General features: G+C 65.9%; 56 protein-coding genes (1 of these 56 only partly in view). 14 read left to right on the top strand and 42 right to left on the bottom strand.

From position 1 onward, the window contains the following. From AC50YA_RS15060 to AC50YA_RS15040, 5 genes are all read right to left on the bottom strand, one after another. Positions 1–1181 carry the start of an FtsK/SpoIIIE family DNA translocase gene (locus AC50YA_RS15060; protein WP_494983062.1) on the bottom strand. The gene continues 1738 nt to the left of window position 1, outside the view, so the window shows 1181 of its 2919 coding nt (coding positions 1–1181); its start codon is at positions 1179–1181; its stop codon lies beyond the left edge, outside the window. 130 nt (positions 1182–1311) lie between these two features. Then, entirely contained in the window at positions 1312–3003 is a 1692-nt protein-coding gene (locus AC50YA_RS15055) for a ribonuclease J (protein ID WP_494983061.1), read from the bottom strand. A gap of 41 nt (positions 3004–3044) precedes the next feature. After that, positions 3045–3953, bottom strand: coding sequence for a 4-hydroxy-tetrahydrodipicolinate synthase (gene dapA / locus AC50YA_RS15050; protein ID WP_494983060.1), 909 nt, complete (start codon positions 3951–3953; stop codon positions 3045–3047). A gap of 125 nt (positions 3954–4078) precedes the next feature. After that, positions 4079–4825 carry a carbon-nitrogen hydrolase family protein gene (locus AC50YA_RS15045; protein WP_494983059.1) on the bottom strand — a complete coding sequence of 249 codons (747 nt, stop codon included), beginning with the start codon at positions 4823–4825 and terminating at the stop codon, positions 4079–4081. Positions 4826–4848: 23 nt separating this feature from the next. Next, positions 4849–5349 carry a hypothetical protein gene (locus tag AC50YA_RS15040; RefSeq protein ID WP_494983058.1) on the bottom strand — a complete coding sequence of 167 codons (501 nt, stop codon included), beginning with the start codon at positions 5347–5349 and terminating at the stop codon, positions 4849–4851. 106 nt (positions 5350–5455) lie between these two features. Here AC50YA_RS15040 and AC50YA_RS15035 point away from each other — a divergent pair, with 106 nt between their 5' ends. Then, complete coding sequence (locus AC50YA_RS15035; RefSeq protein ID WP_494983057.1) at positions 5456–6691, top strand: heparan-alpha-glucosaminide N-acetyltransferase domain-containing protein; 1236 nt, start codon at positions 5456–5458, stop codon at positions 6689–6691. Between the two features lie 52 nt (positions 6692–6743). Here AC50YA_RS15035 and AC50YA_RS15030 read toward each other — a convergent pair whose 3' ends face one another. The 7 genes from AC50YA_RS15030 to AC50YA_RS15000 all read right to left on the bottom strand — a co-directional run bounded on the left by AC50YA_RS15030 (position 6744) and on the right by AC50YA_RS15000 (position 12532). After that, the gene (locus AC50YA_RS15030) at positions 6744–7223 is read right to left on the bottom strand and encodes a hypothetical protein (RefSeq protein ID WP_494983056.1); all 480 of its coding nucleotides are present in this window, start codon (positions 7221–7223) and stop codon (positions 6744–6746) included. Positions 7224–7226: 3 nt separating this feature from the next. Then, positions 7227–7997 (bottom strand): 4-hydroxy-tetrahydrodipicolinate reductase, encoded by a 771-nt coding sequence (dapB, locus tag AC50YA_RS15025; protein WP_494983055.1) that lies wholly within the window; start codon positions 7995–7997, stop codon positions 7227–7229. A 94-nt stretch (positions 7998–8091) separates the two neighbouring features. Continuing rightward, positions 8092–8553: a molybdenum cofactor biosynthesis protein MoaE gene (locus tag AC50YA_RS15020; protein ID WP_494983054.1), complete on the bottom strand. Its 462-nt coding sequence runs from the start codon at positions 8551–8553 to the stop codon at positions 8092–8094. Beyond that, on the bottom strand, positions 8543–9082 hold the full coding sequence (locus AC50YA_RS15015; RefSeq protein ID WP_494983053.1) for a MogA/MoaB family molybdenum cofactor biosynthesis protein: 540 nt from the start codon (positions 9080–9082) through the stop codon (positions 8543–8545). The genes AC50YA_RS15020 and AC50YA_RS15015 overlap by 11 nt, the downstream gene beginning before the upstream one ends. Then, the gene (gene moaC, locus AC50YA_RS15010; protein ID WP_058929482.1) at positions 9079–9573 is read right to left on the bottom strand and encodes a cyclic pyranopterin monophosphate synthase MoaC; all 495 of its coding nucleotides are present in this window, start codon (positions 9571–9573) and stop codon (positions 9079–9081) included. The genes AC50YA_RS15015 and moaC overlap by 4 nt, the downstream gene beginning before the upstream one ends. Continuing rightward, a complete protein-coding gene (locus tag AC50YA_RS15005; protein WP_494983052.1) occupies positions 9561–10865 on the bottom strand; it encodes a molybdopterin molybdotransferase MoeA in 1305 nt (434 codons plus the stop codon). The genes moaC and AC50YA_RS15005 overlap by 13 nt, the downstream gene beginning before the upstream one ends. A 23-nt stretch (positions 10866–10888) precedes the next feature. Beyond that, positions 10889–12532 (bottom strand): molybdopterin-dependent oxidoreductase, encoded by a 1644-nt coding sequence (locus tag AC50YA_RS15000; RefSeq protein WP_494983051.1) that lies wholly within the window; start codon positions 12530–12532, stop codon positions 10889–10891. A gap of 132 nt (positions 12533–12664) precedes the next feature. Here AC50YA_RS15000 and moaA point away from each other — a divergent pair, with 132 nt between their 5' ends. The 3 genes from moaA to AC50YA_RS14985 all read left to right on the top strand — a co-directional run bounded on the left by moaA (position 12665) and on the right by AC50YA_RS14985 (position 15751). Continuing rightward, positions 12665–13849 (top strand): GTP 3',8-cyclase MoaA, encoded by a 1185-nt coding sequence (moaA, locus tag AC50YA_RS14995; RefSeq protein ID WP_494983050.1) that lies wholly within the window; start codon positions 12665–12667, stop codon positions 13847–13849. A 4-nt stretch (positions 13850–13853) separates the two neighbouring features. Beyond that, positions 13854–14120: a MoaD/ThiS family protein gene (locus AC50YA_RS14990; protein ID WP_494983049.1), complete on the top strand. Its 267-nt coding sequence runs from the start codon at positions 13854–13856 to the stop codon at positions 14118–14120. A gap of 218 nt (positions 14121–14338) precedes the next feature. Next, positions 14339–15751 (top strand): HNH endonuclease signature motif containing protein, encoded by a 1413-nt coding sequence (locus tag AC50YA_RS14985; protein ID WP_494983048.1) that lies wholly within the window; start codon positions 14339–14341, stop codon positions 15749–15751. Between the two features lie 27 nt (positions 15752–15778). Here AC50YA_RS14985 and AC50YA_RS14980 read toward each other — a convergent pair whose 3' ends face one another. Then, positions 15779–16918, bottom strand: a complete 1140-nt coding sequence (locus AC50YA_RS14980; protein WP_494983047.1) for a helix-turn-helix transcriptional regulator — start codon at positions 16916–16918, stop codon at positions 15779–15781. A gap of 253 nt (positions 16919–17171) precedes the next feature. On the opposite strand from AC50YA_RS14980, the gene AC50YA_RS14975 reads away from it, so the two are divergent. Next, positions 17172–17411, top strand: a complete 240-nt coding sequence (locus tag AC50YA_RS14975) for a hypothetical protein (RefSeq protein ID WP_494983046.1) — start codon at positions 17172–17174, stop codon at positions 17409–17411. A gap of 54 nt (positions 17412–17465) precedes the next feature. Here the strand turns inward: AC50YA_RS14975 and AC50YA_RS14970 are convergent, their stop codons facing one another. The 10 genes from AC50YA_RS14970 to truB all read right to left on the bottom strand — a co-directional run bounded on the left by AC50YA_RS14970 (position 17466) and on the right by truB (position 27542). Continuing rightward, positions 17466–17927 (bottom strand): DUF1579 family protein, encoded by a 462-nt coding sequence (locus tag AC50YA_RS14970; protein WP_494983045.1) that lies wholly within the window; start codon positions 17925–17927, stop codon positions 17466–17468. A 31-nt stretch (positions 17928–17958) separates the two neighbouring features. Further along, positions 17959–19293 (bottom strand): M16 family metallopeptidase, encoded by a 1335-nt coding sequence (locus tag AC50YA_RS14965; RefSeq protein WP_494983104.1) that lies wholly within the window; start codon positions 19291–19293, stop codon positions 17959–17961. Positions 19294–19421: 128 nt separating this feature from the next. Then, positions 19422–21674, bottom strand: a complete 2253-nt coding sequence (locus AC50YA_RS14960; protein WP_494983103.1) for a polyribonucleotide nucleotidyltransferase — start codon at positions 21672–21674, stop codon at positions 19422–19424. 248 nt (positions 21675–21922) lie between these two features. After that, positions 21923–22192, bottom strand: a complete 270-nt coding sequence (gene rpsO, locus AC50YA_RS14955) for a 30S ribosomal protein S15 (RefSeq protein WP_104063120.1) — start codon at positions 22190–22192, stop codon at positions 21923–21925. Positions 22193–22421: 229 nt separating this feature from the next. After that, positions 22422–23669, bottom strand: a complete 1248-nt coding sequence (gene kynU, locus AC50YA_RS14950) for a kynureninase (protein WP_494983102.1) — start codon at positions 23667–23669, stop codon at positions 22422–22424. Positions 23670–23677: 8 nt separating this feature from the next. Then, a complete protein-coding gene (gene kynA, locus AC50YA_RS14945; protein WP_494983044.1) occupies positions 23678–24532 on the bottom strand; it encodes a tryptophan 2,3-dioxygenase in 855 nt (284 codons plus the stop codon). A gap of 40 nt (positions 24533–24572) precedes the next feature. Then, complete coding sequence (locus AC50YA_RS14940) at positions 24573–25556, bottom strand: bifunctional riboflavin kinase/FAD synthetase (protein ID WP_494983043.1); 984 nt, start codon at positions 25554–25556, stop codon at positions 24573–24575. A gap of 186 nt (positions 25557–25742) precedes the next feature. Then, the gene (locus AC50YA_RS14935; protein ID WP_494983042.1) at positions 25743–26201 is read right to left on the bottom strand and encodes a hypothetical protein; all 459 of its coding nucleotides are present in this window, start codon (positions 26199–26201) and stop codon (positions 25743–25745) included. Between the two features lies 1 nt (position 26202). After that, complete coding sequence (locus AC50YA_RS14930) at positions 26203–26556, bottom strand: hypothetical protein (protein WP_185263109.1); 354 nt, start codon at positions 26554–26556, stop codon at positions 26203–26205. A 2-nt stretch (positions 26557–26558) separates the two neighbouring features. Continuing rightward, positions 26559–27542: a tRNA pseudouridine(55) synthase TruB gene (gene truB, locus AC50YA_RS14925; protein ID WP_494983041.1), complete on the bottom strand. Its 984-nt coding sequence runs from the start codon at positions 27540–27542 to the stop codon at positions 26559–26561. A 77-nt stretch (positions 27543–27619) separates the two neighbouring features. Here truB and AC50YA_RS14920 point away from each other — a divergent pair, with 77 nt between their 5' ends. Then, on the top strand, positions 27620–28780 hold the full coding sequence (locus AC50YA_RS14920; protein ID WP_494983040.1) for a pyridoxal phosphate-dependent aminotransferase: 1161 nt from the start codon (positions 27620–27622) through the stop codon (positions 28778–28780). A gap of 11 nt (positions 28781–28791) precedes the next feature. Here AC50YA_RS14920 and trxA read toward each other — a convergent pair whose 3' ends face one another. Next, the gene (gene trxA, locus AC50YA_RS14915; RefSeq protein WP_494983039.1) at positions 28792–29226 is read right to left on the bottom strand and encodes a thioredoxin; all 435 of its coding nucleotides are present in this window, start codon (positions 29224–29226) and stop codon (positions 28792–28794) included. A gap of 15 nt (positions 29227–29241) precedes the next feature. Next, positions 29242–29727, bottom strand: a complete 486-nt coding sequence (locus tag AC50YA_RS14910; protein ID WP_494983038.1) for a nucleoside deaminase — start codon at positions 29725–29727, stop codon at positions 29242–29244. 549 nt (positions 29728–30276) lie between these two features. On the opposite strand from AC50YA_RS14910, the gene AC50YA_RS14905 reads away from it, so the two are divergent. Beyond that, the gene (locus tag AC50YA_RS14905; RefSeq protein ID WP_494983037.1) at positions 30277–31026 is read left to right on the top strand and encodes a ScyD/ScyE family protein; all 750 of its coding nucleotides are present in this window, start codon (positions 30277–30279) and stop codon (positions 31024–31026) included. A gap of 85 nt (positions 31027–31111) precedes the next feature. Here AC50YA_RS14905 and rbfA read toward each other — a convergent pair whose 3' ends face one another. The 5 genes from rbfA to rimP all read right to left on the bottom strand — a co-directional run bounded on the left by rbfA (position 31112) and on the right by rimP (position 37086). After that, positions 31112–31621 carry a 30S ribosome-binding factor RbfA gene (gene rbfA, locus AC50YA_RS14900; RefSeq protein WP_494983036.1) on the bottom strand — a complete coding sequence of 170 codons (510 nt, stop codon included), beginning with the start codon at positions 31619–31621 and terminating at the stop codon, positions 31112–31114. Between the two features lie 246 nt (positions 31622–31867). Continuing rightward, a complete protein-coding gene (gene infB / locus AC50YA_RS14895; RefSeq protein WP_494983035.1) occupies positions 31868–34789 on the bottom strand; it encodes a translation initiation factor IF-2 in 2922 nt (973 codons plus the stop codon). A 152-nt stretch (positions 34790–34941) separates the two neighbouring features. After that, a complete protein-coding gene (locus AC50YA_RS14890) occupies positions 34942–35319 on the bottom strand; it encodes a YlxR family protein (RefSeq protein WP_111906442.1) in 378 nt (125 codons plus the stop codon). A gap of 172 nt (positions 35320–35491) precedes the next feature. Continuing rightward, positions 35492–36472: a transcription termination factor NusA gene (gene nusA, locus AC50YA_RS14885; RefSeq protein ID WP_494983034.1), complete on the bottom strand. Its 981-nt coding sequence runs from the start codon at positions 36470–36472 to the stop codon at positions 35492–35494. Continuing rightward, positions 36472–37086 carry a ribosome maturation factor RimP gene (gene rimP, locus AC50YA_RS14880; RefSeq protein WP_494983033.1) on the bottom strand — a complete coding sequence of 205 codons (615 nt, stop codon included), beginning with the start codon at positions 37084–37086 and terminating at the stop codon, positions 36472–36474. The genes nusA and rimP overlap by 1 nt, the downstream gene beginning before the upstream one ends. Positions 37087–37192: 106 nt before the next feature. On the opposite strand from rimP, the gene AC50YA_RS14875 reads away from it, so the two are divergent. From AC50YA_RS14875 to AC50YA_RS14865, 3 genes are read left to right on the top strand one after another with little or no spacing between them, the layout of a single operon-like run. After that, a complete protein-coding gene (locus tag AC50YA_RS14875) occupies positions 37193–38347 on the top strand; it encodes a DUF4439 domain-containing protein (RefSeq protein WP_494983032.1) in 1155 nt (384 codons plus the stop codon). A 51-nt stretch (positions 38348–38398) separates the two neighbouring features. Then, a complete protein-coding gene (locus tag AC50YA_RS14870) occupies positions 38399–39127 on the top strand; it encodes a VIT1/CCC1 transporter family protein (protein ID WP_494983031.1) in 729 nt (242 codons plus the stop codon). Continuing rightward, positions 39124–40155: an aminoglycoside phosphotransferase family protein gene (locus AC50YA_RS14865; protein WP_494983030.1), complete on the top strand. Its 1032-nt coding sequence runs from the start codon at positions 39124–39126 to the stop codon at positions 40153–40155. Before AC50YA_RS14870 ends, AC50YA_RS14865 begins: the two co-directional genes overlap by 4 nt. Before the next feature lie 38 nt (positions 40156–40193). On the opposite strand, the gene AC50YA_RS14860 is transcribed toward AC50YA_RS14865, so the two are convergent. The 3 genes from AC50YA_RS14860 to AC50YA_RS14850 are packed head-to-tail and all read right to left on the bottom strand — an operon-like array spanning position 40194 to position 44254. Then, positions 40194–41588 (bottom strand): pyridoxal phosphate-dependent decarboxylase family protein, encoded by a 1395-nt coding sequence (locus AC50YA_RS14860; RefSeq protein ID WP_494983029.1) that lies wholly within the window; start codon positions 41586–41588, stop codon positions 40194–40196. Between the two features lie 53 nt (positions 41589–41641). Beyond that, positions 41642–42436 (bottom strand): sulfite exporter TauE/SafE family protein, encoded by a 795-nt coding sequence (locus AC50YA_RS14855; protein WP_494983028.1) that lies wholly within the window; start codon positions 42434–42436, stop codon positions 41642–41644. 9 nt (positions 42437–42445) lie between these two features. Next, positions 42446–44254: a proline--tRNA ligase gene (locus AC50YA_RS14850; protein WP_494983027.1), complete on the bottom strand. Its 1809-nt coding sequence runs from the start codon at positions 44252–44254 to the stop codon at positions 42446–42448. A gap of 428 nt (positions 44255–44682) precedes the next feature. On the opposite strand from AC50YA_RS14850, the gene AC50YA_RS14845 reads away from it, so the two are divergent. Genes AC50YA_RS14845 through AC50YA_RS14835 form a run of 3 tightly spaced genes read left to right on the top strand, consistent with a single transcriptional unit; the run spans position 44683 to position 46927 of the window. Beyond that, complete coding sequence (locus AC50YA_RS14845; RefSeq protein ID WP_494983026.1) at positions 44683–45471, top strand: ABC transporter ATP-binding protein; 789 nt, start codon at positions 44683–44685, stop codon at positions 45469–45471. A gap of 8 nt (positions 45472–45479) precedes the next feature. Then, on the top strand, positions 45480–46223 hold the full coding sequence (locus AC50YA_RS14840) for an ABC transporter permease (RefSeq protein WP_494983101.1): 744 nt from the start codon (positions 45480–45482) through the stop codon (positions 46221–46223). Positions 46224–46273: 50 nt separating this feature from the next. Next, on the top strand, positions 46274–46927 hold the full coding sequence (locus tag AC50YA_RS14835; RefSeq protein WP_494983100.1) for a TetR/AcrR family transcriptional regulator: 654 nt from the start codon (positions 46274–46276) through the stop codon (positions 46925–46927). A 66-nt stretch (positions 46928–46993) separates the two neighbouring features. Here the strand turns inward: AC50YA_RS14835 and AC50YA_RS14830 are convergent, their stop codons facing one another. The 9 genes from AC50YA_RS14830 to AC50YA_RS14790 all read right to left on the bottom strand — a co-directional run bounded on the left by AC50YA_RS14830 (position 46994) and on the right by AC50YA_RS14790 (position 54748). Continuing rightward, positions 46994–47884 carry a GNAT family N-acetyltransferase gene (locus tag AC50YA_RS14830; protein WP_494983099.1) on the bottom strand — a complete coding sequence of 297 codons (891 nt, stop codon included), beginning with the start codon at positions 47882–47884 and terminating at the stop codon, positions 46994–46996. Next, entirely contained in the window at positions 47847–49013 is a 1167-nt protein-coding gene (gene ispG, locus AC50YA_RS14825) for a flavodoxin-dependent (E)-4-hydroxy-3-methylbut-2-enyl-diphosphate synthase (protein WP_160669563.1), read from the bottom strand. The genes AC50YA_RS14830 and ispG overlap by 38 nt, the downstream gene beginning before the upstream one ends. 47 nt (positions 49014–49060) lie before the next feature. Then, entirely contained in the window at positions 49061–49354 is a 294-nt protein-coding gene (locus AC50YA_RS14820; RefSeq protein ID WP_494983025.1) for a YciI family protein, read from the bottom strand. Positions 49355–49410: 56 nt separating this feature from the next. After that, positions 49411–49935 (bottom strand): hypothetical protein, encoded by a 525-nt coding sequence (locus tag AC50YA_RS14815; RefSeq protein WP_494983024.1) that lies wholly within the window; start codon positions 49933–49935, stop codon positions 49411–49413. Continuing rightward, positions 49932–50597, bottom strand: a complete 666-nt coding sequence (locus AC50YA_RS14810) for a MarR family transcriptional regulator (protein ID WP_494983023.1) — start codon at positions 50595–50597, stop codon at positions 49932–49934. The genes AC50YA_RS14815 and AC50YA_RS14810 overlap by 4 nt, the downstream gene beginning before the upstream one ends. A gap of 87 nt (positions 50598–50684) precedes the next feature. Continuing rightward, complete coding sequence (locus tag AC50YA_RS14805) at positions 50685–51290, bottom strand: DUF4386 family protein (RefSeq protein ID WP_494983022.1); 606 nt, start codon at positions 51288–51290, stop codon at positions 50685–50687. A 139-nt stretch (positions 51291–51429) separates the two neighbouring features. Continuing rightward, a complete protein-coding gene (locus AC50YA_RS14800) occupies positions 51430–52761 on the bottom strand; it encodes a M50 family metallopeptidase (protein ID WP_494983021.1) in 1332 nt (443 codons plus the stop codon). A gap of 18 nt (positions 52762–52779) precedes the next feature. After that, positions 52780–53964 (bottom strand): 1-deoxy-D-xylulose-5-phosphate reductoisomerase, encoded by a 1185-nt coding sequence (dxr, locus tag AC50YA_RS14795; RefSeq protein ID WP_494983020.1) that lies wholly within the window; start codon positions 53962–53964, stop codon positions 52780–52782. A 34-nt stretch (positions 53965–53998) separates the two neighbouring features. Next, positions 53999–54748 carry a TSUP family transporter gene (locus AC50YA_RS14790; RefSeq protein ID WP_494983019.1) on the bottom strand — a complete coding sequence of 250 codons (750 nt, stop codon included), beginning with the start codon at positions 54746–54748 and terminating at the stop codon, positions 53999–54001. Positions 54749–54794: 46 nt separating this feature from the next. Here AC50YA_RS14790 and AC50YA_RS14785 point away from each other — a divergent pair, with 46 nt between their 5' ends. Then, positions 54795–56258: a lipase maturation factor family protein gene (locus tag AC50YA_RS14785; RefSeq protein ID WP_494983018.1), complete on the top strand. Its 1464-nt coding sequence runs from the start codon at positions 54795–54797 to the stop codon at positions 56256–56258. The last annotated feature ends 196 nt before the right edge of the window (positions 56259–56454 follow it).

The following is a 56454-nucleotide window of genomic DNA, read 5'->3' as shown; positions in this document are numbered from 1 at the left end:
GCTGGCACCTGCGCAACGGCGGGGACGGGGTTGAGTGAGCCCGCGGCCACCATCCCGGGAGTGACCAGCGGGATGGCCTCGGTGGCGTTGTCCTCCGCCGGACCTCTTCCGGCAGCGCCGATGCCCTGGGCGGCTTTGATTTTCTCGACGGCGATTTCCGCCTGGGTGGGGCGGCGCACGCCGGGAGCGGGGCGCGGTCCGCGGCCTGGCTTTGCGTTGGCCTCGTCGCCGTCGATGACGGCGTGCTCGAAGGCTTCGTCGCCCACGTAGCCTTCCAGCCCGGCGTCGGACTCGTCGTCCTTGCCAAAGAAGCGTCGCTTCTTCTTCCGCGGTGCCGGGGTTGCCTTCGTTTCCTCGAGGTAGCTGCGGTCGTGGCTGGCCCCGTCGTCGCCGGGTTCCTGCAGGTCCAGGCCCATGAGGTGCTCATAGGCCCCCCGGAGCCGGCGTGGAATGGCCCCGAAGGGGGTTGCGGTAATGATGAGCAATGAGATGAAGGCCAACAGCCCGTAGACCACAACGGGCACCGCCGCATGGATGGCCGCGAGGGGTGAGGCGGCCAGGAAGCCGAGCATACCGCCGGCCTGGCGGAGGCCGTCGAAGCCTTCGGCAACGGTGGGCTGCCCGCCCACAACGTGGGCAAGGCCGCAGCCGGCAAAGGTCATGATGAGGAAACCGATCCCCACCCGGTTGTTTCCCCGGCCGTCGTCGGGCTGCCGGAAGAGCCGGAAGGCGCACACAAAAAGCATCAGCGGCAAAAGCAGTGACATCCAGCCGAAGGTGCCGTTGACCACGCTGTAGACGGCGTCGGGGAACCAACCGGTCATTCCCCACCAGGCGAAGGTGGCGATGAAAACACCCAGGGCAAGGTTGAACAGGGCCGCGCCGTCGCGGCGTTCCTCTGCCGGCAGGTCACTGACATCGGAGCCGATCCTGCGGACTCCGCCGCCGACCAGATGTCCCACGCCCAGCCAGGCGCCGCCTACAACGCGCAGGAGCCAGGGCTGCCGCTGTTCGACGGCGGGAAGCTGGCGGGTGCGTGCAGTAGCCGCCGATGATCCGGCCCGGCTGCCGGTGCGGCTGGACGCTGTGGCGCCTGCACCGCGGCCCGCCGAGCTGCCGGATTTGGCGCTGGATTTGCCGCCTGCGGTGCCTCGGGGCGCGGGAGTAGTACGAGTGGCCATACGTGCCACGGTACCGGAACTGGCGCGGTTTTCCGCGGATTTCCGGCTGTTCCCGGCCTCATGTTGCGGATGGGAAAGGCCCGGTTCTCCAAGAACCGGGCCTTTGCCATTCCGCTTGCCTTCGGGGCTGTTAAGCCTCGAGGACCACCGGGATGATCATGGGCTTGCGGCGCAGCTTGCGGTTGACCCAGGTGCCGACGACGCGGCGGACAACCTGCTGGAGCTGGTGGGTGGTGTGGTCCGTGCGGTTGAGCACGGCTTCTTCCAGGGCGGCGTTGATCTTTGGGATGATCTCGTCGAAGACCGAATCGTCCTCGGCCACACCGCGGGCGTGGATCTCGGGTCCGGAGACCACCTTGCCGGTGGTGCGGTTGATGACGGTGATGATGGAGATGAAGCCTTCATCACCGAGCGTCTGGCGGTCCTTGAGGTCCGCTTCCGTGACTTCGCCGACGCTGGAGCCGTCCACGTAGACAAAGCCCACTTCAACCTGGCCCACCACGTCTGCGCGGTGGTCCTTGAGGTCGATGACGGTGCCGTTGTCGGCAAGGATGACGCTGGCCGTGGGGACGCCGGACTCGATGGCGATCTTGCCGTTGGCGATCAGGTGGCGGGTCTCGCCGTGCACGGGCATGGCGTTGAGCGGTTCAAGGATGTTGTAGCAGTAGAGCAGCTCGCCGGCGGCCGCGTGTCCGGAGACGTGCACCTTGGCGTTGCCCTTGTGGATGACGTCCGCGCCGAGCTTGAGCAGGCCGTTGATGATGCGGAACACAGCGTTCTCGTTGCCCGGGATGAGGCTGGAGGCAAGGATCACGGTGTCGCCGTCGCCCACCACGACGCGGTGGTCGCCGTTGGCCATGCGCGAAAGCGCGGCCATCGGTTCGCCCTGGGAACCTGTGGACATCAGAACCACGCGGTTGTCCGGCAGGTTGTCGATGTTCTTGATGTCCACGAGGAGGCCCTCGGGAACGTCCAGGTAGCCGAGCTTGGCGGCGATGGCCATGTTGCGGACCATGGAGCGGCCCACGAAGGCCACCTTGCGGTTGTGCTTGGCGGCGGCGTCAAGCACCTGCTGGACGCGGTGGACGTGCGAGGAGAAGGACGCCACGATGATGCGCTTGGTGGCCTGGCCGAACAGCCGTTCCAGCGTGGGGCCGATTTCCTTCTCGGCGGTGGTGAAGCCCGGCACGTCGGCGTTGGTGGAGTCGGACATAAAGAGGTCAACGCCCTCTTCACCCAGCTTGGCGAAGTGACGGAGGTCGGTGATCCGGCCGTCCAGGGGCAGCTGGTCCATCTTGAAGTCGCCCGTGTGCAGGACGGTGCCGCCGGCCGTGCGGATGAACACTGCCAAGGCGTCGGGGATGGAGTGGTTGACCGCGACAAACTCGCATTCGAAGGGGCCAAACTTTTCGACCTGGCCCTCTTCAACGGTCATCGTGTACGGACGGATCCGGTGTTCCTGAAGCTTGGCCTCGATGAGGGCCAGCGTCAGCTGTGAGCCCACCAGGGGGATGTCGGCGCGCATCCGCAGGAGGTAGGGAACAGCGCCGATGTGGTCCTCGTGGCCGTGGGTGAGGACAACGGCCACGATGTCGTCGAGACGGTTCTCGATGTAGGAGAAATCGGGCAGGATCAGGTCAACGCCGGGCTGGGTCTCCTCCGGGAAGAGGACACCACAGTCCACGATGAGCAACTTGCCGTCGATTTCGAACACGGCCATGTTCCGGCCGATCTCCCCCAGTCCGCCCAGCGGAACGATCCGAAGGGTGCCTTGCGGCAGGCGTGGAGGCGTGACAAGGCCGGGAAGGGCGGTTTGGGTCATAGTGCACTACTTTCCAGGCGGAAGGGTGCTGGTCTTAGCCCTCAGGGAAAGACCAGCCCCGCTTCCGCCAAATCCTCGCGGATGGTTACGATCTCGGCTTCGTCCGGCTCCACGAGGGGCAAACGGACAATCGAGTTGGGCAGGACTCCCTGCCATTTAAGAATTTGTTTGGCTGCAACGGCTCCCTGGACGCGGGTCATCGTTGCCCTCACGACGGGCAGCAGCTCGACGTTGATCTTACGCGCGGTTTCGAGGTCGTTCGCGTTGATGGCGTCGATCAGTTCGCGGAAGCGGCGCGTTGCGACGTGGGTTGTGACGCCCACGAGTCCGACGGCACCCAAGGACATCCACGGAAGGGTCAGTCCGTCGTCGCCGGAGTAGAAGTACAGGTCCGTCTCTGCCATCACCCGGCTGGCTGCCATAAAATCGGCTTTGGCATCCTTGACGGCGACGATGTTTGGGTGCTGCGCCAGGCGGATCATGGTTTCGGGCTCGATCGCGATGGAGGAGCGGCCCGGAATGTCATAGAGCATAACGGGCACATCGGTTGCCGACGCGACGGTCTCGAAGTGTGCGCGGACGCCGGCCTGGCTGGGCTTGTTGTAGTACGGCGTGACGAGCAGCAGGCCGTCGACGCCGAGCGCTGCCGCCTGCTGGGAGAGGTGCACCGAATGTGCGGTGTCGTTCGTCCCGGTGCCGGCGATGATGGCGGCGCGGTCTCCCACGGCCTCCTTGACAGCGCGGAACATGCCAAGGTTTTCTTCATCCGAGAGGGTGGACGTTTCGCCTGTGGTCCCGGTGACGACCAGGCCGTCGCAGCCATCGTCCACAAGCTTGGTGGCCAGTTCGGCTGCCTGCTTGTAGTCCACGGCGCCATCCTTGGTGAAGGGCGTGACCATGGCGGTCAGGAGCGTACCAAGGGCAGGAGCGGTGGCGGATTTGTGAGGCATGGAAAAAACGTTACCCTGTCGGCAGCCGGTTAGGACAATGGGGGCGGCGTGATACGCGTCAAACAGCGGGCTGCCGTGCCCCAGGGACTGTGGTCAGCACGCACTGCAGATCGACTCCCGCGGGGTCAGCGGAATTTCCGCAATGCACTCCTCTGCAGGATGGCGGTGACCACTTCCGTACCGGTTCCGGCGGCCATTTTCAGTTCGACGCCGTCAGGTCCCCAGAACCCGCTCAGGCCGCAGGAGGGACCCAGCGAGGTGGATCCGCCAAGGTTCGCCAGGACGGCGAACATCCGGTTGTCCATGGCCCTGGCTCCAAGGTGCAGAGCAAGCCGCCGCTCTTCGGCCAGCGTGTACAGCGCCGATACGGCATAGATGTCAGCGCCGGCCTGGGCTGCCCCGGTGGAGTGGGCAGGAACCGCGGCGTCAAAGCAGATGGCCAGCGCGATCTTCCAGCCATCCAACTCGATCACGAGTGCACCGTCGCCCGCGGCGAAGACCTCCCGCTCCTGGCCGTGGAGGTGGGTTTTGAAGCCGAGTCCGATGGTGCCGTCGGGGTGGATCACCAGGCTGGCGAGCCGCGGCGAGCCATCAGGTTCCCGATAGGCAGCACCGGCCACGGCGGTAATCCCGGTCCGGCGGCAGATTTCGTGGAGATCGCCCAGCCGCGGGTCGTCGTGCCGGAGCCAATAGCCGTCATCGGCCAACTGAGCCAGGGTGTACCCCGCCAACGACAGCTCAGGGAACACCACCAGCCGGGCGCCGTGGGATTCGGCATCCTCGATCAGCCGGACGTGTTCTTGCACATTCGGGACAATCCCGCCTTCCAGCGCCTGGTACTGCACGGCAGAGACGGTCAGGGCATCAGTCACCTCCTTATCCTAGGGATGTCCGCCTAGCCGCGGGAACCACGCCGCAGTTCAGCTGGGCGCTGCAACTCAGCAGGGCGCTGCAGTTCAGCCGGGCTCCGCAACTGAGAGGGTGGCTCGTCAGCCCGCGTCATGCCATCCTGCGGCTTCCCTGGCTGGCAGTACCGGTCCACCGCAGCCTCCCGCAGCCCCTCGGCCCAGGCCGCGAGCCGCTGTGCCGCCCGGACGTAGTGGAACAGCTCAGTGGGCGTCAGGGCGTCGAGGTCGGTGTCGGCCAATCTGCGGGCCAGCTCTGCCCCCGCCGGCTGGGCGGTGAGTGTCACGCCTTCGTCCTGCCACTGGATGTCCACAGGGGGTCGACCTGCCACGAGCTGGCGGAAGAGGAAGTCCACCACTCCCGGGCTCATCGCTTTCGTCAGACCTACAGGATGTGCCGAGGCGGCGTCCTGGGCATCCCGGTCGGGGCGCACCGATCCGCCGGTGATTGGGGATTCCGGAAACGGCCGCGGCCGGGATGGGGTTTGCATGGTGTCCATATTATTCGAACATATATTCGAATACAAGGTCTTCAAGACCGTGTTTCCGGCCGGCTCTTGACCGCCGCCATAAAGGTTGGTGTGAGAACATCGCCTCATGACGTCCCGTGCCCCGGCAAGACCCTCGCGGGTGCCTCGAACCTCACAGGCCGCGGGCCGCCTCCGCGGTATTGACGCAGCCAGGGGGCTGGCGCTCCTTGGCATGATGGCCACGCACCTGCTCCCTACCTTCGAGGCAAACGCCGACCTCACGCCCACCTGGATCGGCCTCACGTTCTCCGGCAGGGCGGCCGCCCTGTTTGCCGTATTGGCTGGCGTGGGACTGGCCCTGTCCACCGGAAAGCAGGTACCTCCGGAAGGTACTGCCTTGAACGCAGCCCGCCGCGGCATCGCACTGCGCGCCCTGGTGATTGCCGCCGTCGGGCTCTCACTGGGCGGGCTGGAAGTAAACCTTGCGATCATCCTGGTCCACTACGCCCTGCTGTTCCTGTGCATCCTGCCGTTCCTGGGCCTGAAGCTGAGGGCGCTGTGCGCGTGGGCTGCCGGCTGGATCGTGGTTTCCCCGGTGCTCGCCTATCTTCTCCGCCCCTGGCTGATGGCGGCCAACCCGCCCCTGAACCTGGGGCACAACCCGTCCTGGGAAGACCTCTCGACCCCTTTCCCTCTTCTGGGAGACCTGTTCCTGACCGGCTACTACCCGGTGTTCCAGTGGCTGTCATACCTGCTGGTGGGCCTGGTCATTGGCCGGCTGGCCCTCACCAAGGCGATGGTTCCTGTCCTGCTGCTCTGCGGCGGCGCTGCGGTGGCCGCACTGGCCAAGGCTTTGGGCACCGCAGCGATGGAGAACTGGGGCGGCCGGGCCGCGCTGGAGGCAGTCCTGAACGCCCCCGGATACCCGCTGGACAGTGTCCTCCAGGTCAACCTCACGGGGATCCGGCAGGAAGGATCCTGGTGGTGGCTGGCGGCCGCGGCGCCGCATTCGGCCACCACGCTGGATCTTCTGCACACCTGCGGCGTGGCGGCCGCCGTCGTGGGCGTGTGCCTCCTGCTCGGCAGGCTGGCTGACTGGCTGGATCTGGACCTGTTGCTGCCACTGCGCGGTGCGGGAGCCATGACGCTCACGCTCTACTCAGCGCATGTCTGGGTGGTTTCGGCGTTCTACCTGAAGCCGCTGCCCGTCGGCTGGACCGAGGTGGGGATGTACTGGGCGCATGCCACGACGGCCATCATCGTTGGCATCGTGTTTGTCCTCCTGAAATGGCGGGGCCCGCTGGAACTGGTGGGCCATGCGGCCAACCAGCTGGGGCGCGGCGACCGAGCCAGCCTGCGTTAGCCCGCCACGGCGACCGAGCCGGCCTGCGTTAGCCCGCCACAGAGAGCAGGCCCTAGGCCGGAACCTTGCCGCGGAACAGCTTCACGGCGTCGCGCATGGACGCGCGGGCGCGCTTGCGGTCCCCGGCTGCGTCATAGGCGCAGCTGAGACGGAACCACGAACGCCAGTCAGCGGGCGCCGCTTCAGCCTCGGCCTTGTACTTTTCGAATTCCAGATCCGCCGCTGAGCGGACGATCCGGCCGGCGGGTGTGCGGGGCAGTTCGTCTACCGGGAGCCCGCCTTCGGCCTCCAGGACCTTCGCCATCTGTTCCGTGCGCGCGCCGAACAGCAGTTCACGGATCATGGCCCAGGCGCCGATGGCCGGGAGGACCAGGTAGGCAGCTCCGATGGCCTTGGCGGCGGGGTTGCTGTCCAGCAACAAGAGCACGGAGCGCTGGAAGGACACCACCAGGTAGAAGACCAGCAGGAGCGTTACGGCACCCACCCAGATCTTGGTGCGGTTCTTCCGGAACGCGGCAACAAACTCGCCCACGGCCTAGAGCCCCAGGTCCAGGTAGCCGTCCAGGCCCACCGTCAGTCCCGGGTGCGCGGCGACGTTGCGCACGCCCAGCAGCACGCCGGGCATAAAGGAGGCACGGTCAAAGGAATCGTGCCGGAAGGTCAGCTGCTCCCCCGGACCGCCGAGCAGCACCTCCTGGTGGGCCACCAGCCCGCGCAGCCGAACGCTGTGAACGCGGACTCCGTCAACCTCGCAACCCCGTGCGCCGGCGAGTTCGCTGGTGGTCGCGTCAGGACTGGGCGGAACGTCAGCGGCCTGGCGCTCGGCTGCAATGAGCTGGGCGGTGCGGACAGCGGTCCCGGACGGCGCATCAACCTTTTCCGGGTGGTGCAGTTCGATGATTTCCACCGACTCGAAATATTTGGAGGCCTTGGCGGCAAAGGCCGAGGCCAGCACAGAACCGAGGGCAAAATTAGGGGCGATCAGTACCCCGGTTTCCGGGTTCTCCGCGAGCCGTGCTTCCAGCGCTGCGAGCCGGGTGGAATCCCAACCGGTGGTCCCCACCACCGCGTGCATGCCATGCTCGACGGCGTAGCGGACGTTCGCTTCGGTGCTTTCTGGGACAGTGAGGTCCACCACGATGTGGGCACCCGACGCGGCCAGCTGGTCCAGCGAGTCGCCGCGTCCCAGGGCGGCTACGAGCATCAGGTCGGAGGCAGCTTCAACGGCCTTAACGGCTTCGGCGCCCATGCGCCCGTTAGCGCCCAGGACAGCCACGCGGGTGGGCACGGAGAGTTGTTCGATCATGCCGTTAACCCTACCGTCGGGCCGGGTGCGGGATTGAACCGAAGGCTGTGCGTTACCTCGCAACCGCCGGCAGGCGAAGGGAAGCCGGTGCTGCTCAGCCGCCTGCGCCGACCCACTCCACCGTGCCGTCGGCGAAGAACTGTTCCTTCCAGATGGGAACCTGGTCCTTGATGCGGTCCACCAGTTCGGAACACACGGCAAAAGCCTGTCCGCGGTGCGCAGCGGAGACCGCACAGACCAGCGCCGGATCTCCGATGTCGAGCATGCCGATGCGGTGGGCAGCCCAAATCCGCACGGGCTGCGTGGCAGATCCGTCGCCGGCATGTTCGGCAGCCAGGCGGGCGACGACGTCGGCCATCACCTGGTGAGCCGTGGGGTGCGCGCTGTAACTGAGCCGCTCGACTGCCTTGCCGCCGTCGTGATTCCTCACCACGCCGCTGAAGCTGACCACGGCCCCTGCGGTGTCGGACTCCACTGCAGCGATGGCCTGGTCCACGGAGATGGGTTCTGCGCTCAGCACCGCGTGGACCACTTCGAAAACCGAGTCAGTGCCCATGGCCGCCCTCCAGCTGGTCGCACAGGTGCCCGATCAACGCATCGAGCACGGATAGACCGTCCATCACTCCCTTGGGTGACCCGGGCAGGTTAACAATGAACGTCTGCCCGGCAGCTCCGGCGTGGCCGCGGCTGAGCGCCGCAAGCGGCGTTTTGGCTGCGCCTTCACGCCGGATGGCCTCCATGATGCCCGGGATTTCCCGGTCCAGGAGGGGCAGGGTAACGTCGGGTGTGCGGTCGTCCGGACTGAGCCCGGTGCCTCCGCTGGTGATCACGACGGCGGGATGCTGGGTGAGGAGGGCCCGGATCGCCGCACCGACCGGCTCACCGTCTGGCACAACCATGGCGGGGTAGGCCTCGAAGCCGTGCTCGGTCAGCCAATCGATGATGACGGGCCCGGTTTCATCCTCATAGATGCCTGCGGCGGCGCGGGTGGACGCAATGACAACCCCGGCCTTCCGGCCCTGCACTTCGCCGTGTGTGTGCGGCTCGGTGTTTGGCTCAGGCGGGTAAGTGCTCTCGGTGCTCATAGTGTCCAGTCCCCGCTCTTGCCGCCGCTTTTCGCCAGCACTTTGATGTCGGTCAGCACGGCGTGCTTGTCGACGGCCTTGATCATGTCGTACACGCTGAGGGCAGCCACAGAGGCCGCCGTCAGCGCTTCCATCTCAACCCCTGTGACCCCGCGGGTCTTGACCGTGGCCAGGATCGCCACGGAATCGGTTCCGAGCTCGAAGTCCACGGTGACTTTCGAGAGCGGCAAGGGATGGCAGAGCGGGATGAGTTCGGGAGTCTTTTTTGCCGCCATGATGCCGGCAACGCGCGCCACGGCCAGGGCATCACCCTTGGGCAGGCCGCCGGATCCCAGCAGGCCCAGCACTTCGTCAGTGGTGCGGACCGTGGCCGTGGCGGTGGCTTCCCGGGTGGTTTCGGTTTTGCCGGACACGTCCACCATCTGGGCGCTTCCGTCCTGGCGCAGATGGGTCAGCGCGGACGGGCTATGTTCTGGATTCACAGCATCCATACTTCCACCTCGTCACCCTCGGCGAGCGCCGAGACTCCAACGGGCACGTGTACCAGCACGTTGGATCCGGCGAGGGCGTGCATAAGGTGGGAGCTTTCGCCCCCTTCCAGGCGGACGGTTCCGTCCCCCTGGAGGGTTCCGCGCCGGACCTGATGTTTGTGTTCAGGCGACGAAAGGCTGTGGCCCAGCCGTCCGCGGACCGGGATCCGCGGTGCCGGCGATCCAAACAGTTTAGCCAGCACGGGCCGCAGGAACATTTCGAAGGAAACCAGGCAGCTGACCGGGTTGCCCGGGAAACCCAGGAAAGGTACGCCGTCGAACGTCCCGACGCCCTGCGGGCCGCCGGGCTGCATGGCTACGTGCAGGAACTCGGTAGCCTGGCCCCCCAAGGCCTGGCGGACAACTTCGTAGGCTCCCTTGCTGACCCCGCCCGTGGTGACGATCAGGTCCACCGCACCGACGTGGCGGCGGAGCAGTGCCCGGAATTCGCCAGGATTGTCCGAGGCGATGGCCGTGCGCACCACGGCCAGGCCCGCCTGCCGCATGGCACTTTCGAGGAGCGTTCCGTTAGAATCGTAGATCTTGCCGGCCGGAAGGGGCTGGCCGGGTTCCACCACTTCGTCGCCCGTTGTGGCCAGGAGGACGGTCACCGGTCTGCGCACGGTAACTTCGGCGATCCCGAGGGCCGCCAGCAGCCCCAGCTGTGCCGGGCCAAGGAAGGTTCCCGCGGCCAGCGCCCGCTCCCCCACCGCGATATCACTGCCGGCCGACCGCACAAAGGTGCCGGCCGCCGTCGCCGGCAACCACACAGTGGTTGTTTCCCCCGGGGCGGGGAACTGGTCCGGAACGGCACGTTCCACGGGCACGACGGCGTCAGCACCGGCGGGAATCATCGCTCCCGTCATGATGGGGGCGGCAGTGCCACGGTCCAGGGCCGCCGGCACGGCACCCGCCGGAACGGGGACAACCACAGGCAGCTCCGCACCGCCGTCGGGCACGTCCGCGCTGTTGACGGCAAAGCCGTCCATCTGGGAGTTGGCGAACGGCGGGAGGCTCAGGGGGGCCATCACGTCCTGGGCGAGGCCCTTGCCCAGCGCGTCGCGAAGTGGCAGCGTTTCCGTCCGTCCCTGGGCCAGCAGGGGCGTCAGCAGTTCGGTGACGGCGGCCAGGTGCAGGGCAACGGACCGTGCCTGGTGGGGCGCCTGGCCTGGCGTGTGCCTGTCCCTGTGCCCGGCGTGTACGTCCTCGCTGCTGTTCGGAGTGTGTCCGTGCTGGTGCGGAGAGCTGTGCATGGTCCTGCCTTCGGTCCGGGCCGTCATGGATTCACGTCAACTCTAATCGTGTGGAAGCCGGTGGCCCCGTCGGGCGCAGGTGGCCTGCGTTCCTCCACCTGCGGCTCGCCGTTGAGGTCCGTGGCGCGGACCTGGACCTCATACTGGCCCGGCGTCAGCTCGATGCCAAGCTGCCACTGGCGCCAAGTGTCCAGCGAAATCCCGGTTGCGAGGCGGGCCTCCTGCCACGGACCACGGTTGACCCGGAGTTCCACCTTGCCGATCCCGGTGTGCTGGGCCCAGGCCACGCCGCCGAACATGACCGTTCCAGCAGCCACCCGCCGGCCGGTGCGGGGCACGTCGATCCGCGAGGACGTTTTGATGGGGCCGCGGTCGGACCAGCCGCGCGGCGTCCAATAGCCGACGTCGTCAGCGAACCTGGTGACGCGGAGTTCGGTGAGCCATTTGGTTGCGGAAACGTAGCCGTAGAGGCCGGGCACGATCATCCGGACTGGGAAGCCGTGTTCCAGCGGCAGCGGTTCGCCGTTCATCCCCACCGCGAGCAGGGCGTCCCGTTGATCGGTGAGGACCTCCAGCGGGGTGCCTGCCGTCCAGCCGTCGGAGCTCCGGGACAGCACCATGTCGGCGCCGGATTGCGGCCGGACAAGGGCCAGGAGTTCCCGCACCGGCCAGCCGAGCCAGCGTGCATTGCCGATCAGGTCCCCGCCCACTTCGTTGGAGACGCAGGCGATGGTCACATGACGTTCGATCAGCGGCCTGGCCAGCAGATCAGCCAGGTTCAGCTCAACCTCCTGTTCCACCATCCCCGTGACGCGGAGTACCCAGGCTTCGGGGTCGAGGGAAGGGACGATCAGGGCGGTGTCGATCCGATAGAAGTCACGGTTCGGTGTGACCAGAGGCTGCATTCCGTCCAGGCCTATCTCGGTGCCGGCCGGGATGGCAGGCGCTTCAGAGACTGCGGCAGGCAGTTGCAGTTTTTCACGGGCAGTACTGATGCCGGCGGCCGCACCTCGCCAGACCGCGGCGATAACCCCGCCCACGGCGGTGGCCCCGGCACTCGCAGCCAAGACCTGCAGGAACGTGCGCCGCCCGGCGGTTGTTGCCGTCCTCGCGGGAACTTCTGTCCCCGTAGCACCTGCCCCCGCGGCACCGACCAGTCCTTCCTGGAGCCGGCGGATCAGCCATCCCAGCAGAAGCGCGCCGGCCAGGGCTGCGAGCAGAGGCACTACAGCCGCGGCCGGGGTCATCTGCGCGCGGGTAAGCACCGAAGTAAGCCCGACGAGCCCAAAAACAGCAATCACCGCTGCACCGGCAAACCGCCTGCGCCGTTCCAGAATTCCGGCCAACGCCCCGACGGCTACGATGACCAGCAGCATCCCGGCCACGAACACTGCCTTGTCGGCGGTGCCGAACAGTGAGATGGCCGAGTCCTTCACACCCGGCGGAACAGCATCGATCACAGCTCCGCCTACTGCCGTCAGGGGCGAGAGGGACGGGCTCAGCAGCCCCGCCAGCAACTCGCCTGTTACGACGGCGGCGCCGGCGGCCACTGCTCCCGATGCGGCGGCCCAGCGGCGGCTGCCTCGAGCGGCACCGTCGGTTCCCGGGCGCCCTGGAGAGTTGGCGCCGTCGTCGGCCGTTTCCTGCAAAGGCTGGGAGCTGTTCACCTCTCCAGCATAGGTTCGCCAGGCCCCGGCAGCGCCGGACTTCGCCACCGTTCGGTGGGACTTCCAATGACGTAGCGGATCCCGGACGTCATGGGCGTGATCCCCGGCGTAAAGGTGGCGTAGCCTGAATTCATGAGTGTTCAGCTAGGTATGCCGCAACCCCGCGAAGATGCTGGGCCGGGCCTGCCGCCTGCCCGCCCGGCCGGCACGCCGGCGGGGCTGCTGGACCAGTACGGCCGCCGGGCCACGGACATGAGGCTGTCGCTGACGGACAAGTGCAACCTGCGCTGTACCTACTGCATGCCGGCCGAGGGGCTTGAATGGCTGGCCAAGCAGGCCGTGATGTCCGCCGAGGAGATCGTGCGGATTGTCCGGATCGGTGTGGATATGCTTGGTGTCCGCGAACTGCGCCTGACGGGCGGGGAGCCCCTGGTCAGGGCGGACCTGATTGACATCATTGCGGCCCTGCGAAGCAATCATCCGGAGCTGCCGATCTCCATGACTACCAACGGCGTGGGCCTGGACAAAAAGGCGGGCGCGCTTAAGGCCGCGGGCCTGACCCGCATCAATGTCTCGCTCGATTCGCTGCACGAAGAGACCTTCACCAAGCTGACCCGGCGCCCCTTCCTTGACCGTGTGCTGGCCGGCGTCGATGCCGCCTGGGCGGCGGGGCTTGGCCCTGTCAAACTCAACGCCGTGCTGATGCGAGGCATCAACGACACCGAGTCGCCGTCCCTGCTCGCGTGGGCGCTGGAGCGCGGCTACGAACTGCGTTTCATCGAGCAGATGCCCCTTGACGCGGACCACGGCTGGACCCGGCGGAACATGATCACGGCGGCCGAGATCCGTTCCCTGCTCTCGCGCGACTTCGTGTTGAGTCCCGATCCCCGTGCCCGCGATGGAGCCCCCGCTGAACGCTTTGAAGTACGGCGCCGGGTGGCCGGGTCCGCGGGGCCGGGTGGTTCGGCTGAGGGAGCCGGGCTGGACGCCTCCGGGCCTCTGCAGGAAGCCGGGCAGGAAGCCGAGGGGCCGGTGCTGGGCACTGTGGGGATCATCGCGTCCGTCACGGAGCCGTTCTGCGCTGACTGCCGGCGCACGCGGATCACCGCTGAGGGCAAGATCATGAGCTGCCTGTTCTCCCGCGAGGAGTTCGATCTGCTCGGTTTGCTGCGGGAGGGCGCCAGCGACGAAGCCCTGGCCGAACGCTGGCAGGACGCCATGTGGGTCAAACCAAAGGCCCACGGAATGGACCACACAGGTCTCGGCGCACCGGACTTTGTCCAGCCGGACCGCAGCATGAGCGCCATCGGAGGCTGAATTCTTGAACGTACGTTACTTCGCTGCCGCACGCGCCGCCGCGGGGGTCGAAGAGGAGCGCTTTGATCTCGCGTCAGGGACCACAGTGGCCGACTTGTTACTGGCTGTCCTTGCTGTGAACCGGGCCGAGCCCCCTGCCGGCACTCCTCCCCTGCAGCGAATCCTGTCCCGGAGCAGTTTCCTGCTCAACGAGGTCGCTGTACGGGACCGCACAGCCGTGTTAAATCCGGACGATGTTGTTGACGTGCTGCCACCATTCGCGGGCGGGTAGGACCCCAGCAGACTGTGCAAAGGGACAGTTGAGGCCCCGGATCCGAGGGCCGGAAGTGTCCCCTCGCGCCGACCAGCAGGGCCACAAGTATCGCCTCGCGCGAAAACGGCGGGGCTTTTAGTCCTGATAACTGACATGAAGGCCAGCGTGGCCGCAGGTTATGCACATAGGCATCCATCCACGCGGAAATTGTCAGACCCTGCTGGGATGCTTTGAGTATGGATAGCAGAGCAGCTATGGAGACGGCGGAGGCCCTTGCGGCGTCCTTGTCTGAGCTGGCTCTGGTGTTGCGTGGCGCTGCCGAATCCCCGGATTCCTGTGATGCGGATCCGCTGCGCAGCAGGGCCGAGATCGCCCTGGCGACTCTGGCTGCAGTCGCCCGCGGGGAAGCGAAGATGGCGGCCCTGAAGGTTCACGCGGCCGCCGATTATGCCGACGCCGCCCAGACCCTTGCAGGCCCTGCCGAGTCCCCGCAGGACCACAGCGGGCAGGAGATGGCGGTGATTGCTGAGGTCGCCTGCGTGCTGACGGTCAGCGAACGCGCCGCGGGTGCCCTGCTCGCTGAAGCCCACGAGCTCACAACCAGCCTGCCGCTGACGATGTCCGCGCTGCAGGCGGGGCAGATTTCGTGGCAGCACGCCCGGATTACGGTCGACGAAACCATCAATCTCGACAGGCCGGCTGCGGCGGCGTTGGAGGCGCATTTCCTGAATCCTGACGCACCCAACCCGGCCCGTGGGTGCCCGGCCGGTGAGCTCATCCCCGGGAGGTTCCGACACAAGGCCCGGACCTGGCGGGAACGCCACCATCCGGTCAGCATCGAAAAACGCCACATCCGGAGCGCGGCGGACCGGCGGGTGGAGTATGCCCCGGACCGGGACGGCATGGCATGGCTCTCCGCCTACCTCCCGGCCGACCAGGCCGCGGGGATCTGGGACCGCACCACCACCGCGGCCCGGGCTTTGCAAGGCCCGGACGAGGACCGGACGCTCAGCCAGCTCCGCGCAGATGTGGCCGCCACCCGGCTCCTCGGCGCCACAGGCGATGCGGCCAACAGCGACGACGTCAACGTGGGCGGCAGTGTTCCATCGCCGCGGGCGCAGGTCCTGGTCACCGTCCCGGTGCTTTCGCTGCTGGGCCTCACGGATGAACCGGCCACCCTCGACGGATACGGGCCGATCCCGCCATCAATGGCAAGGCAACTGATGGCCGACGGCGCGGACTCGTTCCTGCGGGTCCTGATCGACCCCCGCGACGGAGCTCCGCTGGAAATCGGCCGGACCAGCTACCGGCTCACGAAAGCCCAACGCCAATGGCTCAGACTTCGCGACGGCAAGTGCCCGTTCCCTGGCTGCAGCAACCAGTCCCTAGACAACGAAGCCGACCACCTCCTCGCCTGGGCCAAGGGAGGATCTACCGGGATTTCAAATCTTGGCCAGCCGTGTCCCCGCCATCACCGGCTCCGACACACCACAGGTTGGAAACCCACCACCGCGACCAAGAATGAACCACCCGGCTGGACATCACCCACCGGACGGCACTACGCCAGCGAACACCCAGACTGGGAACCACCCCATTTGCCGTCAAACTTCCCCACTACCGACACCACACCGATGCCGACCCGGACGTGAGTCTTCCGGGGCCTTCCCAGCCGTCGTCTACTGGGCCGTTCCCATCGCCAGGGCCAACAACGAGGCGCGGCTATGAACGCCGCAGGTATCGAAAATCTGCTTGAACTGATCCTGGACGGTATAGGCCCCGATCCCCAAGACAGCCGCCATGGCGTTGGTGCCGGCGCCACTGGCAGCAAGCTCAAGCAATTCCCGCTGCCGCATTGTCAGTCCGAAGCTCCGGGCGAACATATCAAGCCGCGCCTCCGGAGGGCATGCCTGGATGGTGACGGCCAATGGCGGAATGGCCGCATTGCCGGTGGAGTCCATCCGGCTGGCCTGGAGTATGGCCCACTGGCCCGACCCTATATGCACACGGGCAGACGCAGGATGACGATCCACGCCCGCCTCACGAGCCAGCAACTGGGCAGCGACGTTGAGGACCTCGGCCGGGACGCGTTGAAAAGGACGCGGGCCAGCCTGCAGCAGTCCCAGCCACTCCTCCGCAGAAGCCGTTCCGCCCATCACAGCCATATCAGCATCCAGAGTCAGCACGGCTTGTTGCGGCAAGTCCGGCCTCGGACTTCCGCCGACGGCTGACGCCCGCACACGTACAACCTCGTGTCCTACAGGTTCGAGTCCGTCAGGGATCTCCGTACCAAACTGCCGGGCTATCGAGCGACGAAGGGCGGGCGTGACCTCACGTGTCACGGCAGCGAGGTATCCCACTTCCTCGACACTAAACGGATCGTCCGGATCCGTTCGCCAGAGGTCGAGCCAACCCCAGCAGCCGTGTTTGTCCGCCAGCACTGCGAATAGGACATCGGTCACTCCGTAGCGCTTCATCAGGCCTTTCCACACCCGGCTCCGCGATGGATTGCCGGCAGTTTCGCGCAGCAGCGTCGTCGCCGGTGACGGACTGATCGCCAACTGAGTCCAGCGACCTACCAGCGTCAGATACTTGAGCCGGATCAGCAACGGCAGTTCGTCCGGGCACGGAATCCGGGCAATGGGCGACATACCCGTCGCCGTCAGCGGATCCGAGAGCGGCCATACGAAGGCACTGAACGGAAGCACCCGGCCCAACTCAGCGAGCACAGCAGTGCGTAACGAGTGGTGATCCGGGGCGGAGTCGCCGATGAGCCGGATCCGTTCAAGGCTCCGGTTCCACGGACTGCCGGGGGTCATTCCCCCAGTATGCGCTCTGCGGCCGGCGCGGGCGCTTCCCGTCCCAGAGCCCCAGATTTCTGGGATACCGGCCGCAGCGGCCAACGGTTACCGTGACGGTATGCAACGCAGCGGAACCGTGCGGCTGTCCCAGTAGAGGAGCGATGGGATGGGAGTGCACGGAGGCAAACGAGTGCACTCAACTGACGCCATCAACTAGGGAGAAACCGGAATGTACACACTGCAGATAGAACATGGCATCAAGGACTTTGGCATGTGGAAGGCGGCCTTTGACCGGGATCCGGTGAACCGCGCGGCGTCCGGAGTCGTCGGCCACCGGATTTCCCAGCCGGTGGATGATTCCCACTATGTCGTGGTGGAACTCGATTTCATCGAGCGCGGCCAAGCTGAGCGATTGCTGGCGAACCTGAAAGATAGGGTGTGGAATTCCTCCTCCGCAGCGCCAGCCTTGAACGGGGCGCCGCAGACAAGGATTCTGGAATCAGCCGGCTGACGGCCGGATCTCTGCAGAGGCTTAAGCGTCGGTTCGCGCGGGGGCGGGATGGGGTCAGACGCGGCGGCACTCGGAGGTCATAAACGGGACAAAGTCCTGGCCGTCGCCGAGGCGCAACTCGGCGGTGTGGATCAGCACGTCGTTGTCCACACGGAAAGTATGGCGGGCTGTCCCGCGGTCATTGTGGCGCTCGACGCGCAGCACACCGTCCAGCCAGGTGCAGCGGGCCGGGGCTCCCGGCGGCAGGCCCAAGCTGTCCACGTGGTACCAGAGGATGTCATTGTGGTCCCGGTCGACAGTAAAGACGCCGTGGCCTTCAAAGTGCGTGCCATCAGCTTCGGTGTGCCTGTAACTTTGCACAACCGCGTAGCCCCCGGCGGCCCTGGAGTAACTGACTTCCGCCGAGGCAGTGCGCTTGGGCCCCCAGGCCGACGCGACCAGCCGGGTGGTGCCGCGCCAATGCCCCAGGAAGTTCTCCAGTACGGCGTGCACCGTGCCCGGCTGCGGAAGGTTCATAGGTTTATTATGGCGGGCGCAAGCCTGCCGGTCAGAGACCGAAGGTTTCGGTCTCCTCGAACGGGCCCACCACAGTGACGGTCCGCGGCGCGGCTGCCAACTCCCTGGCAAGGTCCTGGACCTCCTGCGCGGTGACTGCCTTGATCTGCCGCAGGGTCTCGTCGATGTCCTGGTATTCACCGGACACGAGTTCAGCGCGGCCCAGGCGGGACATGCGGGAACCGGTGTCCTCCAGTGCCAGCACAATTCCGCCGCACAGCTGGCCCACGGCCTTGCGCAGTTCGTCGTCGGAGATCCCGCCTTCGGCAAGCTTGTCCAGCTCCAGCCCCAGCAGGTCCAACACCTGGCGGACCTTCGACGGAGTGCACCCTGCGTACATCCCGAAGTAGCCGGCGTCCGCGTAAGAGGAGGCAAAGGAGTAAGTGGAGTACACCAGGCCACGCTTTTCGCGGATCTCCTGGAACAGCCGCGAGGACATCCCGCCGCCCAGCACGGCGTTAAGGACGCTCATGACGTAGCGGCGCTCATCGGTGGCCACGATCGTGGGGCAACCCATGATGATGTTCGCCTGCTCCACCGCACGCTTGACCACATGCAGCCCGGCAGTGCCGGTGATGTCGGCCCGCTCGGTGGAGCGGCGATCCACCGGGGCGGCGTCGGACTCTAGTGACCACCCGGCAGTGTGGAGCGCATCCACCACAAGGCGGCAGACGACGTCGTGCTCCAGGCCCCCGGCGGCGGTGATGACCAGCTCATCCGGGCGGTAGTAGCGGCGGTAGTGCTCCCAGACGGAGTCGCGGGCGACGGCGCGGATCGCGGCGGGAGTGCCGCCGATGGGGCGGCCCAGCGGGTGGGTGCCCAGGACGGCAGCCACAAAGTTTTCGTGCGCAACGTCGGTGGGGTCATCGCTGTCCATGGCGATTTCCTCCAGGATGACGTCGCGTTCCTGCTCCATCTCGGCCGGATCCAGGACGGCACCGGTGATCATGTCGGCAATGACGTCGATGGCCATGGGCAGGTCCGTGTCCAGCACGCGTGCGAAGTAGCACGTGCTCTCTTTGGCCGTGGCCGCGTTGGACTCTCCGCCCACCTCATCAAAGGCCGAGGCAATTTCCAGGGCGGTGCGGCGTTTGGTTCCCTTGAACAGGAGGTGCTCCAGGAAGTGCGTGGAGCCGTGCTGGCCCGGGGCTTCATCACGTGACCCGACGCCCACCCAGAAACCGATGGTCGCCGAACGCTGGCCCGGCATCGCTTCGGTGAGCACCCGCACGCCGCCCGGCAGCACTGAACGCCGGACAACGGAGCCGCCGTCGGAGCCGTGGACCAGGGTGTCGCCGGGCTGGTTCTNGCGGCAGGGGTACAACAGTCATTGAAGCCTTTCAGGAGCGGCAGCCGGATCTGGCTGCCATCGTAACAGCGGCGGGGCCGGTGGATCATCCACCGGCCCCGCCGATTCATGCTGTGTGAAGGAGGATGGTACTCCGCGTCAGTGGACTACTCCGCTTCGGCAGCGCCCTCTGCGGCGGAAGCGTCAACGAGCTCGGCGCCTTCTTCTTCAGCCACTACCGGGGACAGCGACAGCTTGCCACGGTCATCGATCTTGGTGATTTCCACCTGGATCTTCTGGCCGACGGAAACCACGTCATCAACGTTGTCCACGCGCTTGCCGTTGGCCAGCTTGCGCAGCTCGGAGATGTGCAGCAGGCCGTCCTTGCCCGGCGTCAGCGAAATGAAGGCACCGAAGGTGGTGGTCTTGACGACCGTACCCAGGTAGCGCTCGCCGATTTCCGGGATCTGGGGGTTGGCAATGGCGTTGATCGCGGAGCGTGCTGCGTCAGCAGACGGACCGTTGGTGGCGCCAATGTAGACCGTGCCGTCGTCCTCGATGGAGATGTCGGCGCCGGTGTCTTCCTGGATCTGGTTGATCATCTTGCCCTTGGGCCCAATGACCTCGCCGATCTTGTCAACCGGGATCTTGACCGCGATGACGCGCGGCGCGAACTCGGAGAGCTCATCCGGGGTGTCGATCGCGGAGTTCAGGACGTCCAGGATGTGCAGGCGGGCTTCGCGGGCCTGCTTCAGCGCTGCTGCCAGCACGGAAGCGGGGATGCCGTCGAGCTTCGTGTCCAGCTGGATGGCCGTAACGAATTCAGCGGTGCCGGCAACCTTGAAGTCCATGTCGCCGAAGGCATCTTCGGCGCCGAGGATATCGGTCAGGGCCGCGTAGCGGGTCTGGCCGTCAACCTGGTCGGAGACCAGGCCCATGGCGATACCTGCAACAGCTGCCTTCAGCGGCACACCTGCATTGAGCAGGGACAGCGTCGAGGCGCAGACGGAACCCATCGACGTCGAACCGTTGGAGCTGAGAGCCTCAGACACCTGGCGAATCGCGTAGGGGAATTCCTCGCGGGACGGCAGTACCGGCATAATCGCGCGCTCTGCGAGGGCGCCATGGCCGATTTCACGGCGCTTGGGCGAACCCACGCGGCCGGTCTCACCGGTGGAGTACGGCGGGAAGTTGTAGTTGTGCATGTAGCGCTTGCGCGTGACGGGCGACAGCGAATCGATCTGCTGTTCCATCTTGAGCATGTTCAGCGTGGTGACACCCATGATCTGGGTTTCGCCGCGCTCGAAGATTGCCGAGCCGTGCACGCGGGGCAGAACTTCAACCTCGGCGGTGAGCTGGCGGATGTCCGTCAGGCCACGGCCGTCGATGCGGATCTGGTCCTTGAGGATGCGCTGGCGCACAACCTGCTTGGTGACCGAGCGGAATGCTGCGGACAGCTCCTTGTCGCGGCCTTCGAACTGGCCGGCCAGGGAAGAAGTGACTTCGTCCTTGAGCGAATCCGTTGCAACGTCGCGTTCCTGCTTGTCTGCGATCTGGAAGACAGCGGCCAGCTTCTGCGCGGCAGCAGACTCAACAGCGGCGTAGACGTCATCCTGGTAGTCAAGGAAGACAGGGAACTCGACGGTGGGCTTGGCAGCGCGGGCAGCCAGGTCGGCCTGGGCCTCGCAGAGTGCCTTGATGAACGGCTTGGCAGCCTCGAGGCCCTCGGAGACAACCTCTTCGGTGGGAGCGGTGGCACCCTGTTCCTTGATGAGGTTCCAGGAGTTGTCGGTTGCTTCGGCTTCGACCATCATGATGGCGACGTCGTCACCGGCAACACGGCCGGCTACAACCATGTTGAACACGGAGTTCTCAAGCTGGGAGTGCTTGGGGAAAGCAACCCACTGCGAACCGTGCTCGTCAGCGACGAGGGCAACGCGGACGCCGCCGATCGGGCCGGAGAACGGCAGGCCGGAGAGCTGGGTGGACATGGAGGAGGCGTTGATGGCCACCACGTCGTAGAGCTCGTCAGGGTTGATGGCCAGGACGGTCACCACGATCTGGACCTCGTTGCGCAGGCCCTTGACGAAGGCCGGACGCAGCGGGCGGTCCATCAGGCGGCAGGCCAGGATGGCCTCGGTGGACGGGCGGCCTTCGCGGCGGAAGAACGAGCCCGGGATACGGCCGGCGGCGTACATGCGCTCTTCAACGTCAACCGTCAGCGGGAAGAAGTCGAAGCCTTCGCGCGGGTGCTTGCCTGCGGTGGTAGCGGACAGCAGAGCGGTGTCTTCGTCGATGTACACCATGGCTGCGCCGGCTGCCTGCTTGGCAAGACGGCCGGTTTCAAAGCGGATTACACGCTTGCCAAAGCGGCCATTATCAATGACTGCTTCTGAGAACTGGATTTCGGGACCCTCCAAGAGAGTCACCTCCGTTTCTTGTTTCACGGAGTCCAGCCGCATCAACCCAGGCCAGCATCTGTCTACTGGCCTGCACTGCACCCGGTCATCGATCGAGACCCACGGGCCGAGGGCTTCATTCTTCGAAGCCGTTCCCGGGGATCACTACCGAGGACCGCGAATGCGTGATGCGGTTGATCCTCCTGTTTAATTTTCTTCTGAAGAAGGCGGCCCTTTCCGTCACGGAAGGGGCCGCCCCTTAAAGCTGACTAGCGGCGCAGGCCGAGACGCTCGATGAGCGCGCGGTAGCGGGTGATGTCAGTGTTCTTGAGGTAGGTGAGCATACGCTTGCGACGACCAACCATGGCCAGCAGACCGCGCTGGGTGTGGTAATCGTGCTTGTGCACCTTCATGTGCTCAGTCAGATCCTTGATCCGCTGAGTCAGGACTGCAACCTGGACCTCCGGCGAACCGGTGTCGCCCTCGGACGTTGCGAAATCCTGGATGATGGACTGCTTTACAGCGGCTTCAAGTGCCACAATAACTCCTAGAGATGTGCCGTGAGGCCCGATTCAGTACTTCACTGCCGGGTCTGCCCGCGCGGGAATCCCCCGGAAACCAGGGTCTTTCCACACATGGCAGGAACCAGCCGCCACGGACTGCAGCCGGATCCAACTCTTAGTTTACCGGCCCCGCCGCAATCTTGTCGAAACAGCCGCCGCTGTCACCACGCGCCGTCAGCAAAGGCCGTCAGCAAAAGGCAGCTGCTCAGCGGCGCAGCTGATCCCGAATGGCGGCCATCCCCCGGAACAGCTCAGCGAAGCTGGTGCTCAGCGGCGACAGCCCCACGCGGATCCCGTGTGGTGCGCGGAAGTCCGGGATGACGTCCTGTTCCCACAGCTCCGCCGTCACGTTCCGGAACGCCGGATGATCCAGGGTGATGTGGCTCCCGCGAAGCTCCGGATCACGCGGCGATGCCAGCTCCACGCCCGCCGGCTCCAGCCATGCCTCATACAACTGCACGGCGTACGCGGTGAGTTTCAGGGACTTCTCCCGGATGGCAGCCATGCCGGCCTCTTCGATGAGGTCAAGGGTCCCGCGCATGGCCAGCATCCCGAAGACGGCCGGCGTGCCGCTGAGGAAACTCCGGATCCCGGGCGCCGGCTCGTAGCCTGCGGCCATCTCGAACGCGTCCTTGCGTCCCATCCAGCCCCAGATCGGCTGCTTCAGTCCGGGCAGGTGCCGGCGGTTGACGTAGGCGAACGCCGGCGAGCCCGGTCCCCCGTTGAGGTACTTGTAGGTGCAGCCCGCGGCAAAATCCACGCCTGCCCCGTCCAGGTCCAGCTCCACCGAGCCGGCGGAATGGCACAGATCCCAGACCACCAGGGCCCCCGCGCTGTGCGCAACTTCCGTAATACCCGGAAGATCGGCCAGGAAGCCTGAGCGGTACGCCACGTGGCTCAAAAGTACGACGGCGGTCGCCGGGCCGGTTGCGTCCCGCACCTGTTCAACGGTGACGCCGGACGCTGGATCGGCTTCGATCCAGCGCAGGGTCAGGCCTTCCTCGCGGGCGATGCCCTCGACCAGGTAGCGGTCCGTGGGGAAGTTCTCCGTGTCCAGGACAATCTCTGTGCGGGCCGGGTCAGCCACCGTGGCCAGCGCAGCACGGATCAGCTTGTAGAGCACCACCGTGGTGGAGTCGGCAATGACGGTCTGGCCTGCGGCTGCACCGAGGACGGCCCGGCCCAGTTGATCGCCGATGGTCTGGGGCAGGTCCAGCCATTCCTCGTCCCAGCCACGGATGAGCCGGCCGCCCCAGCCTTCCTCGATAAAGGTGCTGATGTCCCGTGGGGTCCGCTTCAGCGGGCGGCCCAGGGAATTGCCGTCGAGGTAGGAAAGGTCCGTGTCCGTCCCGATGAAGAGGCCGCGGTAGCGTGCCAACGGGTCAGCTGCGTCAAGTTGCACTGCCTGCTCAAGGAGGGCGGCGCCGTCGTGGTTTTCCATCTTCGCGTCCATCGGGCTGTTCATTGGCCGATCTCCGTCCGTACAGCGAACAGTTCAGGGAAGAAGGTGAGCTCGAGGGCCTTCTGCAGGAAGGCAGCGCCGCTGGATCCCCCGGTTCCCGATTTCATCCCGATGGTCCGCTGGACCGTTCGCAGGTGCCGGAACCGCCAGAGCTGGAAGTTATCTTCGAGGTCCACGAGTTCCTCGCACGCCTCGTAGGCGCCCCAGTTATCCGCGGCGTTTTCGTAGATGTGCTTGAACAGCGGAACCAGTTCGGGGCAGAACTCGTGGGCGCGGGTGACGTCCCGCTCCAGCACGGACTGTGGCACGTCGAAGCCCTGCCGGGCCAGGTAGGCCAGGAACTCGTCGTAGATGCTGGGCGCATTCAGCAGCTCCTCCAGCATGGCGTGCGCTTCCGGGTCCGATTCGAATACCGGCAGCATTTTGCGGTTCTTGTTGCCGAGGACAAACTCGACGGCCCGGTATTGGCTGGACTGGAAGCCGGAGGAGTTGCCCAGGAACCCGCGGAACTGGGAGTACTCCGTCGGCGTCAGCGTGGCCAGGACAGACCACTGCTCCGTCAGGGTTCTCTGGATGTGCTTGACCCGGGCGATGCCCTTGAGCGCGGATCCGAGATCGTCTGCACGCAGCCAGGCCGCGGCGCTGCGGAGCTCGTGCAGGACCAGCTTCAGCCACAGCTCGGTGGTCTGGTGCTGGATGATGAACAGCAGCTCGTCGTGGTGTTCGGGAGTGCTGACAGGTTGCTGTGCACTGAGCAGGGTGGGCAGCTGGAGGTAGGACGCGTAGCTCATCCGGGAACTGAAATCGCGGACTATGCCTTTGTCCAGTTTGCGGGTGTTCTTCTCGACGGCCACTGTGCTGCCTCTCTGGCTGTTCGTTGCGGGTGGGACCCGGTCAGCGCCGCACCAGGAGATCGTGGGCCTGAATAACGTCCAGACGCATCTGGTCAACAAGCGCCTCCGGCCCACGGTATGCCACCATGCCGCGCAGCCGCGCCACAAATTCGACAACTACTGTCTGGCCGTACAGATCGAAATCCTCCACGGCCTCGTGCGGACGGTCGATCACATGGGCTTCGACCTGGCGGCTGACGCCGTCGAACGTGGGATTGGACCCCACCGAGATGGCCGCCGGCCAGCGCGTGCCGGCCTGGTCCACCAGCCAGCCGGCGTAGATTCCGTCCGCAGGGATGAACCCGCTGGACTGGTGGGCAAGGTTTGCGGTGGGGAACCCGAGCACGCGGCCGCGGGCAGCACCGTGTACAACCTCGCCGCGCATCCGGTGCGGGCGTCCCAGTACCGCGGCGGCGGTGGCGACGTCGCCCTCCTGCAGTGCTTCGCGCACCCAGGTGGAGGAACAGCGGCGGTCCGTGCTGCCGTCGTTATGCAGCGGGTAGCCTTCCGAGCCGAACTCACTGATGACCTGGACGTCGAAATCGAACTTTTCGCCCAGCTGCTTCATGGTGTCAAGGTCACCGGAGTTGCCGCGGCCGAACCGGGAATCATGACCGATCACCACGTGGCTGGCGTGCAGGCTGTCCACCAGGACCTGGCTAACAAATTCCTCAGGGGTGAGGCTGGCCAGGTTCAGCGAGTACTTCATCACCAAAATGGCATCCAGGCCCAGCTCCCCCAATGCCACCAGTTTGTCCTGCAGGCCCATGATCATTTCGGGCGCGGACTCCGGGCGGTGGATCAGGGCCGGGTGCGGGTCAAAGGTGACGGCAACGGCCTTGGTCTTGTTGAGCCGGGCCGAGCGGATGAGCTCGGAGAGCACCTGCTGGTGCCCGCGATGGACGCCGTCGAAGTTGCCGAAAGTGACAACGGAGGGACCAAAGTCCGCCGGGACCTCGGACGGATCATTCCAGATGTAGACCATCACCCTCGCCTTTTACTGCCTTCAACTGACATCTCTCCGAACGCACCGGCGCCGGAACTCTCTAAGATTACCCGCAATCAGGATCGCTTCCGGACGGCGCCGGGCCAACGGGATGGCACGCGCGGACATGCCCGAAGGCTCGCCGGCAGCGGCGAATCGCTGGTGCGGTTTACTGCCGGTGCAGGATTACTGCCGGCGCGGCCGGCGCCGGTATAGCCACACCAGTCCCAGGATCGGCAGCAGCAGCGGAATGAACGCGTACCCCCGGCCAAAAAGGGACCAGACGGTCTCATGCGGGAACGCCACCGGATCGAACATGCTCAACGCCCCCACCACCAGCACACCGACAAGTTCTACCAGGACGGCGGCCAGGGAGATCCTGAACCAGGTGCGGCCGGGCTTGGCCAGCGACACCGTTGCCACCACGTAGACCAGCGCCGCGAACGCGGAAAGCAGGTAGGCGAACGGAGCCTCGGAGAACTTGGTCAGGATCTGGTAGCCGGCGCGTGCGGTGGCCGAAATGGCAAACACTGCATAGACGGCGATGAGCAGGCGTCCGGGGCCGGTATTCCGGGTGTCCTTGGCGCCGGCCTTGGCAGTGGCTGCTTCGGAACGAGGTGCTTTCACGTTGCGTACTTCTTCCATTTCAGTACCAGATCTGGTTCATGCGTGCGGCCATCACCAAGGCCGTGACACCGACGGCGGCGAGGACAAAGTTGCTCCAGCGGGTCCGTTCCAGGATGGACCAGTACACCGCTGCCGGCGGCAGGAGCATCGCAGTGGCCAGGTATCCCCAGAATTCCCAGGCTTCCCCGGCAATCGGTTCGCCCGCGATCACCCGGACGATCGAACCCACCAGGTAAACCAACAGTGCGAGCTCGACGGCGGCAACGGACAGGATGGTGAAATCGTTGGGGGCTTTTTTGAGGATGCCGGCACCTAGGCAGATTCCGCTGGATAACAGGCCGACCACCAGGATGATATAGAAATAGGCGTCCATGCCTAGGCGTCCCCGCCCGTAGTATCTTCGGGCGCAGTATCCCCGCCCGCAGCTTTCCCGGACGCGGTAGTTCCGGACGCGCCGTTGCCCGGCGCGAACACCAGAACGGGCTTGGCAAAGTTTCCGGAGTCCGCCAGTAGCGCCACGAGGCTGCCGTCAGGCGCGAACGCCGCCGCAGGGTGCTCGGTGGTGGCGGCCGCGGGATCGCCTGCTTCCGCTCCCGCTGCGATCCGTCGTCCGAAGGAAATCTCGGTGGCCTCCTCCGCCGTGAGTTCGCGGTTGGGCATCAGTGCCCGGGCAGCCTGGGACATTTCCAGGACATTGAGCTCCTCGGCCAGCTGTTCCAGCGTCCGGGCCTGATCCAGGGAGTACGGGCCAACATGGGTCCGGCGCAGTGCGGTCAGGTGGCCGCCCACTCCCAGCCCGTCGCCGAGGTCGCGGGCGAGGGCCCTGATGTATGTGCCGGAGGAGCACTCCACCGTGACATCAATGTCCACGACGTCGCCGCCGGCTTCCCGGGTGATGGCGTGAACTTCGAAACGGCGGATGGTGACCGGGCGCGCCGCGAGCTTTACCTCTTCACCGGAGCGGACCCGGGCGTACGCGCGTTCACCGTTGACCTTAATGGCGCTGACGCTGCTGGGCACCTGCTGGATTTGACCCGTGAGGGCGGCTACGCCGTCGTGAATTGCTTCGTCGGCGACGGCGGCGGCACTAACGGCTGCAATCACGTCACCTTCGGCGTCGTCCGTGACGGTGGACTGGCCCAGCCGGATGGTTGCCGTGTACGTCTTGGACGTGCCCACGATGAACGTCAGGAGCCGGGTGGCCTTGTTGATGCCCACCACCAGGACGCCGGTAGCCATGGGATCGAGGGTGCCGGCGTGCCCCACTTTCCGGGTCCCGGCGAGACGCCGCATCCGACCAACCACATCATGGCTGGTCCATCCCTGCGGTTTGTCCACTATCACCAGTCCAGAAAGCACGCTTCCCAGTATATCGGCGCTGGCCGGGGCCCCTGCCCACAAGCCCTGCCACGGCCACCGCGGCTAGGATGGCAACCATGCCTGAGCTTGCGGCGCACGCGCGCGACGTCCCCGTCAACCAGATCCGCGAAATCACCGAGGCCGCCTGGCATACCCCCGGAGCCATCGTCCTTAGTATCGGCGAACCGGGCTTCGCGCTCCCCCGCCACATCCTGGAAGCCGGCATGGCCTGCCTTGACCGGGACGAGACCAACTACACGCCCAACGCCGGCATCCCGGCCCTCCGTGAAGCGTTCGCCGCCAGGTTCCGTGAACGCTCCGGACTTAACAGCAGCCTTGGTGCCGAGCGGGTGTACGTGGTTGACGGCGCACAGCAGGGCCTGCATTTTGCCATGAGCCTCCTGCTCTCCCCCGGTGACGAGATCCTGATCCCCAACCCCGGCTACCCCACATTCGCCATGACCAGCCGGCTTCTGAACGCCGTGCCGGTAGGCTACCCGCTGTATCCCGGGCATGACTTCCAGCCTCGGATCCATGACATTGAGGCGCTCATCACGGACCGGACACGGGTGCTCATCCTGAACTCCCCGTCCAACCCGCTGGGCGCCGTCCTCGGCGAGGGCCTGACCCGGCAACTTGTGGACCTGGCCCGCAAGCACGATCTCTGGATCATTTCCGACGAATGCTACGAGGCGTTCACCTACGATTTCCCCCACATCAGCCCGGCACGGTTCGACAGCGACGTCCCTGGCGAGGCGCGGGTGTTCACGTCGCTGACTCTCTCCAAGACGTACGGCCTGACCGGCCTGAGGATCGGCGCCCTGGTCTGTCCGCCGGGGCTGGAACAGAAGATGAACAACGTGATGGAAGCGATTGTCTCCTGCGTTGCCTCCCCGTCGCAGTACGCCGCGCTCGCGGCACTGACAGGCCCGCAGGACTACGTCCGGCACGCCCATGACCACTACCGGGCCAACCGGGACGCTGCGTCCGCTGTCCTGGAGGCCAAGGGAATCCCGTACCTGAGCGCACAGGGAGCCTTTTATCTTTGGGCCGATGTCTCCCACGTCAGCGACGGGGACGTCCGCAGCTGGACGCGACGGTTCCTGGCCGATTCCGGCGTCGCGTTCGCGCCGGGAACTGCGTTTGGCTCGATTGGCGAGGGCTGGGTGCGGATCGCGCTGTGCGGTAGCCGGCCGGAGCTCGTCGAAGGCCTGGGCCGCTTGCCAGAGCGCAATTAGGACCTCTGCGTTTAGCCTCGGCCGGCCAGCGCTGAATCGAGCCAGGACCGCAGGGTCGCGGCGGGTGCTGCCCCTGCTTGCTTGGCCAGCACCTTGCCCCCATCCATGACCATCAGGGTGGGAATGGCCTGTACATCGAACCGGCCGGAAAGTCGCGGCGCCCGGTCAACATCAACTTTGACAAGCTTGATTGCACCGGCCCGTTCCGTGGCCAACTTGTCCAGGACCGGACTCACCATCCGGCAGGGCCCGCACCAGGCTGCCCAGAAATCAACGAGCACAGGTACCGGGGATTGCTCGGCCACGGCGGCGAAGTCATCATCCCCAGCGGTGGTTATCCAAGGCAGCCCCAGCTTGCAGTTACCGCAGCGCGGCCGGCCGGAGGCGGCGGCCGGGACGCGGTTCGTCTTGCCGCAACTGGGGCATTTGATCAGCGCAGGTTCCACCGGGTGCCTCCGGGCTCAGTACTCAGTGCGTTGCGCATGGGCGCGCCACGCGTCAAACGGAGCGTCCGACGTCGGAATGGCGGTTTGGGCTACCGGCAGCAGTTCCGGACGGGTGCCGTTGAAATACTCGTAGAAGACGGCGTCATCGAAACCGGCTGCGGCTGCACCATGGCGGTCGGCCGCAAAATAGACACGATCAATCCGCGCCCACAGTGCGGCTGACAGGCATAGGGGGCACGGCTCGCAGCTGGTGTAAAGCACGGCGCCGCTCAGGTCGAACGTGGCGCTTGCGGCTGCCGCTGCGCGGATGGCCACTACTTCGGCATGCGCGGTGGGGTCGCAGTCCCGGGTGACCCGATTGATGCCTTGATGGACCCGGCCGTCCGGGGTCACCACCAGCGCACCAAACGGGCCGCCGCCGTCGGCGACGTTCCGGACAGCCAGCCCAATGGCCCGCTCCAGGTATCCGGTGGCCTCATGGTTGTCGCTCGCCTGCGTCATAACTAGATCCTAGCCATGACCCAAGATTTCCGGTTCAAAAATAGGGGGCTTACAAGGGGAAATTTCCATCGACGCAGCCCTCTTAGAGGACTAGTCCGGCGCCCGGGGCTGTATAAATCCATATCAGCTTTGGTCTCATTGCCCAGCCCTGTCAGCGGGGTGGCGCACCTCAATTCCGGAGGATGCAAGGAAGAAGAAGTTTTCCTTGGTCGCGTGCCTTGCTGCCGCGGCGTTAGTCATTCCTATCGGGCCGGCCGCGGCGGGCTCCCCATCGCCAGACCCGAAGATCCTGGCCGACGGGCTGGTCACACCCTTGAGCCTCGCCGTCGGTAGAGACGACTCTGTCCTGGTCACCCAGAATTTTGTGGGCCGGCTTGACCGTGTGAAGGACGACGGCCAACTCGCCAACGTCTACACGAAGGCGGATTGGGACATCGGCGGTGTCGAAACCAGACGCGGTACGACCTACTTCGTCGAGAGCGTGGGCGGCGGCGGAGGCAACCCTGATGCGCTTGAGGGCTACCTGAAGTCCGTCGACGGGCGGGCGACGTGCATACCATTGCCGACCTCGCCACCTATGAACGCACGCATAACCCGGACGGCGAGCAAGAGTATGGCTTCGGTTCCGGGGTCTCAGATGAATGCCTGCAGCAATGGCCTGTGTTCCCGCCGGCCCGGTACACGGGCGCCCTTGATTCCCATCCCTATGCCACGGCAGTCAAGGGGTCCACTGTCTATGTTGCTGACGCCGGCATGAATGCCATCCTCGAAGTCGACGTTGAGTCCGGTGACGTCTCGACGCTCGCTGTCTTGCCACCCAGGCCCGCCGTCGTTCCCGCCGGCACGAGGATCCCGATCGACATGGCGGGTGGAACAGTCGAAGTCCCTGCCTGCGTCGTTGGCCACGAGTATGCGTTTGAACCCGTGCCAACGGATGTGGAGTTCGGCCCCGACGGTTGGCTTTACGTCTCGTCGCTCCCCGGCGGTCCCGAGGATCCATCCCTGGGCGCCCGTGGTGCAGTCTTCCGCATCAACCCGTGGACCGGAGCCACACGCCTGTGGGCGGAGGACATCCTGAGCCCCACCGGCATCGCGGTCTCCGACAGCGGGGATGTCTACGCAGCCTCGATGTTCGGCAACGAGATTGTGAAGATCGACGCCTGGACCCGTGAGGCTTCACAGTTCCTGGCAGTAGACGGTCCTGCGGCCGTCGAGCTGAGCGGGAAGACCCTGTACGCCACGGCCGGCTTCAGCTTCGGGCAACCGACTGGAACCGTGTTGAAGGCCCACATCAGGTAGATCCTGCTGGGAGCCCAGCCCGGCAGACGAAAGAAGGCCCGGCCCCGCAGTTCAGTTGCGGGTCCGGGCCTTCGACTCGTGTCAGTTACTTGTTGGCGTCTTCGTCGAGGTCTTCGTCGTCGGTGAGGTCAAGATCCTCTTCGTCGAAGTCGTCCTCGTCGATCTCCACATCGGCGGGAACGTCGCTCTTGTACGGATCGGCGTCGCCGGCGTGCTTGGCGTTTTCGGCCAGGGCAGCCACCTCGGCGTCGCGCTTCTTGGCGGCCCGGAGCAGTTCCTCCAGGTTCGAGGCAACCACGGGGATCTGGTCGGCCACAAATTCCAGCGTCGGCGTCAGGCGAACAGTAACGTTGCGCCCCACCTCCTGGCGGAGCACACCCTTGGCCTTCTCCAGGCCCTTGGCAGCATCAGCCTGCACAGCCGGGTCGCCGAAAACGGTGTAGTAGATCGTGGCATGCTGCAGATCATTGGTCACCCGGGCATCGGTAACAGTAATGCCCTCCAGCCGAGGGTCCTTAACCTTCCGGCCCAAAGCCTCAGCAACAACAACCTTAATCCGCTGCGCCAACTTGGCAGCCCGTGCGGGATCAGCCATTTCCACTCCTAAAAATTTTGGATGTACGACGGCGCCGGAACGGTGCCCGCACAACTGTTGGGTTTTGATGCCACGCACCTAAGGCGAGTCTACGACGGACGCGCGTTGGATTTTTTCCGGCGGCCAGGGAGTGGCATCGGGCCTGCCGAAGCTGGGCGGCAAGGGATCGCAGATCCCATGCCGCCCAGCGTAGGGGCGGGGCCGCCGGAAAAAATCCGACGCCCCCGACCCGTCAAGCAACGAACCTTAGACGCGCGGCTTTTCGCGCATCTCGAAGGTTTCGATGATGTCGCCTTCGGTGATGTCGTTGAACGAACCAAGACCGATACCACACTCGAAGTCCGTACGGACTTCAGTGGCGTCGTCCTTGAAGCGCTTGAGCGTCTCAACGGTGAGGTTGTCACCGATGGTCTTGCCGTCGCGGCTGATGCGGGCCTTCGTGTTGCGTCGGATGATGCCCGAGCGAACGATGGAACCGGCGATGTTTCCGAACTTGGAAGAGCGGAAGACTTCGCGGACCTCGGCGGTGCCCAGCTGGACCTCTTCGTACTCCGGCTTAAGCATGCCCTTGAGGGCCATCTCGATGTCATCAATTGCTGCGTAGATGACGGAGTAGAAACGCATGTCCACGCCTTCGCGGTCTGCCAGATCGGCAACACGCTCGGCGGGCTTGACGTTGAAGCCGATGATAACGGCGCTGTCGACTGTTGCCAGGTTGACGTCGTTCTGCGTGATCGCACCAACGCCGCGGTGGATGATGCGGAGCTGGACACCTTCTCCGACGTCGATCTTGAGCAGTGCGTCTTCGAGGGCTTCCACGGCACCGGACACGTCACCCTTGAGGATGAGGTTGAGGGTGTCGATCTTGCCGTCGGCGACTGCCTGGTCGAAGTCTTCCAGGCTGATGCGCTTGCGGCGTTTGGCAAGGGCGGCGTTGCGGTCGGCAGTTTCACGCTTCTCGGCGATCTGGCGGGCGGTGCGCTCGTCAGCGGTCACAAAGAAGGTGTCGCCGGCGCGCGGCACGTTGGACAGACCCAGCACCTGCACGGGGCGGGACGGGCCGGCCTCGGTCAGGACACTGCCGTCGTCGTCGAACATGGCGCGGACACGGCCGTGAGCCGTGCCTGCCACGATGGTATCGCCGACGTGCAGGGTGCCGGACTGCACCAGGACGGTGGCCACGGAACCGCGGCCCTTGTCCAGGTTGGCTTCAATCGCGATACCGCGGGCGTCCTTGTTCGGGTTGGCGCGCATGTCCAGGGCAGCGTCCGCGGTAAGCAGGACAGCCTCGAGCAGCTCGTCGATGTTGAGGTTCTGGCGGGCAGAGACCTCCACGAACATGGTGTCGCCACCGTATTCTTCCGGAACCAGTCCGTACTCGGTCAGCTGGCCGCGGACCTTTTCCGGGTTGGCGCCTTCCTTGTCGATCTTGTTCACAGCCACGACGATCGGCACGTTGGCCGCCTGTGCGTGGTTGAGGGCCTCAACGGTCTGCGGCATCACGCCGTCGTCCGCTGCGACCACCAGGATGGCGATGTCGGTGACCTTCGCACCACGGGCACGCATGGCGGTGAACGCCTCGTGGCCCGGAGTATCGATGAAGGTGATCTTACGATCGATGTCTTCGTGGGTGTGCGTGACCTGGTAAGCACCGATGTGCTGCGTGATGCCGCCGTGCTCGCCCGCCATAACGTCGGACTTGCGGATGGCATCGAGCAGGCGGGTCTTACCGTGGTCAACGTGACCCATAACGGTGACAACCGGAGGACGTGCCTCGAGGTCTTCGTCGCCTTCTGCTTCGAGCTCTGCTTCGAAGTCGATGTCGAAGCCGGAGAGCAGCTCGCGCTCCTCGTCCTCCGGCGACACAACCTGGAGCTTGTAGCCAAGCTCCTCACCGAGCAGTGCGAAGGTTTCCTCATCCAGCGACTGCGTGGCGGTGGCCATTTCGCCGAGGTGGAAGAGGACCGTCACCAGTGCTGCGGGGTTTGCCTCGATCTTGTCAGCAAAGTCCGTGATGGACGAGCCCCGGCGAAGCCGGACTACGGTGTTGCCGTCGCCGCGGGGTACGCTCACGCCACCCAGCGACGGAGCACTCATCTGCTCGAGTTCCTGGCGCTTGGCACGCTTCGACTTGCGCTGCTTGCCACGGCCTGCGCCGCCCTTACCGAAGGCACCCTGGGTGCCACCGCGACCGCGGCCACCCTTGCCGAAGCCGCCGCCGGCCGGAGCACCGCCACCGGCACCCGGAGCTCCACCGGTACCTGGAGCGCCACCCGGACGTCCGGGACCACGTGCGCCGCCACCGGGACGTCCTGCACCAGCGGGTGCGGGACGCTCAGTGCGGTTGGGCATCATGCCGGGAGTAGGTCGGTTTCCACCGGCACCCGCGGTACGCGGACCACCAGCGCCTCCGGCGCCTGCTGCGGGACGCGGACCACCCGGACGGGGACCACCGGCACCGGCTGCGGGACGCGGACCACCCGGACGGGGACCACCGGCACCGGCCGCGGGACGCGGACCACCCGGACGGTCGCCGTCGGGACGGCTTCCACCTGCGCGGGGCATGCCCTGCGAGGGAGCGAACGGGTTGTTACCCGGACGGGGAGCACGTTCTCCGTCGCCACCGCGGCCGCGGGGCATGCCCTGGGACGTGGCGAACGGGTTGTTGCCCGGGCGGGGACCGCCGGGACGCGGCGCGGAGCCGCCCTGCGAACCACCCTGTGCTGATCCGCCAGAGCGGGTCGGTGCGGCCGGGGCTTCAGCCTTCGGTGCCGGACGGGCACCGGGCTTGGCGCCGGTGGACGGTGCACTTGGCGCCGGAGCCGCAGCAGCTGGTGCCGCCGGGGCTGAAGGAGCTGCGGAAACGGGAGCGGGTGCAGCCGGAGCCGCGGCAGCTGGTGCCGCCGGGGCTGAAGGAGCTGCGGGGCCCGGAGCAGGTGCTGCGGGTCGGGTGTCGGCCGACGGGGCAGGCGCCTTGGGCGCGGCTGCCGGAGCTGCGGTCTTGGCAGCTGCGTCGGGGTAGGCGTTACGGAGTTTCCGCACCACCGGGGCCTCAATGGTTGAAGAGGCCGAGCGAACGAATTCGCCCAGTTCCTGCAGTTTGGTTACTGCATCTTTGGAAGTAATACCGAGCTCTTTAGCAAGCTCATGTACGCGGACCTTGGCCACATTTCTCCTGTCTCGGTCCGCACCGAGCCAGGCACGAACCGTCTACTTCTTACTGCGGGCCCCAGCCGCGGTTGCAACTACAGGGCCCATTGCAGAGCGCAACAAAGTTGTCATCGTTGCGCACTCATCGCTGGGAACTCATCGGGTTTCCATCAGTTTTCTGACCCGCTTTCAGGTTGGACGGTTTTTGCTGCAGCTACCAGGGGTATCTGCAACGGGCCGGCGTCCTGCTTGCCTGCCATGATCCGGCGTTCGACGGCGGTGGACCCGGTAGCGCCGTTGAGGGCCCTTCCGAATGCTCGCCGCTTGACCGCCAGGGCCAGGCACGCTTCGCTGGGGTGCAGCCATGCACCCCTGCCAGCCATCCGGCGTCGTTCGTCTACCAGCACTGCGGTGGAACCGCTGCCTTCGGCGACGAGCCGGAGTAACTCAGACCGCAGAGCCTTTTTCCGGCATCCGATGCAGGTACGCTGCGGTTGATCCTCGGTGTGAAGCACTTCTGCCACGGTGAGTATCTTCCTGACGTTCATAACTGCCGGCTCTCAGGCCCCAACCGCACATCGGCGGAACGGGAACACTCAGGGCACACGAATACCGGCCGTTAGGCGCGGTCATGTCTAGTCTAGCCCCTCAGGGCTGTTCTGCCCGAAACCGGGGCATCGACCGACGGTATCCGCCGTTGGCCGTTGCCCCGGAACGGGTTCAGCTTTCGCGCGCCGGGGCAGCGTCCGAGACGATATCGATCCGCCAGCCGGTCAGCTTGGCCGCCAGCCGGGCGTTCTGGCCCTCTTTGCCGATGGCAAGCGAGAGCTGGTAGTCCGGGACCACCACACGCGCGGAGCGGGTGGCCTCGTCCACGATGGTGACGGAATTCACACGCGAGGGGGAAAGTGCGCTGGCAATAAACGTTGCCGGATCCTCGCTGAAGTCGACGATGTCGATTTTTTCGTCGTTCAGTTCCGTCATAACAGCACGGACGCGGGAACCCATTTCACCGATGCAGGCGCCCTTGGCGTTGATGCCCTGGGTGTGGGCCTTGACCGCGATCTTGGTACGGTGACCGGCCTCGCGGGCCAGTGCCACGATCTCCACCGAGCGGTCCGCGATCTCCGGGACCTCCAGTTCGAAAAGCTTCCGGACGAGGCCCGGGTGTGAACGGGACAGGGTGACGGACGGGCCCTTGGTGCCGCGGTGGACATCTATAACAATGGCGCGAAGCCGGTTGCCGTGGATGTACTTCTCCCCCGGCACCTGTTCGGGCGGCGGCAGCAGGGCCTCCACCGAACCCAGGTTGACCTGGATCATGTGAGGGTTGTTGCCCTGCTGGATCAGGCCGGCTACAAGTTCACCCTCGCGGCCCTTGAACTCACCCAGGATGTTGTCGTCCTCGACATCGCGCAGGCGCTGCAGGATGATCTGGCGTGCCGTGCTCGCCGCAATACGGCCGAAGCCGGCAGGCGTGTCCTCGAACTCGCCGATGGGGGCACCGTCGTCGTCGATCTCCACGGCCCAGATGGTCACGTGGCCGCTCTTGCGGTCCAGTTCGGCCCGGGCCTTCTCGAAGGCACCGGGCGACTTGTGGTACGCCACCAGGAGCGCCTGCTCGATGGTGGGGATCAGGAGGTCCAGCGGGATTTCGCGCTCACGCTCCAGAAGTCTTAGCGCGCTCATGTCAATATCCATCAGGCCTCCTCAGAAGGTCCATTGTGCTCAGGTTCCAAACCAGCTTTTTCAAGGTGGCTGAATTCGATCTCGACTTTTCCGGTGCGGATCCTGTCGAAAGGAAGAATCTGGGGCTCGCCCTGCTTGGGCTTCATGCCCTTCTTGACGGCGATCTCCGGGATGATGGTGACGCCGGAATCATCCACGGACTGGACCCTGCCGGTGACATTTTCGCCCTGGATGACGTTGACCTTGACCATACGGCCCCGGGCACGGTGCCAGTGCCGGACTTCGGTGAGGGGACGCGCGACGCCCGGGGAGGAAACCTCGAGGTCGTAGGGGCGCCCGTCATCGGCAGGATCATTGTCCAGGAGGTCGGAGAGGACCCTGGAAATGTCCGCGATGACATCGAGGTTTACGCCGCCGGTTTCTTCCTGCGGCAGGTCCACCACTACGTGGACCACGCGGTGGGAACCGGCGAGGATCGATACGTCCTCGAGATACAGGCGGTTGGCCTGGACCGCGGGTTCCAGCAGCGCCCGGAGCCTGATGGCTTCGGGATTGTTGGCGGGCGCAGCAACAGCGGTACCCGTTCCGGTAGCGTCTGATGAAGTCGTGGCTTCTGCATTACTCACGATGCCGGCCGCCTTCCAATAGATGATGTTGTGACTACTAGCGTAACGATTTTCCGGCCGCAGTGGTGCACGAAGATTCGCATGAGGCGTGAGAACATGGTCTGTTGTGAAAGACGACACGCAGGAGACCGGCCGCCGCAGGCGCTATTTCCAGTACGCCGTTTTTGCGCTGGCCGCCCTTCTCGTGATGAGCCTGGGATTCGTGCTCATCCCCCGCGAACCGTCCCCGCCTGCGGCGCCGCCGTTTTCCGAGCAGGCAAGGGCATCCGCGTTCGCGGATTCCCTGACCCTCAGGGTCGCGGGCCTGGACCTGGCAGGCGCTGCCGGCGCCGATGCGCCGGCCCCGCAAGCCGCAGCCCTGGCCCGGATTGTGACTTTGCTGACTGTCCAGGCCCAGGCGTTGATGCTGCCGGCTGATGTGGCGGGCGATCCTGCCCCGGCCGGCACAGCTCGTTCCTCGGCCACTGCACCGGCCAGCGTCCCGCCGCCGTCGACGACAGCGGACCTCGCCGCAGCCCTCCAGGCAAGTGGGGCGCAGCGACTTCGGGACGCTGAAACGGCCGACGGCGGCATCGCCCGCCTTCTCGCCGGCGCCGGCACTGCCCAGCTTCTGGCCGCAGAGGACCTCGCGTCAGCCAACGGGATCGCTTTAGCACCACTGCCAGGCGCTGGCTCCTCCTCCCCCGCATCGACGGCGCCCACCACGTCTGTCACCGCCCCGGCTGCCACCCGCTGTGCCAGCGAAGTGGCCGTCGCCGACGCCAGAACCGGCGCGGACCTCGGCTCAGCCTTTGCCTCAGCTGTGGAGGGCGAGCTGGAACTGATCTACGCGTACCAGGCCGCACTGACCAGGCTTGACCCCGGGTCCGCTGTTCCGGCGTCGGGATTTCTCACCCAGCACGGTGTCCTCCGGGGCCAGGCGGAAGCCTTGAGCAGGTCCCGCTGCGCCGAGGTACCCCTCAGGCAGCCCGGCTACGCACTGAGCCAGGCATTCCTGGCAGACCCGGCATCGGGGCTGGGAACGCTCGAGGCAGGGACCCTTCCGTTGTTCGGCGATCTGGTGGCCCTCAGCGAAGGACCCGAACGGGCCTGGGCACTCTCCGCGCTTCAGTCGGCGGCCCGGCGGACCGCCCATTGGGGCGCCTCTCCCGGCCCGGTTCCCGGCGTGCTCATGGACGAAGCCGTGCTGCCGCATCTGCCGGACGCTGCCCCGACCCTGGGGCCTTCCACAACCAGCGCCCGTCCTCCCGGCAATTCGTAGCCAAGGCCGGGCACACTGGCCAGCCGCGGGCACTAATGCTTTGCTGGAGGCATGGACAGTGCCAGCGCCCCCGCCCTTCACGAAAATGAGCCACACCAAAACGACAGCGCGCAGCGCCTGAACTGGCTGCGCGCCGGCGTCCTGGGTGCCAACGACGGCATCGTCTCGGTCGCCGCGATCGTGGTGGGCGTCGCCGGTGTCACCACACAGTCCGGACCAATCCTCGTCGCCGGCACTGCCGGCCTGGTGGGTGGAGCAGTCTCTATGGCCCTGGGCGAATATGTGTCCGTCAGCAGCCAGAAGGACAGCCAGGAAGCCTTAATCGAAAAGGAACGCCTGGAACTCCGGGAACAACCGGAGGAAGAGTTGGAGGAACTCACGGCGATCTACCGGGGCAAGGGCCTGAGCCTGGACACAGCTAGGACAGTAGCGCGGGAGCTGACGGCCCACGACGCGCTGAGCGCACACCTCTCCGCCGAACTGAACATCGATGAAAAAGACATCGTGAGCCCCTGGAACGCGGCCTTTGCTTCCGCTGTTGCGTTCGTCGCCGGCGCCGTCCTGCCGATGCTCGCCATCCTGCTGCCGCCAGAGAACATCCGGGTCCCCCTGACGTTCGGGGCCGTACTGGCGGCCCTTGCTGCCACTGGAGCTCTGGGTGCCTGGATCGGCGGAGGTTCGAAGATGCGGGCCGCCGTCAGGGTAGTGGTGGGCGGCGCGTTGGCCTTGGCCGCCACCTACTCCATCGGCAAGCTGCTCGGCGCAAGCGGCGTCCTGTGAGCGTCCAGATTGGCGTGCCGATCCCTCCCGCCCTGAGCCTGCGCTACAGCCACAGCAGCGCAGGACGGGCCTGGCTCGCCTCACTCCCGGGACTGGTCCAGGGGCGGCTGGAACATTGGGAACTGGCTGTTGACCTGGCGGCCGGCGCCCTCCCCTGGCATGGCCACGGCGGCGTGGTGGTCCCCGTCCGCCAGCAGGACGGGACCCCGGCTGCGCTCAAAATCGCCTTTCCCCACGACGAGGCACGCGTGGAACGCCATGCGCTGGCACTGTGGGGCGGAGCCGGCGCCGTCCGGCTGTTGGAATCCGACGCCGGAACGTGCGCAATGCTGCTTGAGCGGCTGAATGCGGACTGCTCCCTCCAAACCCTTCCGCTGGATGACGCAGCGGCTGTCTGGGGCAGCATCATGGACGAGTTGAGCCTGGCGCAGGACGGACGGCCGCAATGGCAGGAATTCGACCACATCGCCGGGCGGGCCGAACAATGGAGCGATGACCTGCCCGCAGACTGGGAACAGCAGAGCCGCCCCTTCCCGCGCTGGCTGCTGGAGGCGGCTCTGGAAGTCTGCCAGACCCGCGGTGCCGTGGGCCGCCGCTCGGGCCGCGATGTCCTGGTCCACACGGACCTGCATTTCCTGAACATCCTGGCCCGGCCCCAGGACAACACCGGTGCGCTGCCCGGGCCGGGCTTCGCCGCCATCGACCCGCAGCCCATGATCGGCGAACCGGAATTCGCGCTGGCACCGCTGCTGTGGAACCGCCTCAGCGACCTGCCCCGGAGCGATCCGGCCGGAGGGTTGAGGCGGCGCTGCCAGGACTTCAGCGCCGCGGCCGGCCTTGATGCCGAGGCTGCGCGCCAGTGGGCCGTGGCACGCGAAGTGGAGAACGCCCTCGGCTACGCGGCCATGCCGCGCCACCAAGGCGATCTGGCCCGGTCCCTCTGGGTGGCCAGCACTCTTGCCGGGCGGACCCTCGACGGTCTCCCCTCGGCGCACGCCTTGCCGGAGCCGGGGCAGGGCGACAGCTGAGCGACTGGCCACTGGCGGGACCGGTGCCTCCCAGAGGGTCAGTCCACAGCCCGCACCGCTGCCAAAGCGGAGCTGACCGCTTCGACGGCAGTGCCGACGTCGTCCGCGTCAGTGCTCCAGTTGCTGACCGAGACGCGCAGGACATCCCTGCCCTGCCAGTGTGAACCGGACATCCAGACCTTGCCGTCCTCGATCACCCTGGCTGTCACGGCGCGCGTGGTGCGGTCGTCCCCGAAGGCGAGCGAAACCTGGGTGTAGTCCACCGTGTTGAGCACCTCGACGCCGTCCACCTCAGCCAGGCGGCTGCCGATCTTCGAAGCGGCGTCGGCGAGACCGCGGACCTGGGCTGCCACGCCATCCCTGCCGAGGGAACGGAGGGCGGCCCACACCGGAACGCCGCGGCCGCGCCGCGACAGCTCCGGGACCTTCTGGAAGGGGTCGCCCGGTCCTTCGGCATCGTGGACCAGGTAACTGGTGTGCAGGCCCATGGCGTTGCGCAGCGCGCCACTGTCCTTCACCACGGCAATACCGCAGTCGTACGGGACGTTGAGGGTCTTGTGGGCGTCGGTCCCCCACGAATCGGCCAGTGCTATTCCGCGCGTGAGGTCGGCGAACTCGGGCACGGCAGCGGCCCACAGCCCGAACGCGCCGTCCACGTGGACCCAGGCACCATGCCGCCGGGCAACCTTAATTGCGTCGTCGAAGGGGTCGAAGGCCCCGGAATGGAGGTTGCCGGCCTGGAGGCAGACCAGCGCAGGCCCGGCCCCTTCGGACAGCAGCCGGTCCAGCTCTGCGGCGACCAGCCTGCCTTGGGCATCCGCTGGGACGGCGATGGGCCGGCCGAGGCCGAGGTACCGCAGGCCCAGGTCAATGGTCTCGTGGCGTTCCTGGCCCACAAAGCATCTGATCCGCGGGGCGCCTGCCAGGCCATCGCCGTCGAGGTCCCAGCCGGCATCGGCCAGCAGCCGCCACCGGGCAGCGGCCAGCCCGGTGAAGTTGGCCATGGTGGCACCGGTGGTGAAGCCGACGTCCGATTCCGCCGGGAGACCGAGGAGATCCAGCAGCCAGTGGCCGGCACCCTCTTCGATGGCGGCTATCGCGGGGGTGGCGTAGCGCAGGCCGGAGTTCTGGTCCCAGGCGCTGACCAGCCAGTCTGCGGCCAGGGCGGCAGGCAGCGTCCCGCCGATCACCCAGCCGAAGAAGCGCCCGGAGGGCATGGCCATCAGCCCGGGTTCAGCCTTGTCCGCCAAGTACTCAACCACAGCTGCCGCGGGCATCCCCTCCGAGGGAAATGGTCCGGCGAAGTCTGCCGCGAGGTCGTGGGCGCTTTGGGCGGGCCCGACGTGCCTGTCCGGCAGGCTCGCCAGCCACTCGGCGGCGCGACGGGCCGCTGCTGACAATGCCTCCGAATAGGGTTCCCCACCTGCGGACATACCTGCATGGTACGCCCGGCCGGCCGGAGGCTGCGAGTGTTTCGGCTACCCTGTCAGGCGAAGTTTTCCTGCCAGACGTCGACGCCGAGTTTGATGATCAGGGCACCCACCACCAGGAGGAATACAACGCGGATGAAGCGGCTGCCCTGCTTCACCGCGGTCCGTGCGCCCAGGTAACCGCCGGCCATGTTGGCCAGGCCGAGCAGCAGGCCGACGCCCCACAGGATTGACCCATGGGGCAGGAAGAACAGCAGGGCGCCTGCATTGGTGGCCATGTTCACAATCTTGGCCTTGGCGCTTGCCTCCAGGAAGGCGTAGCCCATCGCCGAGACGAGCGCGATGATGAGGAAGGAACCGGTGCCCGGACCGATCAGGCCGTCATAGAAGCCGATCACCGCCCCGATCAGGCATGCCACCACGTAGTGCGTGCGGCCATCGTGCCGCAGCACGGTGATGTCACCGACGTTGGGCTTCAGTGCCGTAAAAAGCGCGACGACGACCAGCGCCAGCACGATGATCGGTTTAAAGACACTCGCGGGCAGGTTGGCGGCCAGCACCGCCCCGGCGAAGCTGCCGGCCAGGGCGATCAACGCCATGGGCACGGCCGTCCGGAGGTCCGGTTTCACCCGCCCGTAGTACGTCACCGCACTCGTGGTGGTGCCGAAAATAGACCCCATCTTGTTGGTGGCCAAGGCCTGGACCGGTGTGATCCCGGGTACCAGCAGCATGGCCGGCAGCTGGAGCAGCCCGCCGCCGCCCACCACGGCGTCCACCCAGCCGGCAGCAAATCCAGCCACCACGATCAGGATGATTGTGGTGAGCTGGATCGACTCGAATCCCGAGATCACCGCCGCAGGTCAGCTGCGGACGGCGGTGACCACATAGTCAACGGCCTTGTCCACGGCCACGTTCTCCGCTTCGCCGCTGCGGCGGTCCTTGATTTCCACAACGCCGTCCACCAGGCCACGGCCGACGGCCAGGATGGTGGGAACTCCGACCAATTCCGCGTCGCCGAACTTCACGCCCGGGGAGACCTTGGGCCGGTCGTCGTAGATGACGTCCAGTCCGGCGGCTTCCAGTTCCAGGGCCAGCTGCTCGGCGGCGGCAAAGATTTCCTCGCCGCGTCCGACGGCCACTACGTGGACATCAGCGGGGGCGACAGCGCGGGGCCAGATCAGGCCCTTGTCATCGTGGTTGGATTCTGCCAACGCTGCGACAGCGCGGGTGACGCCAACACCGTAGGAGCCCATAGTGACCACGACCTGCTTGCCGTTCTGGTCCAGGACCTTCAGCTCGAGGGCCTCAGCATACTTGCGGCCCAGCTGGAAGATGTGGCCCATTTCGATGCCGCGGGCCGTCTCCAGCGGACCGGAGCCGTCCGGGGCCTCGTCGCCTGCGCGCACTTCGGTGGCCTCGATGACGCCGTCCCAGCCGAAGTCACGGCCGGCGACCAGGCCAAAGACATGCTTGCCGGCTTCGTTGGCGCCGGTAACCCAGGCCGAGCCGCTGACAACGCGGGGATCCACCAGGTAGAGGAGCTTGGACGCGCCCTCGCTACCCAGCAGCGGCACGTCCACGGTCAGGCCAGGGCCAAGGTAGCCCTTGACGATGAGGGGCTGCTTCTTGAGGTCGTCGTCGTTGGCTGCTTCGAGCGTGATCTCGCCGCCGATCGGCAGGAACGACCCGATGTTGGCTTCGACGCGCTTGAGGTCCACGCCGCGGTCGCCGGGCACACCGATGACCACGAGCTGGCGCTCCCCGGTGGGCAGTGTCACGGCGAGCACTACATTCTTGAGGGTGTCAGCGGCAGTCCAGGCGCCGCCGTCGGCCTCTGTCCGCGGAGCGAGCCGGTTGGCGGCCTCCACGAGCGTATCGATGGTGGGGGTGTCCGGGGTGTCGCGCACCTCTGCCGCGGGGGCGTCGCTGTAGTCAATGTCCGCGGGAACCACCGTGGTGACGGCCTCAACGTTGGCTGCGTACCCTCCGGCGGAGCGCACAAACGTGTCCTCGCCGATCTCGGTGGGGTGCAGGAATTCCTCGCTCTTGGACCCGCCCATCGCACCGGCGGTGGCCGCAACGGGAACAACTTCCAGGCCCAGGCGCTCGAAAATCTTCAGGTAGGCAACGCGGTGGGCGGCGTAACTGGCGTCCAGGCCGGCGTCGTCCACGTCGAAGGAGTAGGAGTCTTTCATGATGAATTCGCGGCCGCGGATCAAGCCCGCCCGGGGGCGTGCTTCGTCGCGGTATTTGTTCTGGATCTGGTAAATGCTCAGCGGCAGGTCCTTGTAGGACGAGTACAGGTCCTTGACCAGCAGGGCGAACATTTCCTCATGAGTGGGTGCCAGCAGGTAGTCGTTGCCCTTCCGGTCCTTGAGCCTGAAGATGCCCTCGCCGTATTCCGTCCAGCGGTTCGTGGCCTCGTAGGGTTCCTTGGGCAGCAGCGCAGGGAAGTGGACTTCCTGGGCGCCGATGGCCGCCATTTCCTCGCGGATGACCTGCTCCACCTTGCGCAGCACTCTGAGCCCCAGCGGCAGCCAGGTGTAGATGCCCGGCGCAGCCCGGCGGATGTACCCCGCCCGGATCAGGAGCCGGTGGCTGGCAACCTCGGCATCGGCGGGATCTTCACGCAAGGTGCGCAGGAAAAGCTGGGACATTCTTGTGACCACGGGTGGGTATCCGTTTCTGGGGAATAGCTGCTGGAAAAGCAGGGCCGGGCAATTCTTCTGGGTACTAATCTACCGGCAATCCACGCCCCGCCCGGCGGCGGAACCTGAGCCGGGCCGGAGACAGCCGGGCCAGGGACTGACGCCGGGCCGGACGCAATAGAGCCACGCCCGGCAATGCAAAGCCCCTGGCCGTAAACGGCTGGTCATTACATGCGGACGTGGCTCCATGGCCGTTGACGCCTAGGTACTGGTGAGGACTGGTGAGACCGCCCACCCACTCCAGCGCAGCTAGTTCGAACTTATGTGATAGCCGACACGTTGACAAGGGTTTTCTCCATTCGAAGTTGTTGACGGCTTCCTGCAGCAGGTCTAGATTTAATTCATCATGTGGTGAATTCTGAGCGAAATACCCGCATTCGGAGGCATTAATGTCCCATTCAGCAGCAACTTCCACAGCCGTCCCGGCAGTCGGCATGGCCGTGACCGCCTCCGCGCTTCACGTGACCCGGGGCAAGGTTCCCGTGCTGCGGGGCCTGGACTTTTCCATCCAGGCCGGCCGGATCACCGGACTGCTGGGCCCATCCGGCAGCGGCAAGACCACACTCATGCGGGCCATCATGGGCGTCCAGGTGCTCACGTCAGGCTCAGTCCAGGTCCTGGGCCAACCCGCCGGGCACCCTGACCTGCGGCACCGGGTGGGGTACGTGACCCAGTCCCCCAGCGTGTATCCGGACCTCACCGTCGAAGCCAACGTCCGCTACTTCGGCGCCATGCACCGCAAGGGCCGCGCCGAAGCTGCGGAGGCGATCGCCGCCGTCGGGCTTGAACCGCAGGCGAGGCAGAAAACCGGCGACCTCTCCGGCGGACAGCTGAGCCGGGTGTCGTTGGCTTGTGCCCTGGTGGCGCGTCCCCGCGTACTGGTCCTGGATGAGCCCACTGTGGGCCTTGATCCGGTGCTCCGGGCTGACCTGTGGGACCGGTTCCAGTCCATGGCCGAGGCGGGGACAACCCTGCTGGTTTCCAGCCATGTAATGGAGGAAGCCAGCCATTGTGGATCACTGCTCCTGCTGCGGGAAGGGAAGCTCCTGGCGCAGCTGACGCCGGCGGAATTGAGCCAACGCGGGCACAGTGCCGATCTGGAAAAAGCCTTCCTGCATATTATCCAGGACGCCGCCGAAACGCCCGGCGGTTCCCCCGAAAGGACGGTACGGTCATGAACCTGATGATGATGCTGGCCACCACGCGGCGCGTCCTGGACCAGCTCCGGCACGACCACCGCAGCGTCGCGCTGATCCTCGTGGTCCCTGCGCTGCTGCTCACCGCCGTCTACTTCCTTTACGAGAACGAAACGCTGCCGCCGGGTGTGCCCCGGACTTTTGACCGCGTTGGCCTCATGATGCTGGCGATCTTCCCGTTTGTGGTGATGTTCCTGGTGACCTCCATTACGATGCTGCGCGAACGCACCAGCGGAACCTTGGAGCGGCTGCTGACCACTCCCATCCACAAGGCCGATCTGCTGTTTGGCTACGGGCTGGCATTTTCCATCATGGCCGGGCTGCAGTCGCTGGTGGCTACCGCGGTGGCGTACTGGATTTTCGGGCTCGACATCCAAGGCAGCCCGGGACTGGTGGTCATGATTGCCGTGATCAATGCGGTCCTGGGTGTCGCGCTGGGACTGCTCTGTTCGGCCTTCGCACGCACCGAATTTCAGGCCGTGCAGTTTATGCCGGTGGTGGTGGTCCCGCAGATCCTGCTCTGCGGCCTCTTTGTGGCCCGCGACCGGATGAACGAGGTCCTGGAAGCTGTGTCGAATGTGCTGCCACTGACTTTTTCGGTGGATGCGCTGCAGGAGATCGCCACCAACAGCGAGCCCACAGACCAGCTGTGGGTGGACGCCGGAGTCATCGTGGCGATTGTCCTGGCGGTCCTGGTCCTCGCATCGTTGACCCTGCGGCGGCGGACCGCGTGAACGGACAGCATGATCCCGCGGACGCCTCGGGTCATGGAGACACTGGCGAACTGGCTGGCGCGGGCGCCGCGGATCCCGCGGATCCCGCAAGCAGCTCGGCTGGTTCGGGCAGGCGGGGCCGACGCGGCGGAGCATCAGGGTCGAGGGATCAGATCCTGGATACTGCCCGTAGGCTGTTCGCGGAACACGGTTTCGACGGAACCAGCCTGCGCCAGATCGCCCGGGAAACCGGTGTGGACCCCGCCATGGTTCACCACTTCTTCAAGGGCAAGGACGAGCTTTTTGCGCTGAGCGTGGCACTGCCGGCCGACCCGGAGACAGTCCTGGCCGGCGTCGACGGCTACTCGCCGGAGGACCGTGCCGAGGCGATCGTGCGGGCGGTGCTGCGCTTGTGGGAGAGCCCGGCCCAGCACAGCCTGGTGGCCTTCCTCAGGGGAACCATCGGCTCCAGAGCCAAGACGATGCTGCTGCGGGAACTTGTGCAGCGCACCATCCTCAGCCGGATCATGGCAGGAGTCCCCGGACCGCCCGCGGAAGTGGCCATGCGCGGAAACCTGGTGGCCACGCAGGTGGTGGGCGTGATGCTGGTCCGGTATGTGGTGCGGCTGGAACCGCTCGCGTCCGCCTCCCCCGACGACGTTGTGCGGCTCGTGGCTCCGAACGTCCAGCACTACCTCACGGGTGACCTGAACCCGGACGGGTGATGTGCGGGCTGGCGCGTCAGCTGAAGAGTGGCGGTGTCCTTGCGGCTACAGGCGATGACCTGGCGGCTAGAACAGAACCGTGGCGAAGGTGCCAACCTGGCGGAAGCCCACGCGCTCGTACGTGGACCGGGCCCGCAGGTTGAAGCCGTTGACGTAGAGGCTGGTGACGGGGGCAAGCGTGCGCGCCTTCTCAACTACGGCAGCCATGTAGCCCGCGCTCAGACCCTGTCCGCGGTAGCCGGGGTTCATCCATACACCCTGGATCTGGGTGACCTCGGCTGTCACAGCTCCCAGCTCGGCTTTGAACACAACGTCGCCGGATTCGTTGACGTGCGCCAATGAATGGCCTTGCCGGATGAGGCCTTCCACACGGCGGCTATAGAACTCCTTGCCCCCGAGGAACGGCGAGTAGCCCACTTCCTCTTCGAACATGGCGGCGCAGGCCGGAAGGATCCGGTCAAAATCGGCCAGCCTGCCAAGCCCCAGATCCGCGTTGGGCTCCACCGACGGCGGCCCGCACAGTGTCATCAGCGGCTGTTCATCCCGGACTTCGTGGGCCGCATGCCCCAGTTCGGCAAGCTCAGCATGAAGGGCAAGGACGGCATCTGCGGCGCCAAAAGCGGAGGCGAAGCGGCGTCCGGATGTGCTTGCTGCGGCAGCGACGAGCCCGGCAAATTCGGGGTCAAGCTGGACCGGGACCAGGTTGGCCCCTGCCCAGCACGCTCCCGCCAGGATGCCGTCGTCGAAAACTCCCAGGACGCCGGCGCCCCCAGCGGTTGGCGCAGCAGATCCCACCGCCCGGAGGTGCGCCAGGATAAAGACATTGGCCACCGGGTCCTGCGATGCAAGGCGCCGCAGGGCAGCGGTGTCTGTGCCGGCGAGGGTCCGGACGGATATTCCCGCCGGCGCGGCGTCCTCTTTATGAGACGCTAACCACGGGGCTACCCTTGACAGCATCTTCGCCATCGGCCTCCCCCATCTCTTCAGCTATGCGCATGGCCTCTTCGATCAGTGTCTCAACAATCTCGCTCTCAGGCACAGTCTTGATGACTTTGCCCTTCACAAAGATCTGGCCCTTGCCATTGCCGGACGCTACCCCCAGATCGGCTTCGCGGGCTTCGCCGGGCCCGTTGACAACGCAGCCCATCACTGCCACGCGGAGCGGAATTTCCATGCCTTCCAGCCCGGCGGTGACCTGCTCGGCGAGGGTGTACACGTCCACCTGGGCGCGGCCGCATGACGGGCAGGAGACGATCTCCAGTTTGCGCGGGCGCAGGTTCAGGGACTGGAGGATCTGGTTGCCTACCTTGATTTCCTCGACGGGCGGCGCCGAGAGGGAAACGCGGATGGTGTCGCCGATGCCCTTGGCCAGGAGCGCCCCGAAGGCCGTAGCGGACTTGATGGTTCCCTGGAAGGCCGGCCCGGCTTCGGTCACGCCCAGGTGCAGGGGCCAGTCGCCCTGCTCGGCCAGCATCTCGTAGGCAGCAACCATGATGACCGGGTCGTTGTGCTTGACCGAGATCTTGAAGTCGTTGAAACCATGCTCTTCGAACAGCGAGGCTTCCCAGACTGCTGATTCCACGAGGGCCTCGGGCGTGGCCTTGCCATACTTCTTCAGGATTCCGGGCTCCAGGGATCCGGCGTTGATGCCGATCCGGATGGAGGTCCCGTGGTCCTTCGCGGCACGGGCGATTTCCTTGACCTGGTCATCGAACTTGCGGATATTGCCCGGGTTCACGCGCACTGCCGCGCAGCCGGCCTCAATCGCCGCGAAGACGTATTTGGGCTGGAAGTGGATGTCTGCGATGACGGGGATCTGGGACTTGCGCGCGATGATGGGCAGGGCCTCTGCATCATCCGCCGACGGGCAGGCGACGCGCACGATGTCGCAGCCGGAGGCGGTGAGTTCCGCGATCTGCTGCAGGGTGGCGTTGATGTCCGTAGTGGGCGTAGTGGTCATGGACTGCACACTGATGGGCGAGTCCGAGCCGACCCCAACGGAACCCACTTTGATCTGCCGCGTCTTGCGGCGGGGGGCGAGGACGGGCGGCGGTGCTGACGGCATTCCCAGGCTGACCGAGGTCACGTGGACTCCTTGGGTAGGTGTTTCGGTAGTGAAAAAAGGTCCGGGAATCAGGATGCGTGCGCGGCCAGGAGGCCGATCACGGGAGTCCATTCGGTGGTCCGGATACCGGCAATGGCGCCGGCGACGGCGAACGGGTCCTGCTTGAGGAGGTCGTTCAGCTGGGTTTCGTCCTGGACCTTGAAGATCAGCAGGGCGCCTGCCCCGTCACCGTAGGGTCCGCTGGTCAGCAACTGGCCCGCGTCCGCCAGACCCGCCAGCCAGGCGCGGTGCGCGGGGCGGCGATCATCACGGACGGCGGAGGAATCGGCGGCGTACACATACTCAACGGCAAAAACAGTCATAAGGACACCCTATCCCCAGGGGTGGGCTGGCGCCGATCCGGGCAGGATCGCAGGACTCACTGCAGGAACACCACCTTGATAACTGCCGCCGTTCCCGCGGCCCACAGCATGGACGTGAGCGTTCCGATGATGAACCGCTCCGCAGCCACGGGGGTCTCCTTCAATTCGGCGAACCTGCCCAGGCCTTTGATCGCCACAATGTAGGCAATGGCCACCGGCTGTCCGGTCAGGATGGCGACGCAGACGCCCAGGCGTTCCAGGACCCCGATGATTGCCCCGCCGCGCAGGATCCGCTGGGCCGGGAGCGTGGGCGCCGCTTGGGGAACGTCCGACGGCGGCTGGCCGCCACCCGCCGTCAGCTCGCCGTCGACGGTTTGCCCCGTGCCGGCCCGCGGGGCCTCCGAAACAGTGTCTACCGTGACGTCGGCTGAGGGGTCCCGGGCTGATGTCTCCTGGTCCGATTTCGTGGCCGCGTCCGCTTTGTCGTCTATGGTCCTGGCGAGTCGGAACACCAGTGCGGTCACAGGCCACCCGGCGAATCCGGCCACCAACAGGGCGATTGTGATCCAGAGTGCGTTCACCGGTCTCCTTCAATCTGGGAATGGGCGTATTCGAGGAGCATGGTCGCGGCCGGCCTGGCGGCCCATTCCTCTTGCCAGCCGGACCTGAGCACGGCACGGCTCACCGACTGCTCAGTGATTCCCAATTCCTGGGCCACGTGTTTCTGGCTGCCGTGCTTTCCATCGCCGCCCTGGAGGGCGCGCAACCGGTCCACCACCCGCCACTGGGCTGGTGTGCGTTGCTGCACCAGCCGTCCGATCAGGCGAAGCACCGCCTGGGCATTTGCACTGGTCATGGCTCCTTCCTTGGCGTGGGGCGGCATCTCCCGTCCACGGCCAATACTGCCGGAGACCACCGACAATGGAACCTGACCAGCCGAGCCCTTGGCGAGTTCCACGGCCTTTCGCGCTGCCACAAAGCCGCTCCCGGAACCTTCCCGGGGGCTTCCGCCCGGGGTGAGCTGCACGGCGCCGATCCCGATCCCGACGTACCAGTGCCCGCTCCGGAGCGCGTACAAAACGATCTCAACCACCTCTTCGGCACGTTCCACCACGCCCTGGAGTTCATCGCCCACCGACCGCTCAAAGGGCGCCGATGTGAGGCTGCGCAGCGCGGCGATCAGATCGGGAACGCGGTCGACGTCGGCAGTGCTGCCTCGCTGGTCGATGGTCAGTACGTACATGCCTTAACCGTACGCAGGTGATCAGGAATAATCAATCAAAAATAGATGATTATTAAATATCAGCCAATAAGGGCTGATTAGTGAGAATCACCCGGTTTCGTCGCGTGCTGCCGTGGCCTGACGGGGTCCGCTCCAAGCGATCCACCCACCGGCCACTGCCATCAGCAGGGCGCCGGCGGTTTGGGTTGGCAGGCTGCTTCCCGTTGTTGCCTGCCCCAGGACAACGCCCAGGACGTAGAACACCACGGCACCAGCCGCCCAGAGTGCCCCGGCCCAGCGCGGCAGCAGGCGGGAACGGCATACCGCGATCCCCAGCAGTACGCTGCCAACTAATGCGAGCAGCAGGCCCAGCAGGAACGCCCCGGTCATGGACCCCGGGAATTCCAGCTGCATCACGTCTTGGTTTCCGCGCAGGTATGCCTTTCCAATGGCGGGAGTGGCAAACGTTGAAATCACGGCCGGCACCAGCAACAAAGCCGTACCGGCGACAGTGGTCACCATCGAGGCCAGTGCCAAACGTCCGGACCGGCTGTTGGCCATTGAACAGCCCAAGGCGAAGACACCGAAGAGGGCCAGTATGGTGCCTGCGGTACTGCCGAACAGATGCCTGAACTGGTACGGGTCGGAGCTGACAAAACGGGCCCAGGCCTCCGCGGCCTTTACCTGGTCCGGCTGCGGCTCCAGCGTGGACAAGGCGGTGACAAACCCACGAGACAGGCAGCGCCCACAACCCTGCCCGGATCCAGCGGCCGATGTTCTGCGATTGGACGGCGAAGGTGCCCATGTTTCATGGTGGATCCGAGGCATCCGTCCAGCCAGGCGTCCGCAGGCGTCAGCCGAACAGGTTCACCGGCTTTACGATGTCGGCATAGATCAGCAGCACGCTCATGCCCATCAGCAACGCGGCCACCACGTAAGTCACGGGGAGCAGTTTGGCGATGTCGAAAGCGCCCGGATCCGGTTTGCCGAACAGCTTGGCCACCCGCCGCCGCGCCCCTTCATACAGTGCTCCGGCCACGTGGCCGCCGTCGAGCGGCAGCAGCGGGATCAGGTTGAAGACCGCGAGCGCAAAGTTCAGGCCGGCGAGCAGCCCCACCAGGGCGCCAATCCTGGACTGGAGCGGTACTTCCTCCATGGCCGCCACTTCACCGGCCACGCGCCCGACGCCCACCACGCTAATGGGGCCGTTGGGGTCACGCTCTTCCTCGCTGAAGGCCGCCTTGGCAACGCCCACCACCCTCGCGGGCAGGTTGAAGACGACGCCGGCCACTTGTTTGATGTTTTCGCCCGCCATGGGCAGGACGGACGACGCCGGTTGGGAAACCAGTTCGGTTTGCGCGCCGATGCCCAGGAAGCCGACGTCCTGGTAGCGGAGATTGCCGGCGTCGTCCTTGGGCTGGCGTCCGTCCACGCCGACGACGGGGCGCGCGGAGAGCACCGGTGTCACCGTGGTGGTGACGGGCGCGCCGTCGCGCTCAACGGTAATGCTGACTTCCGTGCCGGCGGAGGCACGGATCCATTCGGTCATCTGGTCCCAGCCGGTGACTGCTTTCCCGTCAAAGGAGGTGACCACGTCGTTGGGCAGGAGCCCGGCAGCGGCGGCGGGGGTCAACTGGCAGTCCGGGGAATCGGGATCAACCGTTTGGCCGGCAGCCACCTGGCATTTGGAGACGTCGGCGATGGTGGTGGTGGCCGTGGCCACGCCGAAGCCCATCAGCAGGACGGCGGTCAGGACCACGCCGATCAGCAGGTTCATGGCCGGACCGCCCAGCATCACAATGACTTTCTTCCACACCGGCAGCCGGTAGAACACGCGGTTTGCATCCTCCGGACCCACTTCCTCGTGTGCCATGGACCGGGCTTCCGTGGCCAGGGTCTGGAACATGCCGGTGCTGGAAGGGCGGACGGTTCCGTCGTCCTTGTTGGGCGGATACATGCCGATCATGGACACGTAGCCACCCAGCGGAATCGCCTTCACGCCGTATTCAGTTTCGCCCTTCCGCTTGGACCACAGGGTGGGGCCGAAGCCGATCATGTACTTGGTGACGCGCACCTTGAACAGCTTGGCGGGCACCAGGTGCCCCACTTCGTGCAGCGCAATGGACACGGCAATGCCGATCGCCACAAAGACGACGCCGAGGATAAAAAGGAGGACGGGGCTCATGCGTGGATCTGCTGCTTCCTAGAGACTGCTGACTGCTAAACGTTCGTGGGCGCGCGTACGTGCCCAGTTTTCAGCATCCAGTACCGACTCCAGCGTCAGCCCGGAGGATCCTGAATGTTCGCTGAGGACAGCATCGATGGTGTCCACGATTTCGGTGAAACGGATGCGCCCCGAGTGGAACGCCATGACCGCTTCCTCGTTCGCCGCATTAAAGACGGCGGGAAACGTGCTCCCCTGCTTAGCGGCGTCCTTAGCCAGGTCCACGGCCGGGAATGCGGCCGTGTCCAGCGGTTCAAACGTCCAGCTGGTGGCCTTGGTCCAGTCGCACGGTGAGGCCGCTTTGGGGACTCTGTCCGGCCAGCCCAGCCCCAAGGCAATGGGCAGGCGCATGTCCGGCGGGGAGGCCTGGGCGATGACGGACCCGTCAATGAACTGGACCATGGAATGGACCACCGACTGCGGGTGGACCACCACGTCGATCCTGTCCAGCGGCACGTCGAACAGCAAATGGGCTTCGATGAGCTCCAGGCCCTTGTTGACCAGCGTGGCCGAGTTGGTGGTGACCATCAGACCCATGTCCCACGTGGGGTGGTCCAGGGCCTCTTTCGGTGTCACGTCGTGGAGCTGCTCCCGCGTCCGGCCGCGGAACGGCCCTCCGGACGCCGTCAGGATGAGCTTCTCAACTTCGGCCGCGGCGCCGGAGCGCAGGCACTGCGCTATGGCTGAGTGCTCGGAGTCCACCGGTACGATCTGCCCCTCACGAGCAGCGGCCTTGACGAGCGCGCCGCCCACGATCAGCGATTCCTTGTTGGCCAGCGCCAGCGTTGCACCTGACTTCAGGGCGGCGAGGGTCGGGGCGAGCCCGATGGACCCCGTAATGCCGTTGAGCACCACGTCCGCCTCTACTGCGGCGATGCGGGCCGAAGCGTCCGGGCCGGCGATGATTTCTGGGCGATAGTCCTGCCGTCCGGCGAGGCGGGCGGCCTCGGAGATCAGGTCCCGCAGCTGCCGCGGATCCCCCGCGGCGATGCCCACGGCGGCTGCACCGGTGTGGACGGCCTGGCGGGCCAGGAGCTCCAGGTTTCCGCCGCCGGCGCTGAGCGCCACCACCTCAAAAAGGTGGGGAGCGCCGTCGACGACGTCAAGTGCCTGGGTGCCGATGGAACCGGTGGATCCGAGGAGGACGATTCTGCGAGGCTGCATTGGTTAAGTATCCCGCACCCGGCCCGGGGTCCGGTCAAGAGCCCGCCGCCATCCCGATGAAACCCTTGGCCAGCGTGGACACGGCTCCGACGTAGGCGATGGCCACCACGATCCGGCGGACGGAGGCCGGCTTGACCTTGCCGGACAGCAGATCGCCCGCGATGATTCCCGCCACCATGGCGGCCAGTATGCTGAGCCATTGCCAGCCGTCCAGGCCGGGAACGTGCCCTCCGGAGAGTACGTACTTGCTCACCAGCGACGAAAGTCCGGTGGTCACGAAATAGGGCTGGAGCGTGGCGCTGAAACTTTTCTGCTCCCAGCGCGTGGCAATGGCGTAGGCGGTGATGGCCGGTCCGCCGACGCCGGCTGCCGCGTTCATCAATCCGCTCGTAAAGCCTAGGGACACCATGGAGACGGGACCGCTGGCGCGCCATGCGCTGCGGGTCAGCCGCTGCGAAGCCAGCAACGCGATGATGAGGAGGATGCCGATGCAGATCTCCAGCGGCGCTTCGGGGACGTTGCTGGCCAGCCAGGCGCCCGGCAGCACCCCCGCGAGGGCGGCGAGCGCCAGGCCGACGTAGCGCTTCCACTCCACATGCCGCCAGACCCTGGACAGGATCAGGAGGGATGAGGCCGCGCCGCACAGGTTGATGATCATCACGCCGTCGAAGGGTCCGAGCAGCACCACCAGGACAGGAGAGACGAGGAGGCCGAATCCGAGGCCGGCCAGCCGCTGGGCCAGTGCCCCTGCAACAACGGCAATGAGCACCAATGCAAACACCATCCGATCCTAGTGGGCGGACTGCGACGCCGGGGGTAACGTGGAATGCGTGGACTGGGTTTCCTGGTTCGATGCGCCGGAGTACGGATTCGCCCGGCAGGTGCTGCAGCGAGGTGTGGCAGCACTGTTCTTTGTTGCGTTCCTGTCATCCCTGAACCAGTTCCCTGCGCTGCTGGGCGAACGCGGCCTGCTGCCGGTTCCGGACTATCTGGAGGGGTTCAGCGCGCGCCGGCGCCCCACGCTGTTCCGTTGGCGTTATTCGGACCGGCTGCTGCGTGGTGTCTGCGGCACCGGACTGGCAATTTCTGTCCTCCTGGTGGCCGGCATCCCCCAGCTCGGGCCGCCGTGGGTTCCGCTGATCGCGTTTCTGGCTCTGTGGCTGCTTTACATGTCGATCGTCAACGTGGGGCAGACATTTTATGGCTTCGGCTGGGAGATGCTGCTGCTGGAGGCCGGGTTCACGGTGGCGTTCCTTGGCTCGGACCAGACGGAGCCGCCGCGCACCATCCTGATCCTGCTGGCCTGGCTCGTGTTCCGGCTGGAGTTCGGCGCCGGGATGATCAAGATGCGCGGCGGCCGGGAGTGGCGTGACCTGACGGCCCTCTATTACCACCACGAAACCCAGCCCATGCCGGGGCCGTTGAGCCGCCAGGCGCATCTCCTGCCCAAACCATTCCACCGGCTGGAGGTCCTGGGGAACCATTTCGCCCAGCTGGTGGTGCCGTTCTTCCTCTTCGCACCCCAGCCTCTGGCAAGCGCCGCCGCAAGCATCATCATCTTCACCCAGCTGTGGCTGGTGGCCAGCGGCAATTTTGCGTGGCTTAACTGGATGGCCATTGTGCTGGCCTTCGCTGCGGTCAGCGACCCTGTGGCCCACGCCGTATTGCCGTTCCTGCCGCTGGAGGGGGACCCCCAGGAAGGCAGCCGCGGGAATCCCCCGTACTGGCTCGCCATCACCCTGGTGGCCACCTTCCTGCTGGTGGTGCTCAGCTACTGGCCGCTGCGCAACCTCCTCTCCAAAGGGCAGTTGATGAATGCCAGCTTCAACCGCTGGCAGCTGGTCAACACGTACGGAGCGTTCGGCACGGTGACCAAGCACCGCGTCGAGATCGTGGTGGAGGGCACGCTGGACGAGGAACCTGAGGACTCGGCGGACTGGCGCGAATATGCGTTTAAGGGCAAACCCGGCGACGTGCGCCGGCTGCCCCGGCAGTGGGCGCCGTACCACCTGCGGCTGGACTGGCTGATGTGGTTCCTGCCGTTGCGCACCGTCCGCGAGGAGTGGTTTTACGCGTTCCTCACGAAGCTGCTCGAAGCGGACCCGCCGACGCTGCGGCTTCTCCGTGCGGACCCGTTCGACGGCGAACCGCCGCGTTGGGTGCGTGCCAACAGCTACCTGTACCGCTTCGCCACCCGGGCTGAGTTCCGGGAGACGGGCGAGCGCTGGGTCCGGATGCCACTCTACGAGGCCATCCCGCCGCTGTCCCGCCGCGGTTCCCGGCGGCGGCGGTGACTCGGGCCCGGTGATTGGCCGCGGTGATTCCGGCCCTGGCGATTCGGCGTCCAGTGATTCTGTCCCGGGTGATTCCTACCCGGTGGCCCTAGTACTACAGTCGCGTTTGTAGAGTGTGGCCGCGGGTTTTGTAGTGACATTGTTGGGCGCGGTGTTGGTGTTTTCGTCGCCAGAATGAGCAGCGGATCACGTGGTG

The organism is Pseudarthrobacter sp. RHLT3-21 (assembly GCF_059383495.1).
The sequence above is the reverse complement of the archived record's forward strand: the minus strand, read 5'-3'. Positions and strand labels throughout refer to the sequence as shown.

What these genes read in the sequence shown, in the direction of transcription:
- AC50YA_RS14830 (WP_494983099.1), bottom strand. Translation starts at nt 47,884, where the DNA reads ATGCTGTCAAGGGTAGCCCCGTGGTTAGCGTCTCATAAAGAGGACGCC.
- AC50YA_RS14860 (WP_494983029.1), bottom strand. Translation starts at nt 41,588, where the DNA reads ATGTCCGCAGGTGGGGAACCCTATTCGGAGGCATTGTCAGCAGCGGCC.
- AC50YA_RS15035 (WP_494983057.1), top strand. Translation starts at nt 5,456, where the DNA reads ATGACGTCCCGTGCCCCGGCAAGACCCTCGCGGGTGCCTCGAACCTCA.
- AC50YA_RS14820 (WP_494983025.1), bottom strand. Translation starts at nt 49,354, where the DNA reads ATGACTGTTTTTGCCGTTGAGTATGTGTACGCCGCCGATTCCTCCGCC.
- dapA (WP_494983060.1), bottom strand. Translation starts at nt 3,953, where the DNA reads ATGCCTCACAAATCCGCCACCGCTCCTGCCCTTGGTACGCTCCTGACC.
- AC50YA_RS14935 (WP_494983042.1), bottom strand. Translation starts at nt 26,201, where the DNA reads ATGGAAGAAGTACGCAACGTGAAAGCACCTCGTTCCGAAGCAGCCACT.
- AC50YA_RS14985 (WP_494983048.1), top strand. Translation starts at nt 14,339, where the DNA reads ATGGATAGCAGAGCAGCTATGGAGACGGCGGAGGCCCTTGCGGCGTCC.
- nusA (WP_494983034.1), bottom strand. Translation starts at nt 36,472, where the DNA reads ATGGATATTGACATGAGCGCGCTAAGACTTCTGGAGCGTGAGCGCGAA.
- dapB (WP_494983055.1), bottom strand. Translation starts at nt 7,997, where the DNA reads ATGATCGAACAACTCTCCGTGCCCACCCGCGTGGCTGTCCTGGGCGCT.
- AC50YA_RS14890 (WP_111906442.1), bottom strand. Translation starts at nt 35,319, where the DNA reads ATGAACGTCAGGAAGATACTCACCGTGGCAGAAGTGCTTCACACCGAG.
- AC50YA_RS14975 (WP_494983046.1), top strand. Translation starts at nt 17,172, where the DNA reads ATGTGGAAGGCGGCCTTTGACCGGGATCCGGTGAACCGCGCGGCGTCC.
- AC50YA_RS15015 (WP_494983053.1), bottom strand. Translation starts at nt 9,082, where the DNA reads ATGAGCACCGAGAGCACTTACCCGCCTGAGCCAAACACCGAGCCGCAC.
- AC50YA_RS15005 (WP_494983052.1), bottom strand. Translation starts at nt 10,865, where the DNA reads ATGCACAGCTCTCCGCACCAGCACGGACACACTCCGAACAGCAGCGAG.
- AC50YA_RS14840 (WP_494983101.1), top strand. Translation starts at nt 45,480, where the DNA reads ATGATGCTGGCCACCACGCGGCGCGTCCTGGACCAGCTCCGGCACGAC.
- AC50YA_RS14940 (WP_494983043.1), bottom strand. Translation starts at nt 25,556, where the DNA reads ATGGTCTACATCTGGAATGATCCGTCCGAGGTCCCGGCGGACTTTGGT.
- AC50YA_RS14930 (WP_185263109.1), bottom strand. Translation starts at nt 26,556, where the DNA reads ATGGACGCCTATTTCTATATCATCCTGGTGGTCGGCCTGTTATCCAGC.
- AC50YA_RS15020 (WP_494983054.1), bottom strand. Translation starts at nt 8,553, where the DNA reads ATGGGCACTGACTCGGTTTTCGAAGTGGTCCACGCGGTGCTGAGCGCA.
- moaC (WP_058929482.1), bottom strand. Translation starts at nt 9,573, where the DNA reads ATGGATGCTGTGAATCCAGAACATAGCCCGTCCGCGCTGACCCATCTG.
- dxr (WP_494983020.1), bottom strand. Translation starts at nt 53,964, where the DNA reads ATGCAGCCTCGCAGAATCGTCCTCCTCGGATCCACCGGTTCCATCGGC.
- AC50YA_RS14970 (WP_494983045.1), bottom strand. Translation starts at nt 17,927, where the DNA reads ATGAACCTTCCGCAGCCGGGCACGGTGCACGCCGTACTGGAGAACTTC.
- moaA (WP_494983050.1), top strand. Translation starts at nt 12,665, where the DNA reads ATGAGTGTTCAGCTAGGTATGCCGCAACCCCGCGAAGATGCTGGGCCG.
- rbfA (WP_494983036.1), bottom strand. Translation starts at nt 31,621, where the DNA reads ATGGCTGATCCCGCACGGGCTGCCAAGTTGGCGCAGCGGATTAAGGTT.
- AC50YA_RS14920 (WP_494983040.1), top strand. Translation starts at nt 27,620, where the DNA reads ATGCCTGAGCTTGCGGCGCACGCGCGCGACGTCCCCGTCAACCAGATC.
- AC50YA_RS14870 (WP_494983031.1), top strand. Translation starts at nt 38,399, where the DNA reads ATGGACAGTGCCAGCGCCCCCGCCCTTCACGAAAATGAGCCACACCAA.
- AC50YA_RS15055 (WP_494983061.1), bottom strand. Translation starts at nt 3,003, where the DNA reads ATGACCCAAACCGCCCTTCCCGGCCTTGTCACGCCTCCACGCCTGCCG.
- AC50YA_RS14845 (WP_494983026.1), top strand. Translation starts at nt 44,683, where the DNA reads ATGTCCCATTCAGCAGCAACTTCCACAGCCGTCCCGGCAGTCGGCATG.
- AC50YA_RS14790 (WP_494983019.1), bottom strand. Translation starts at nt 54,748, where the DNA reads ATGGTGTTTGCATTGGTGCTCATTGCCGTTGTTGCAGGGGCACTGGCC.
- AC50YA_RS14910 (WP_494983038.1), bottom strand. Translation starts at nt 29,727, where the DNA reads ATGACGCAGGCGAGCGACAACCATGAGGCCACCGGATACCTGGAGCGG.
- AC50YA_RS14980 (WP_494983047.1), bottom strand. Translation starts at nt 16,918, where the DNA reads ATGACCCCCGGCAGTCCGTGGAACCGGAGCCTTGAACGGATCCGGCTC.
- AC50YA_RS15040 (WP_494983058.1), bottom strand. Translation starts at nt 5,349, where the DNA reads ATGCAAACCCCATCCCGGCCGCGGCCGTTTCCGGAATCCCCAATCACC.
- AC50YA_RS14800 (WP_494983021.1), bottom strand. Translation starts at nt 52,761, where the DNA reads ATGAGCCCCGTCCTCCTTTTTATCCTCGGCGTCGTCTTTGTGGCGATC.
- AC50YA_RS14810 (WP_494983023.1), bottom strand. Translation starts at nt 50,597, where the DNA reads ATGTACGTACTGACCATCGACCAGCGAGGCAGCACTGCCGACGTCGAC.
- kynU (WP_494983102.1), bottom strand. Translation starts at nt 23,669, where the DNA reads ATGGACGCGAAGATGGAAAACCACGACGGCGCCGCCCTCCTTGAGCAG.